Genomic DNA, 54882 nt, shown 5'->3' on the forward strand with positions numbered 1-54882 from the left:
AGTGGGCGGCCGACACGTTCCACACGGGGTCCACCCCGGCGATGGCGCTGCCGACGACGGTGCCGAGGGCGCCCACGACGAGGGCGACCAGCATGGACACGACGCCCACGGCGACGGCCGCGAGGAACTTGCCTCCCAGCACCCGGCCGCGCCGCGGCACCAGGGTGAAGGTGGTGAGGCCGGTGCGCTGGCTCCACTCACCGGTGACCGCGAGGATCCCGATGATCGGCAGGATGACCGTCATCGGGGCCCCGACCGCGGCCGCGAAGTTGTCGAAGGTGAGCTGGTTGTCCGGCGCGAAGACGATGATGGCGGCGGTCGCGAGCACGCTCGTGATGACGATGCTGGCCATGAGCCAGAAGCCCGAGCGCGTGTCGAACATCTTGCGCAGCTCGACGACCACGACGCGGGCCAGGGGGATGCGTGATGGCGTCGGCAGGGCGGGCCGGCGGCGGGTGCCGTGGGTGGGCCCGGGGGAGGCCGGCCGGTATGCCGTGGTGCCGGGCCTCGAGGTGGCGTCCGGCGTCCTGTCCGGTCCGACCGTGACGGTGGTGCTCATGCTGCGGCTCCTTCGCGCTGGGTGTCTGCGGTGAGCTCGAGGAACATCTCCTCGAGCCCGGCTCCGTCGGCGGCACGGAGCTCGGTCAGGACCAGGTGCGCGGCGAGGGCGACCTCGCCGACCCGGTCGGTGGTGGCGTCGGTGTGGACGCTGCCGTCGGGGCGGGCGGTCGCGGACTCGCCGGCGCCCTGCAGGGCGGCGACCAGTGCTGCCGCGTCCCGGGCGCGCGCCACCGTGCCGGCTGCGGCGAGCAGCTCGGCCTTCGTCCCCTGGGCCACGATGCGGCCCCGGCCGATGACGACCAGGTCGTCGGCGACGACCTCGATCTCGTGCAGCAGGTGGCTCGACAGCAGCACGGTGCCGCCCTGGTCGGCATACCCGCGCAGCAGGTCGCGCATCCATCGGATGCCGGCGGGGTCGAGGCCGTTGGCCGGCTCGTCGAGGAGGAGGACGCCCGGGTCTCCGAGCAGGGCGGTCCCGATGCCGAGCCGTTGGCGCATGCCGAGGGAGTAGTCGCGCACCCGCCGGTCGGCCTCCGCAGACGTCAGGCTGACGAGGTCCACCATCTCCTGCACCCGGCCGCGGGGAAGCCCCATCGTCCGCTGGGCGACCGTGAGGATCTCGCGACCCGTGCGGCCGGCGTGCTGCGCCGAGGCGTCGAGCAGGACCCCCACCTCCCGACCCGGGTTGGGCAGCTCGGTGAAGCGCCGACCGGAGATGGTGGCGGTGCCGGAGGTGGCCGGCGTGAGCCCGACCATGATGCGCATCGTCGTCGACTTCCCGGCGCCGTTGGGGCCGAGGAAGCCGGTGACGCGTCCGGGACGGGCGGTGAACGAGACGTCGTCCACCGCGGTCATCCCACGTCCGTACGTCTTGGTGAGTGAGTCCACTGTGATCATGCCGAGGATCGTCGCGCCGGGGCGCACCCCGGCACATCGGGGAGGAACCGGGGCGCGACCCTGAGTGCACCCTGAGGTTCCTCGGGGTCGTCGGGCGACGCACCCAGGGCTCGGCGCACACCTAGACTTCCCGGCATGCGGACCGGGCGGCTCGAGGCCTTCAGCGACGGGGTCCTGGCGATCCTCATCACGATCATGGTGCTCGAGCTCAAGGTCCCGGAGGAGCCGACGCTCGACGCGCTCCGGCCCTCGCTCGTGGGTCTGCTCACCTACCTGCTCAGCTTCGTGTACATCGGCATCTACTGGAACAACCACCACCACATGTTCCAGCTGGTCCGCCACGTCAGCGGGGCGATCCTGTGGGCCAACCTGGCCCTGCTGTTCATGCTGTCGCTGGTGCCGTTCACGACGGCGTGGATGGACGACACGCGGTTCGCCCCGCTGCCCGTCGGCGTCTACGGCCTCAACCTGCTCCTGGCGGCGATCTCGTACTACGTGCTCCAGCTCGCGGTCTTCCGGCGCGAGGGGCGAGAGAGCCTGCTTCGCCAGGCGGTCGGGCGCGACCTCAAGGGCAAGCTCAGCCCCGTCGTCTACACCGCAGGGATCCTGGGGACATTCATCTCGCCGTGGCTGGGCGTTGCCGCCTACGTCGCGGTCGCCATCACCTGGCTCGTGCCCGACCGTCGGGCCGAGCGCTTCGTCCACGAGCACGCCCTGGAGGACTGACACCACCATGACCGACCTCGACGACGAGCTCACCTACCCGCCGCCGCTCCAGGTCGCCTCGTGGCGACGCGAGGTGCACGCCCTGTATACCGCGGTGCGCGCCGAGCACGACCCTGCGGCTGCGCACGCGCTCTGGGTGCAGGGGAGGAGCGAGCTGTTCGAGACCCACCCGGCCTCGCCCCGGCGGCCGGGGCAGCGGATGCGGCACGCGGCCTACGACCCGGCCTTCCGGTTCACGGTCCCGGTGGTGCCGGCCGAGCTCGACGGCTGGAAGTTCACGTCCGGCACCGACGGCGTCGTGCCCTTCAGCGGGATCGGCACGGTCGCCCTCGGCGACCTCGGCGAGGTGGCCCTGTGGTGGCTCGACTCCTACGGCGGCGGCGTGTTCCTGCCGCTGCGCGACGGGTCGGCCGGGAGCGAGACGTACGGCGCCGGTCGCTACGTGCTCGACACGGTCAAGGGCAGCGACCTCGGCCGGGAGGGGGAGGCGTGGGTCGTCGACCTCAACTTCGCCTACAACCCGTCCTGCGTCTACGACTACCGCTGGGTCTGCCCGCTCGCCCCGCCGGCCAACCGGATCGCGGCGCCGGCGCCGGTCGGGGAGCTGCTGCCGGAGGGCTACGACGGCTGACGCGCGTCGGCCCGGATCCGCAGGGGACCCGGGCCGACGTCGTCTCAGTGCGTCACAACGAGATTCGGCACTCTGATCGTGTCAGACCAACCGCGTCACGGCGCCGCGGTCAGCGCCGCCACGTAGCCGGGGGCGTTCGGGCTGCCCCAGCCGGTGGTGAGGTCGTATCCCTGGGTGGTCGGCCAACCCGCGACTGGTCCGGGGTGGACGAACCCGTCGGTGCCGTACTCCCACATCCGGTTGTCCTGCAGGACACCGCTGGGGGCGGTGCCGTAGGTGTGGGCGAGCACGTCGCTGAACGCGGTGGCCCGCGGGAACGACGGCGCGTAGATCGCCGCGTTGAGGTTGCCGATGCCCGGCTTGCCGGCCACGGCACGCGAGGCGTTGGCGATCGCGGTCACCGCGGCGACCTGCGGCGAGGAGGCCGACGTGCCGCCGGTGACGCTCCAGCCCACGCCGTCGAGGTTCTGGAAGTAGGAGTGGTAGACGAGCACGCCACCGTTGACGGCCGCGTTCCAGGCGACGTCGGGGACGCCGCGGTGCGAGCCGACCACCGACGCGACACCGGACTGCCACGACGGGCGCGGGTAGACGCTCGACTGGCCGCCGCCGGTGCCGATCCCGGCCCAGCTCTCGTTCCAGACGGCCTGGCTGCTGCCGCCCTGGTTCCACGCCCAGTACAGCGGGTTGCGGCTGCCGTCGTCGTTGAACGGCTTGTCCTGCGTGGGGTTCCACGTCCAGCCGGACTGCACCTGGGTGCCGCCGACCGAGGTCACGTACGGCGAGGAGTTCGGGTAGCTCACCGACGGGTGGTCGACCGTCTGGGTCTGGTGGTGCGCCCGCCCGGTGCCGAGCGAGCCGTTGTCACCGGAGGAGGCGAAGAAGGTGTCGTGCTTGGCCAGCCCGCGCTGGAAGGTCTGGTCGAACTTGGCGAACTGCCCGGCCGCCGACGCACCGCCGAAGGCCTCCTCGCTGGTCCCGAACGACATCGAGAACACCGTGCCGGCCGGGTACTTCGCGACGGCCCAGTCGATGGCCTTCATCATGTTCGGCATGCCCTGCACGCCCTGGGTCTCGGCGACCGGGGTGCCGATGAGGACGATGTGCGCCTTGGGGGCGATGGCGTACGCCCACTGCACGTCGAGGTTCGCCTCGCCGGCCCAGCCCTCGGCCGAGGTCGGGCCTGCCTGGCCGCTGCCGTTGCCCGTGGCGTGGGTGTAGTCGACCTTGCCGATCGGGAAGGCGGCCTCGAAGTCGGGCTTGGGACCGTTGAAGGTCTTGGCGAAGAAGTCGACGTCCTGCGCGGCGGTCGGGCTGCCGTAGGAGTCGACGATAACGATGGTCTGCCCGGCGCCGTCCGTGGTGCTCGGGGTCAGCGGGGCCAGGCCGTAGAAGGCTCGGATCTGGTCGGGGGTGTAGCAGTGGATCGTCGTCGAGACGCGACCGTCGGGCGCGGGTCGCGTACACGCGGCAGCGCCGGCGTCGGCCCCCTTCGCGTGGAACGCGGACTCCGGCGCCTGGGCCGACAGGTCCGTGCCGGTCAGCGCCGGCGCGGTGGGCGCGGTGGACGCGGCCAGCGCGGGGCCCCCGGCCGCGAGGCCGAGACCGGCGGCCACCACGGCGGCGACCACACCGAGCTTCAGGGTCATCGTGTGCTCCCTTGGTTGGACGGCGGGGACCGGTCGGTCCCCGAGGACACCCTTGGGTCAGGCGTCCTCGGACAGGCTCGGACGTCTGGGTGATTTCGGGCATGACAAACGTCATGGATCCGCGCGTCGAGTTCGCGGGGTGGCCGGGGTCCTAGGGTTCGGAGCGTGAACCCGCTGCTGCGTGAGGTGCTGCCCGTCCTCGGCCTCGACGAGGCGTATGCCGCGGAGCACCTCGACGTCGCGACCGGCAGCTTCCTGCCGTCCGCGCTGCCGGTGGGCACCCTGGCGACCGGGTCGGTGGCGGCGGCGGCGCTGGCCGGGGTCGCCCTCACGGGTCGCCGGGTGGCTCGGGTCGACCCGCGGCAGGTGGCCACGTCGTTCCGGGCCGACCAGGTCCAGCGCGTCGACGGCCGGCCGCTCGAGGGGTTCGCCCCCCTGTCCGGCTTCTTCGAGGCCGCCGACGGGTGGGTGCGCACCCACGCCAACTACCCCCACCACCGCGACCGGCTGCTGCGGGCGCTCGAGCTGCCCGCGGACGCCGGGCGAGCGGACGGGGCCGCCGCGATCGCACGGCGGTCAGCCCAGGACGTGGAGGACGTCGTCACCGCCGACCACGGCATCGCGGTCCGGGTGCGCACGCTGGCGGAGTGGATGGCGGGGGAGCAGGCGCGCGTCGTCGACAGCCACGACCTCCTCGCCGTCGAGCGACAGCCGGCCGCAGGACCCGTGGCCCCGGTGGACGTGGCGACGCTCGGCCGCCGGGTGCGGGTGCTCGACCTCACCCGGGTGCTCGCGGGGCCGGTCGCGACCCGGACGCTCGCCTTCCTCGGGTGCGACGTCCTGCGGGTGGACAGCCCGCACGTGCCCGAGCTCGAGGCGCTGCACCTCGACACCGGCTCGGGCAAGCGCTCCACCCTCGTCGACCTGCACGTCGAGCACGCCCGCGCCCGCCTGCACGAGCTCCTGGGGGAGGCCGACGTGCTGGTGACCGGCTACCGCCCGGGTGCGCTCGCGGCATACCACCTCGACGCGGCGAGCGTCGCGGAGCGGCACCCGCACGTGGTCCACGCGAGCCTGTCCGCGTGGACGCCCGACGGGCCCTGGGGCGGGCGGCGCGGGTTCGACTCGATCGTCCAGGCGGCGACGGGCATCGCAATGCTCGAGTCGTCGGACGGCACCGTCCCGGCCGCCCTGCCGGCCCAGGCCCTCGACCACGCCACCGGCTACCTGCTGGCGGCGGGCGTGCTCGCCGCACTGCGGGCCCGCGCCACCCAGGGCGGGACCTGGCAGGTCAGGACGCACCTCGCGCGCACGGCCCACTGGCTGCTGCGCACCGACGCGCTGGACGGACCCGCGGCGCCGGTGGTGGACACCGGTCCCTGGACGGTGTCCACCCGGTGCGACGCGGGCGTCGTGACGGGAGCCCGGCCGGCGTTCAGGGTCGACGACGGGCCGACGGAGTTCGCGTGGGTCGGCCGCCGATGGGGGAGCGACGAGGCGGAGTGGGCCGGCGACTGACCGGTCAGTGCTGGGGTGCCGCGACGCTGCGCGGGTCGAAGCCGAAGGGCAGCTCCAGGCGGTGCGCGGCCATCAACGCGTCGTCGGTGAGGACGTCCCGGGTGGTCCCGTCGGCGACCACCACCCCGCCGGACAGCACGACGGACCGGGGGCAGAGCTCGTACGCGTAGGGCAGGTCGTGGGTGACCATGAGGACCGTGACGTCCAGCGAGCGCAGGATGTCCGCGAGCTCGCGGCGCGAGGCCGGGTCGAGGTTGGACGAGGGCTCGTCGAGGACGAGGACCTCGGGCTCCATCGCCAGCACCGTGGCGACCGCGACCCGACGCCGCTGCCCGAACGACAGGTGGTGCGGCGGCCGGTCGATGTGCTCGAGCATCCCCACCTGCTCCAGCGCCCGGACCACGCGGGCCTCGAGCGCGGCGCCGCGCAGCCCGAGGTTGGCGGGACCGAACTCGACGTCGGCGCGCACGGTCGGCATGAACAGCTGGTCGTCGGGGTCCTGGAAGACGACGCCGACGCGGCGGCGCACCTCCATGAGGTTCTCGCCGGTGACCGGCAGGCCGGAGACCTCCACCGAACCGGCACCGCCGGCCAGGATGCCGTTGAGGTGCAGCACCAGGGTGGTCTTGCCCGCGCCGTTGGGGCCCAGCAGGGCGACCCGCTCACCGCGGTGCACGTGCAGGTCGACCCCGAAGAGGGCCTGGTGGCCGTCGGGGTAGGCGTACGCGAGGCCGCGCACGTCGAGGACGGGGGTGCTCACGCGGCGACTCCCAGGAGCAGGGCGGCGAGGGCCGCGACGGGCAGGGCTGTGGCGAGCCGCCACTGGGCGGCGGTCGCGGTCATGGGGTGCGGCACCGGCATACGCCCGGTGTAGCCGCGGGACAGCATCGCGAGGTGGACGCGCTCGCCACGCTCGTAGGACCGGATGAACAACGCCCCCACGGTGGACGCGAGGGCCGGCCACGACCGCACCGACCGGGCCCGGAAGCCGCGGGACTCGCGGGCCACCCGCATCCGAGCCAGCTCTCCGGTCACCACCTCGAGGTACCGGATCATGAAGCCCATGATCTGCACGAGCTGGTGCGGCAGGCGCAGCCGCTCCAGGCCGGCGACGACGTCCCGGGGCTCCGTGGTGGCGGCGAGCAGGAGCGAGGCCAGCACGCCGAGGGTGCCCTTGACGAGCAGCGCGGCGGCACCGGCCAGCCCGTGCTCGGACAGGCTGAGCGGTCCCACCTGGACGCGGGGCCCGGTGGCGACGAAAGGCAGCAGGAGCGCGAAGACCACGAAGGGGATCTCGACCACCATCCGGCGGGCCAGGTAGCGCGCAGGCACGTGCGAGACCGCGACCGCGACGCCGAGCAGGACGGCGTGCACCACGAACACCCAGGGCAGGTCGCGCGGCGTCGCCACGACGACGACGACGTATGCCACGAGGGCCACGAGCTTCGTGTGCGCCGGCAGGCGGTGGATCGGCGAGTACCCGTGGAAGTGCAGGTGGTGTCCGTGACCGGCGCCCACCCCCGTCGTCCTCGCGGCCGGGGCCGTGGTCTCGGTGGCGGGCGGGCCCTTGCGCCGCAGGTTCCAGAACAGGCCGGCTCCGACGGCGGAGACCAGGACCACGCCGATCACGCCCGCCAGGCCCCGGGACACGCGTGCGTCGCCGATGCCCCTGGTCGCGTAGCCGGAGAACGGCGAGCCGTCGGACGCGTGCGGACTGGCGGTGCTGCCGAAGCCGAGTGTGCGGGCGACGTGGTTGAGGCCGTCCGGGTGGCTCGAGGCGTAGGAGGAGACGACGCCGGCGAGCAGCAGGACCAGGGCGAGCCCGACGAGCAGGAGGGCGCGCGAGCTCACGGCAGGGCGGGCGCCGGTGCCGCTGCGGCCACCGGCCGGCTCCGCCGGTGTCGGTGTCGGTGTCGGTGTCGCCGGACCGGGCGTGCGGGGGTGGGGCGTCCGGTTCACGTGCGTCAGCGCGACCGCATCGCGGACGAGGAGCTCGCGCCGGGCCAGCACGCGGCGGGCACCGTGGACGAGGTCGGGTCGCACGGCCAGGATCGAGGAGACGGCGAGCCCGGTGATGACCGCCTCGCCCACGCCGATGAGGACGTGCCAGCCCACCATGGCCGTCACGAGGCGGTCCAGCGGGATCGCGGCCTGGCCGCCCACGGCATACAGCGCGCAGAACGCCAGCGCGGCGACCGGCACGGAGACGAACGCGCCCGCGACCGCGGCGGGGGCGACCATCGACACCCGCCGGGGGAGCGCGGACTGGACCAGCCGGAAGACGAGGTAGCCGACCCAGACACCCACCAGGCCCATGAGCGTGATGTTGGTGCCGAGGGCCGTCAGGCCGCCGTCGGCGAAGAGCAGGCCCTGCACGAGCAGCACGACCGTCAGGCAGAGCGTGGCGGTGGCCGGCCCGACCAGCACCGCGGCGAGGGCGCCGCCGAGGAGGTGCCCCGACGTGCCGGCACCGACGGGGAAGTTGAGCATCTGCGTCGCGAAGACGAACGCCGCGACGAGACCGGCCAGCGGTGCGGTGCGGTCGTCGAGCTCACGGCGGGCCGCACCCACCAGCGCGGAGCCGACCCCGACGGTTGCGACGCCGGCCGTCGCCCACGAGGTCGAGGCGTCGAGGAACCCGTCCGGGACGTGCACGGTCGCTCCTGCCTGCCGAGGTGAGGCGGCGCCACCTGGGATAGGTTTGGGGCGCGGCTGGGACCCACCTTATTGCAAACGAGTTGCAACAACACGACACCCCCGGCGAGGAGCGAGGCGACCCATGGCTGACCGTCTGACCCCCGGCGACACCGCCCCCGACTTCACCCTGCCCGACGACCAGGGCGGCACGGTCACCTTGTCTGACCTACGTGGCAAGCAGGTCATCGTCTACTTCTACCCGGCCGCCATGACGCCGGGCTGCACCACCCAGGCCTGCGACTTCAGCGACAACATCGCGAGCCTGCGCGGGCACGGGTACGAGGTGCTGGGCATCTCCCCGGACTCGCCCGAGAAGCTCGCGAAGTTCCGCGAGAAGGACAGCCTGACCATCACGCTGCTGTCGGACGGCGACAAGGCCGTCATGCAGCAGTACGGCGCCTACGGGGAGAAGAAGCTCTACGGCAAGACCGTCGAGGGCGTCCTGCGCAGCACGGTCGTCGTGGACGAGAAGGGCACCGTCACGCAGGCCCAGTACAGCGTCAAGGCCACCGGCCACGTGGCCAAGCTGCGGCGCGACCTCGGGATCGACGACTGATCCCGGCCCCTGGCCGAACCCACCCGCCGACCCGCTGGAGACGACCATGACCGAGCACACGGCACCGAAGTCCGTCGACGAGATCGAGGCCGAGATCGCTGCGGCCCGCAGCCGCCTCGCCGGCACCGTCGACGAGCTGCACACCCGAACGGCGCCGCAGGAGATCGCGCGGCGGCAGGTGGAGACGGCGAAGGTGAAGTTCACCGAGGCTACCCGCACCCCCACCGGGGAGCTGCGCACCGAGCGGATCGCAGCGCTCGCGGCCGCGGCCGTCGCCCTCATCGGTCTGGGTGCCCTGCGCCGTCGCCGTGGCTGAGGACTCCTCCGGCCTGCCGGTGAGGATGCTGCACGACCGCGTCCTCGTCGCCCTCGAGGGCGAGGGTGAGCGCCGCTCCGGTGGCGGGATCGTCATCCCGGCGACCGCGAGCGTCGGTCGCCGGCTCTCGTGGGGCACGGTGGTCGCGGTCGGCCACAACGTCCGCCAGGTCGAGGCCGACGACCGGGTGCTCTTCGACCCCGAGGACAGGGCCGAGGTCGAGGTGCAGGGCAAGGACTACGTCGTCCTGCGCGAGCGCGACATCCACGCGGTGGCCGCCGTCCGCGTGGACGACGGCCAGACCGGCCTCTACCTCTGAGCCGACCGGCCCGGCCGCCCGCCCCCGAGCGGCTGTGGGCGCTCCCGAGCCGATGCGCGCTCAGCCGGCCACGGGCAGTCCGGCCTCCCGCCACGCGCGGAAGCCGCCCACGATGTCGGTGGCGCGTCGGATCCCCAGTCGCAGCAACGCATCCGCGGCCAACGAGGACGTGTAGCCCTCCTGGCACAGCACGATGACGCGGGTTTCGAACCCGGCCTCGGGCCGCCGCGCGGCACTGCGCGGGTCGAACCGCCACTCGAGCACGTTGCGCTCCACGAACAGCGGCCCGAGGTGGGCGGCGACCTCCCCCTCGGCCGCACGCTGGGCGGCCGGTCTGATGTCGACGAGGAGGGCTCGCCCGTACAGCACCTCCTGGTAGGCGGCCCGCGCACTGACTCGCAGGAGCCGGCTGCGGGAGTCGGCCAGCTGGTCGTCGATCCCGTCGTAGAGCGGTGCGTCCCAGCCCCGACCGGTGCCGGGGCCGTCCGACGTCGCGGAGTCGCTCGTCGGGTCGCTGTAGAGGCGTGACTCCCAGAAGACGGACGCCGCGGCCGACGCCACGGTGGTGGTCGGCACCGTCGCCGTGGCGGTCACCACTGCACCCCGGCCCGCTCGACCCCGGTGGGGCGCAGCACGTCGTCCACCAGCGCGTAGCGCGTCATCCCGCGCAGGGCGGGGGAGTACACGTGCACGGACAGTGCCGGGCGGTCGCCGAGGTTGACGACGTTGTGCACGTGGCGCGCGCCGAACGTGCGGCCCTCGCCCTCCCACAGGAACCGGTCGTGGACCGTGCCGGACGCCCAGCTCTGCTCGGCGAGCTCGCCGCGAACGGTGAGGAAGGCGCCCTCGGACTGGAGGTGGTCGTGCCAGCCGGTGCTGCTGCCGACCGGCCAGCCGATCAGCCAGATCTCGAGGTGCTCGGTGGCGTCGAGTCGCGTCCAGGTGCGCTCGCGCGCGTCGAGGTCGACGAGTCGGTGCAGGTCAGGGTCGGAGGCGAAGAGGCGTGCGGTGCGCAGCAGCTGGTGACGGGTGAAGCGGTTGACGCCGGGGGTCCCGGTGGTGGTGGTGATGCTCATGGACGTACTCCTGGTCTCGTCGTGGTGTCTCGGAAAGCGTTGCGGGGCAACACATTCGGCGACACAGGGAGCCCTGGGTCAGGAGCAGGTCGAGGTGGATGCGGCGGTATGCCGTGTGGCTGGTCGGCGGCGTGGCCATGGGTTCGTCTCCGGTCTCGTGCGTCCTCGCCGGGAAATCGGCGGGCGCGGGCTGGTGCGAGCTGGGGTCAGGCGCAGCAGCGACACCGCATGACGCCGTCGCACAGGGACACCCTGTGCGTGCGCGACGTGGCGGTGGAGGAGGACATGGCACCAGTGGAGCACGGGTCGACCGGGCCGGTCCACGCGGTTCCGCGGACGTCTCGCAGAGCGGGACCGGGGACTGGGCAGGCCCGGGAGGCGCCCTGCCGTTGCAGGCGGACCGCCCGGGCCACCACACTTCGCGGGTGAGTGGTGTGACCGTGGTCTTCCTCGCCGTCGTCGGAGCACGGTTCCTGCTGCCGCTGGCGATCTTCCGCTACCCGCTGCCGGCGATCCTGGCGTGCCTGGTGCTCGACGGCGTCGACCAGACGATCTTCCAGACGCTCGGGTACGACCCGCCCGGCTACCAGGGCTACGACAAGGCGATGGACGTCTTCTACCTCGCCATCGCCTACCTCGCCTCGATGCGCAACTGGGCGAGCCTGCCGGCGTTCCGGGTGGGCCGGGCGCTGTACTTCTACCGCCTCGTCGGGGTGGTGGCGTTCGAGCTCACCCACGCCCGGCCGCTCCTGCTCGTCTTCCCCAACACCTTCGAGTACTTCTTCATCGCCTACGAGGCGGTCCGCACCCGGTGGTCGCCGAGGCGCCCGTCCCTGCGCTGGTGGGTGGGCGCGGCCGCGCTGATCTGGGTCGTCGTCAAGCTCCCGCAGGAGTACTGGATCCACATCGCCCAGCTCGACCTCACCGACGTCCTCAGCCAGCACGCCTGGGCGCCGCCCCTGCTCGTCGCCCTGGTCGCCCTCGTCCTCGGGGTGTTCTGGTTCCTCGTGCGGCCTCGGCTCCCTGCCCCCGACTGGCCCTGGCGCCTCGTCGCCGACCCGCTGCCCGAGCAGGTGGACACGGCGGCCGAGCAGATGGCGTGGCACCGCGAGTACGGCTCGATCTGGTCGTGGGCCACGGGGGAGAAGGTCGTCCTCGTGGGCCTGCTGGCGGTCGTCTACGCCCAGACCATCCCGGGGATCCGCGCCACCGACACGCAGCTCTTCGTCGGTGTCGCGACGGTCGTCCTGCTCAACGCGGCCTTCACGCTGTCGATGGCCCGCCGGGGGCGGAGCATCAGCTCCCTCGACATCGCGTTCGCCGCGCGGCTCGCCGCCAACGTCGTCGTGGTGCTGGTCGCCGACCGGCTGCTCGGCCTGCACGGCGGCGGGGTCGACGGGGGAGCGCTCTTCTTCTTCCTCGGCCTCATCAGCCTGGTGACGACGCTGCACGACCGCTTCCGCCCCGTGCTCGCCTCGCGGGTCGTCGCCGAGCGCGCGGCGGCCCGCGCCGACCGGGGCCACGCCGACCGGGGTGACGCCGTCGCGAGTCCCTCCTGAGGGCGCCGCGGCCGCTCGGTAGCGTGGGGCCGTGCCGTCCCCGCCGAAGCCCTGCCGCCCGCTGCGGATCGCCGTGGCGGGGATGTGGATCGAGTCGTCCACCTTCTCGCCGCACCGGGCGCAGGCCCGCGACTTCCACGTCCTGGACGGGCCGGCCCTCCTGGCCCGGCACGGCATACGGGCTGTCGAGGCAGACGGAATCCGTTGGCACGGCATCCACTTCGCGCGCTCCCTGCCCGGGGGAGCGGTCCAGCCCGACGTCTACGAGCACCACCTCGAGCGCATCCGGGCCGGCCTGCGCGAGCTCGCCGACGACGGGGGCCTCGACGGCGTCCTGCTCGACATCCACGGGGCCATGGGCGTCGTCGGGCTCGACGACGCCGAGGCGCACCTGGTGCGCGCCGTCCGTGACGTCGTGGGCCCGGGCGTGGTGTTCGCCGCCGCGATGGACCTGCACGGCAACGTCTCCCGCGACCTGGCCGAGCAGGTCGACCTGCTCACCTGCTTCCGGACGGCACCGCACGAGGACGCCGACCAGACCCGAGCCCGTGCGGCGGCGACGTTGGTCGAGGTGCTCCGCTCCGGCCGGCGTCCGGTCCGGGCCTGGGTCCCCGTTCCCGTCCTCCTGCCGGGTGAGCGGACCAGCACGAGGGTGGAGCCCGCCCGGAGCCTGTATGCCGCGGTGGCCGGCGTCGCCGCGCGCGACGGAGTCCTCGACGCCTCCGTCTGGGTGGGCTACGCCTGGGCCGATGAGCCGCGGTGCCACGCCGCGGTCGTGGTCCAGGGCTGGGACGAGGGCGCATGCGCCCAGGGCGCGCGTGAGCTCGCCGAGGCGCTGTGGGCGGCCCGCGACGACTTCGGGTTCGTCGGCCCGACCGGCACGCTCGATGAGGCCGTCGACGCCGCGCTCGCCTCCACCGCACGGCCGTACGTCATCTCCGACTCCGGCGACAACCCGGGTGCGGGCGGCACGGGCGACGTCACCTGGGCCCTGACCCGGCTGCTCCGGCGGCCCGAGCTCACGCGCCCTGGCGCCCCCACCACCCTGGTCGCCTCCGTCTTCGACGCCGGTGCCCTCGCCCACCTGAGGTCGTGCCCGGTCGGCGCGGAGGTCAGGGTGGAGGTGGGGGCCCGCACCGTGCCCTCACCGGCGCCCCCCGTGGACCTGCGCGGGGTGCTGCTGTCGGTGCACGAGGGCGACGCGCAGACCGGTGGGGTCGCGGTCGTCCGTGTCGGCGGCCTGCACGTGGTCGTGACGGAGTTCCGCGCGGCGTTCCACGACGTCGCCGACTTCACCGCCATCGGGCTCGACCCGTTCGCGGCGGACCTGGTGGTCACGAAGATCGGCTACCTCGAGCCGACGCTGCACGACCTCGCCGCCGGGTGGACGCTGGCGCTGACGCCCGGCGGCGTGGACCAGGACCTCGCCCGGCTGGGGCACCACCGCATCCGGCGGCCGATGCACCCCTTCGACGACGAGACGCACGTCGGGAGCGGGTGGAAGCCCGACCTCACCCCGGTGCTCCTCGCCGGGCCCGCCGGGCCGGTGCGGGCGTGAACGGCCTCCGCGGACGTCCGGCCGCCCTCGAGCTCGCCGTCCAGGACGTGGCGGGCGTCCGCGTGGCCGTCGACCTCGGGCTGGACCGGGTCGAGCTGTGCGTCGCGCTCGCGCTCGGCGGCCTGACCCCGTCGACGGCCCTCGTCGAGGCGGCCCTGGCCTCGGCTGGCGACCGGGTCGGCGTCCACGTCCTCGTGCGCCCCAGGCCGGGCGACTTCCACCACGACGCGGACGAGGTGGCCGTCATGGTCGACGACGTGCGCCGCGCTGTGCACGCCGGCGCGCAGGGCGTGGTGGTCGGGGCGCTCGACCGCTCCGGCATGCCGGATCTGCGGGTCCTGGAGCGGCTCCGGGAGGCGGCCGGACCGGTGCAGGTGACCTTCCACCGGGCGCTCGACGTCAGCGCCGACCCGGTCGCGACAGTGGACCTCCTCGCCGGTGCGGGCGTGAGCCGCGTGCTGTCCTCCGGTGGGCGGCCCCGCGCGGTCGACGGCGCGGCCACGTTACGGCGCATGGTCGATGTCGCCGCAGGACGGCTGGAGGTCATGGCGGGGTCCGGCGTGGATGCCGGGGCGGTGCCCGCGCTGATCGCCGCGGGCGTGGACGCCCTGCACTTCTCGGCGAGGCGGCGGGTGCCCGCTCGCGGCATACCGCTGGGGCCGTCCGAGGACGGCCACGACGTCACGGACCGGGAGCTGGCGGCGCAGGTGGTCCGAACGGTCCGAGGCGCCGCCGGCTGAGCCGAGGAACTCGTGCGGGCCCGTCGATGAGGCGGATCAGCGGGCCGGCGGCAGCTGCTGGGCGAAGTACTCCTGCAGGGTCAACCGGTGCTCCTCGTCGAGGTTGCCGGACCGGCTCACCAGGGCCGTGAGGGTCGTGGGTGCGATGACGTGGATCCCACGGACCTCGAGGTCCGAGACGCCCAGGGGGAGCAGGCCGTCGACGACGCAGAGCACACCGGTGACCGTGACGTCCTCGAGGCCGGCGCTCGCGAGCACCGACCGCACCGCACCGACGCGTCTGCCCGTCGCCGTCACCGCGGTGGTCGTGTCCTGCCCGTCGACGACCAGGTCGCTCGTCGCGCCTCGCGGCCGGGCCTCGACCGACGCCTTCCTGGCGTTCCTCACGTCGATGACGAAGACGCCCGAGGGACCGACAGCCAGGTGCTCGACGACGGCCCGCTGCCCTGGGACGCGTCGATGGCGCAGGGCGACCACTCCGTGGACGGCCGCGGCGCCGAGCAGCTCCGCCACGACCCCGTCGGAGCGGCTCTGCCTGGCCGCCTCGGCGCCCCGGGTCCTGAAGGCGCGGACGGTCAGCATGCGCGAGAACAGGCCTGCCCGGCCGCCCGCGGAGGCCGAGTGCCCCTGGTCCGCGGCTTCGCGCAGGGACCTGCGGGTCGGGAGGGGGGCGGCGTCCCGGCCGGGGGCGGCCTGTGCCGGTGCGCTGGGACCCTCCAGCCAGACGCGGGTGGGGCGGACGCCACGGGCCGGGCCGGGGAGGTGCGACAGGGCGGCGAGCGTCTCCTCGATCGCCGACCTGTCGGCGGTCCAGCGCTCCGGGAGGGCGTCCGGGCCGACGGTGTCGGGCCGGGCCGTGTCAGCTGTCATGGCAACCCCTTGCTCTCGTACCAGCCCACCGTGGCCCCTCGTCACCGGTCGGGGAAAGCCTTCGGCGGCAAGATGGGGCGTTCGCCCGTGCGCCTGCGTAATCTGTTCGCCCCGAGTTGGTCAGTGATCGGTCAAAGTGGTGGCGGCAACGGCGTCGGAGGAGTAAAAGCCTGCCTGCGCTCGAACCGGCGACGACCGCAGCGTCCCGACCGGGGTCGCACCCGGGCGTGCCCTCCCTGCGCCACCGGCCCGAAGGCGATAGACCTGAGGCGTGACCCAGCACCACCCGCCCCAGCGCAAGCACCCGGGCGAGGCGCGCCTGCCGGCCGCCGTCGCCGTGGTGGTGGCCGTGGGGCTGTACGCAACGCTGCCCGAAGGGCTGCTCGTGGCGCCCCGCGTGGTGGTGCCGGTCCTGGAGGTGCTGCTGTTCCTGCCCCTGGTCGCCGCCAACCCGCGGCGCATGACACGGGAGAACCGGTGGCTGCGCCGTCTCGCCATCGGTCTTGTCCTGCTCATCGCGGCAGCCAACGCCACCTCGCTCGGGCTGCTCGTGGACGCGCTCGTCACGGGCAAGGCACAGCAGGGGCCACGGCTCCTGCTCGCGGCCGGCCAGGTGTGGCTGACGAGCGTCATCGTGTTCGCACTGGCCTACTGGGAGCTCGACCGCGGCGGCCCGGTCGTGCGCACCCAGCGGCCGAGGCCGCAGCTGCCCACCGCCGACTTCCGCTTCCCGCAGGACGAGGACCACGACGCGATCAGCGAGGTGGCGAGGGGGTCGTCCGCGTTGTCCGGGTGGGCCCCCGGGTTCATCGACTACCTGTACGTCTCGGTGACGAACTCCTCGGCGTTCAGCCCGACCGACACGATGCCGTTGACCCCGCGCGCCAAGATGCTGATGGCGGTCGAGTCGGTGTCCGCGCTCATGCTGTCGGTGCTCGTGATCGCCCGCGGCATCAGCCTCATCAAGTAGCGGCGCTTCCAGGGCGCTCGGGCTCCCCGATGTCCTCGTGCCAGAGCCCGGGGTGGTCCGCGATGAACCCCCGCATCATTGCCACGCACTCCTCGTCGTCGAGCACGACGACCTTGACCCCGTGCTCGCGCAGGAGGGACTCGGCAGCCTCGAAGGTGCGGTTCTCACCCACCACCACGCGGGGGATCCCGTACAGCAGAACGGTTCCCGCGCACATGAAGCACGGCGACAGGGTCGTGAAAAGGGTCGAGTGCCGGTAGACGTCCGCCGGCTGGCGCCCGGCACGTTCGATGCAGTCGGTCTCGCCGTGGCGGATCGCGCTGCCGAGCTGGACGCGCCTGTTCCTGCCGGTCGCGAGCAGCCGGCCGTCGGAGACCAGTGCGGCGCCGATGGGGATACCGCCCTCGTCGAGCCCGGCGCGCGCCTCGCGCACCGCCTCCGCGAACCAGGCCTGCTCACCGTCACGGGGAGTGTCGTCGTTCACCGTGCCTCCGTGGGTCGCCAGGGTTGGTACCCGGGCAGTATGCCGCGGCGGCGGCTGCGCTCGATCTCGACCGCCACGGTGATGGCGGCCCAGCGGTCGGACGAACGGTCGGGGTGGCCGAGGAGGCCCATCACGCGGTCCAGCCGCTGGTAGAGGGTCTGCCGCTGGAGGTGCAGGGCCGAGGCCGTGTGCGTCTTGTGGCCGGAGTGCTGCAGGTAGGTGGCGAGCGTGCCGAACAGGTCCGACCCGCGGGCCCGGTCGTGCTCGAGCAGGTCGCCGAGCACCTCGTCGACGAACTCAGCCGTCACGGCCGGCCGGTTCACGGCGGAGAGGAACCGGTCCATCGCCAGCGCCGCCGCGTCCACGACCAGCTCACGGTCGCCCTCTCCGCCGAGCTCGAGCGACAGCTCCGCCTCGCGCAGGCACCGGCCCAGGGTGGTCAGCTCCCGCGAACCCGGGCCCACCGTGATCCGGACCTGGGGCGGCAGCGGGGTGTCGCGCAGGTCGCGAACCACCCGCTGGCGGGCCACGGACAGCGGCTCCGTGCGGTCGAAGGCGACGACGGCGGTGTACCGGTCGTGGGTCAGCTCGGACACCGCGCGGCGCCCGCCGCGGCGCAGGGCCGAGTCGATGCCGGCGGACCAGCGCGGGTCGTCGCCCAACCGGCCGACGACGCTCACCCAGGCCGCATGGTCCCTCATCCCGAGCTGGCCGGCGAGCTCGAGCAGTCGTCGGGGGGACCGCGCACCCCGGACCAGGGTGGTGATGAACTCGTGGGTCTCGCGCTCGAGCTGCGACAGCGGGCTCCAGCGCAGCAGCGCGAGGCCGAGCGCCTCGGGCGCCCGCTCGCGGGCCGCCTGGAGCATGAGCAGGTCGCTGTCCGCGCTCGGCACCAGTGAGAGGATCGCCACGGTGACTCCGGCGCTGGTCACGGGCGCAGTGACGGCCTCCCCGTGCCGTCCGCCGCCCTCGGCTCCTGCGTGGGTCGCCTCGGCGATCGGCTCCCCACCCGGACGGACCAGGCGCACGGAGGCCTGCGTGACGCGGCTGAGGACAGCCGTCAGCTCGGGCAGCTCGGCACCCTCGGCCAGCCCGGCGGCGAGGGCGTGCGAAACCCTGTCGGCCAGCTGGAGCCGGCGCACCGACTCGTTGATCAGCCCGCTGTTGATGCTCTGGGTGACCTCGACGAAGCGGACGACGCCGTGGAGCTCGATGAGCGGGAAGCCGTGTCGGCCCGCTTCGTCGACCATCTCCGGCGGGACGCACAACAGCCTCGTCCCCGTCTCCAGCGCCAACCCCGCCGCGCCGCCCTGCGCGAGCTCGGCGACATAGGTGCGGCGGACCTCCTCGCTGGCGTCGGCGAGGGCGGCGCCACCCACGAGCAGCAGCTCACCACCGCGCAGGAGGGAGGCGATGTCGAGGACCTCACTGGTGTGCACCCACCGCACCGGCGTGGACAGCGCCTCGGACCCGGCATGGACGACGGGGGCGGAGGCGGTGAGACTGGCATCGGCGAGGAGGTCTCGCAGTGCAAGGACCATGACGTTCCGTCCATTCCAGGATCAGGGCGACTGACAGTATGTCTCTTGTGGCGGCCGGGAGCCAGCACTCACGATGGTCGACAACCACCTCCCAGGACGGAGATCCCCCATGAGTGCAGCCGCCCCTCCCAGCCCCCACGACGTCGAGCAGGTCCTCCAGCCCATCCCCGAGTCGGTGCGGACGCGCAGCGTCTCCGGCCAGTTCTGGATCTGGGCGGGGGCCAACATCGCCCCGATCAACTGGGTGCTCGGTGCCCTCGGCATCCAGCTCGGCCTCGGCCTGCGCGACACCCTGATCGTGCTCGTCACCGGCAACCTGATCGGCATGGCCCTCTTCGGGCTCTTCGTGCTGATGGGCCAGCGGACGGGGGTCACCGGCATGGTGCTCTCGCGCGCCGCCTTCGGCCGTCGGGGCGCGTACCTGCCGGCCACCATCCAGGCAGGCCTGGCCATCGGGTGGTGCGCGGTGAACACGTGGATCATCCTCGACCTGGTCATGGCCCTGCTGGGCAAGCTCGGGGTCGTCGACCCAGCCGCCCACAACTACGGGGCAAAGGTGCTGGTCGCAGCGGTCGTCATGGGGGTCCAGGTGGCCATCTCGTGGATCGGGTACCGCGCCATCTCGACGTTCGAGCGCTGGACGGTTCCCCCGACCGTGGTCGTGCTCATCGGCATGTCGCTCGTGGCCTGGTTCAAGCTCCACATCAACTGGGGCTACGCGGGCCCCGCTGGGCACGTCCTCACCGGTGGAACGCGATGGGCCGCCATGACCGCCGTGATGACCGCGATCGGCATCGGGTGGGGCATCACGTGGTTCACCTACGCCGCCGACTACTCCCGCTTCGTCAGCTCGGCCATGCCCCGCCGGCGCCTGTACTCCGCGAGCGTTCTCGGGCAGTTCATCCCCGTGGTCTGGCTGGGGGTGCTCGGCGCCACCCTGGCCACGAAGAACGGCTCGGTCGACCCCGGCAAACTCATCGTCGACAACTACGGCGCGCTCGCCCTTCCGGTGCTGCTGCTGGTCATCCACGGACCGATCGCCACGAACATCCTCAACATCTACACGTTCTCGGTCGCTGCCCAGGCCCTCGACGTCAAGGTCGAGCGGCGCAAGCTGAGCGCGTTCGTCGGGGTCCTCGCGATGGCGGCGGTCGTCTTCTTCGTCTTCCAGTCCGACCTCGCGACCATCCTGGACACCTGGCTGATCGGCATCGTCGCCTGGGTCGCGGCCTGGGGTGGGATCATGCTCGTCCACTACTACCGGTTCGAACGAGGCCGGATCGACGCCCCCCGCCTGTTCGAGCCGGTCGGCACCCGTCGCCTCCCCGACGTCAACTGGGCAGCCCTGACAGCGTTCGGCGTCGGTGTCGTCGCCACCTGGCTGTTCATGTACGGGCTGACGCCCGCGCTGCAGGGCTTCGCCGCCCGCGCCATGGGCGGCGTGGACCTGTCGTGGCTCGCCGGTGGCATCGCCGCAGCGGGCACCTACGCCCTCCTCGGGGGGCGGGTGCACGCGCGGTATGCCGCCGCGGGGGAGCCGGCCGCTGCCACGCCGGTGGCTCCTGCGGCCGAGCCCCACGCCTCCGCGCCGGTGGCGCCCGCCGGCGCCGGTGCCGTCGCGCTGGGGTCCGACCTGTGAGCGCGGCGACCACGCCGGTCTTCCGCTGGCCGGAGGGGCGCCGCGCAGCGGCGGCGTTCACCTTCGACGTCGACGCCGAGTCGTGCGTCCTGGCCCACGACCCGAAGGCCGCGAGCCGGATGTCGCTCATGTCCCACCAGTCCTACGGGCCCAGGGTCGCGATGCCGAAGCTGCTGGCGATGCTCGCCCGGCAGGACGTGCGCGCCACGTTCTTCGTGCCAGGCTTCACGGCGGAGTCCCACCCGGACATGGTGCGCGCCATCGTCGACGGTGGGCACGAGATCGGGCACCACGGCTACCTGCACGAGCAGATGCAGGGCATCTCGCGGGAAACCGAGGCGGGCTACCTCGACCGGGGCCTGGACGCCCTGCACGCCGTCGCCGGGGTCGTCCCGGTCGGCTACCGGGCGCCGTGGTGGGAGATGAACTGGCACACCCCGGGGCTGCTCGCCGAGCGCGGTTTCCGTTACGACTCGAGCCTGCTCGACGGGGATGCGCCCTACCGGTTCCGGGTCGCGCCCGACTCGGCCCGCGAGCTCGTCGAGATCCCCGTCGACTGGGCCCTCGACGACTGGGAGCAGTACGCCTTCTACCCAGGGTGGACCGGAAGCGGTGTGATCGAGAGCCCGGCCAAGGCCCGCGAGCTGTGGTTCCTCGAGGCGCAGGCACAGCACACCCAGGGCGGGTGCTGGGTGCTGACCAACCACCCGTTCATCTCCGGTCGCCCGTCGCGGCTCGCCGCCCTCGAGCAGCTGGTCGAGCTGGTGAAATCCCTCGACGGCATGTGGGTCACCACCCTGGCCGAGGTCGCCGACCACACTGCCCTCACCGCCGACGAGGTCCGCGTGCACGACCGGTACGAGGTGCCGTGGTTCCCCGACGTGGCGATCCGGCGCAACGGCGTGCCGGTGGGGGAGCACGGCAGGGACCGCCTGGCGATCGCCTGAGCCTCGGCGACCGCCGACAGCGACGGCCCCCGCACTGGTCACCGGTGCGGGGGCCGTCGCCTGCCTGCTCAGGCCGGGCTGCCCAGGCGGGCGGAGACCTCCCTGGCGGCCTCGGCCACGTCCCGGGCCAGCACCTCGAGCAGGGCGGGCGGGACACGGAACCGGGGGGCGGACAGCAGCACGGCGGCGACGACCTGCCCACGGTGGTCCCGGACGGGGGCGGCGACGCCGACCTCCTCGACGGACGTGCGGCCGTCGTTGATGGCGTACCCCTGCTCGCGCACCTGTTGCAGCTCGGCGAGGTAGCTCTCGAGGGTGTGGGTGTCGTAGGTCCCGGCCAGCAGGCGGCGCTCGAACAACCGGTCGACCTCGACCGCGCGCAGCTCGGCCAGGAAGACCTTGACCGAGGAGCTCTCGTAGGTGTCGTAGCGCGTGCCGATCGCGGCGGTGTGCTTGACCTGCTTGGGGCTCTGCACCTGCTCGACGACCACGGCCTCGTGGCCGTTCCACACCATGAGGGCCGACGTCTCGCCGGTGCGTTCGGTGAGCTGCTCGAGCGAGGACTGGGCCACGCGACGGACGTCGAGGTCGGCGAGCAGCGGGCCGGCGAGGGCCATCAGCCCGAGCCCGAGGCGGAAGCGTCCGTTGCCCGCCTCCCGCTCGACGTAGCCGGCCTGCTCGAGGGTCGCCAGGATCCGGGAGACCGTGCTCTTGTGCAGGTCCACCCGCCGGGCGATCTCGGTGACCCCGAGGAGGGGGTGCTCGACGGAGAACGCCTCGAGCACGTGCAGGCCGTTGAGCAGCACGGAGGCCGAGGCCCTCGAGTCGCTCTCGGGGGTGGTCGCGTCGCGGGCCACGGGCGTCCTTCCTTCCGTCGTCGCCTGAACTGCGGATGCTAGTGCCCCGACGACGAGGCCGGCCCCTGCACCACGGTGGGCAGGAGCCGGCTCCGGTCGGGTTGCGCGCGGCGTCGGCCGGGAGGCCTCGGCTGCGCGGTGTCGGCGACGGTGTCAGACGCCGAGGATGTTGTGCTCGGGCCCGAACGGGAACTTGGTGATGTTCTCGGCCCCGTCCTCGCCGACGACGAGGATGTCGTGCTCGCGGTAGCCGCCGGCGCCCGGCTGGCCCTCGGGGACCATGATCATCGGCTCCATCGAGACGACCATGCCCGGCTCGAGCACCGTGTCGATGTCCTCGCGCAGCTCCAGCCCGGCCTCGCGTCCGTAGTAGTGCGACAGGACGCCGAAGGAGTGGCCGTAGCCGAAGGTGCGGTTGGGCAGCAGGCCCTCGGCCTCGTAGATCTCGTTGAGCTCGGCGCAGATGTCCTTGCAGACGGCCCCCGGCTTGATGAGCTCCAGGCCGCGCCGGTGCACCTTGACGTTGACCTCCCACAGGCGCAGGTGCTCCGCGGAGGGCTCACGCCAGAACAGCGTGCGCTCGAGCGCGGTGTAGTAGCCCGCGATCATCGGGAAGCAGTTGAGCGACAGGATGTCGCCGCGCTGCACCTGCCGGGAGGTGGCCCAGTTGTGCGCGCCGTCGGTGTTGATGCCGGACTGGAACCACACCCAGGTGTCGCGCAGCTCGGCGTGCGGGAAGGTGCGGGCGATCTCGCGGATCATGGCGTTGGAGCCGGCGATGGCCACCTCGTACTCGGGTACGCCCTCGTAGATGGCCGCGCGGATGGCCTCGCCGCCGAGGTCGCCGATCCGGGCCCCGTGCTTGATGACCTCGATCTCCTCGGCCGACTTCACCATCCGCTGGCGCATCACGCGCTGGGAGACGTCGACCAGCTCCATGCCGGTGTAGTCGGCCACGGCAGCCCGCAGCAGCCCGTTGATGTGGTCGTCCTCGACACCGAGGCGACCACCGGTGATGCCCTCCTTCGCGAGCACCTGCTGCACGGCATACAGGTGGTTGTCGCGCTGCCAGTCGGTGTAGACGACGTTCTCGCCGAAGGTGCGCCGCCACGGCATACCGGCGTCGATGTTGGCCGAGACCGTGGTGGAGGACCCGGGCGTCACGACGAGGTAGTAGTTGCGGCCGAAGGAGGTGTAGAGGAAGTCGGAGTAGTAGTTGATGTTGTGGTAGCTCGTGAAGAGCACGGCGTCGAGGCCCTCGTCGGCCATCACCTTGCGCAGCTTCGTGAGCCTGCTCTCCATCTCCTCCGCCGAGAAGGTGGGCTGCACCTTCTCGCCGTTGGGGATGTCCTTGAGTCGCTCGAGGTTCATGGGGTTCCTTTCCTTGGTGGTCAGTCGGGGAGTTCGGGGTCCGGTCCGCGCAGGTCAGTCGTCGGCGAGCGGTGCGTCGCACGTCTCGCGGGCGAGGAACATCGAGCCCATCGCGACGAGGGCCGCGACGACGAGGTATGCCGCCGGCGCGAGCTTGCTGCCTGTGACGTGGATGAGGAGCGTGGCCACGAAGGGGGCGGTGCCGCCGAACAGCGCGTTGGCGGTGTTGAAGCTGAACGCGAAGCCGCTGTAGCGCACGCTCGTCGGGAAGATCTCGGCCAGGAAGACCGGGAGCGTCCCGTCGTTCATGGTGAGCAGGGCGCTCATCACGATCTGGATGAGCACGATGCCGACGAAGCCGACGGCGCCCAGGGCCGCGAACAGCGGGATGGTCAGCACGGTGAAGCCGATGGAGGCGGCGATGAGCACGCGCTTTCGGCCGAAGCGGTCCGAGAGTGCCCCCATGCCGAAGATGAAGCCGATGTAGCAGGTGAGCGTGATGGCGGAGGCGACGAACGACTCGGTCTCACCCATGCCCATCTCGGTGGACAGGTAGGTCGGCATGTAGCTCAGCAGCAGGTAGAACCCGACCGCGTTGAGGCAGGTGACGCCGAACGCGATGGCGATGGCGCGGCGGTGGCGGCTGAAGAGGATCTTCAACGGCGCGTTGGAGCGCTCGCGCAGCTCCAGCTCGTGGAACTTGGGGGTGTCCTCGAGCCGGAGGCGGATGTACCGCCCGACGAGACCGAGCGGGGCCGCCAGGAGGAACGGCAGCCGCCAGCCCCAGCTGTCGAGCGCCTCGCGCGGCAGGACCCCCGTGAGCAGGGCGGCCAGGAGCGACCCGAAGAGCAGGCCTGCGGCGGTCGAGGCGGGTACCACGCTGGTGTAGAGGCCGCGCTTGCGGTCCGGCGCGTACTCGGCGAGGAAGGCGGAGGCGCCCGCGTACTCACCGGAGGCGGAGAAGCCCTGCACCATGCGCACGAGGAGCAGGAGGAGCGGGGCCGCCACGCCGATCTGGGCGTAGCCGGGCAGCAGGGCGATGCAGAAGGTCGACCCCGACATGATGAGGATCGACAGGGACAGGGCGCTGCGCCGGCCGATGCGGTCGCCGAAGTGGCCCCACACGAGACCGCCGAACGGCCGGACGATGAACGAGATGGCGAAGACGCCGAACGCGGCGAGCAGGCCCGTGGTGGGCGAGCTCTCGGGGAAGAAGACCCGGGCGACGACGGTGGCGAGGTAGCCGTAGACGGCGTAGTCGAACCACTCGACGAAGTTGCCGATGAAGCTGGCGGCGACGACGCGGCGCAGGACCAGGGGAGTGACGGCCCGGGGCGCCGTGGGAGGCGTGGGCTCGGCGAGGGACACGGGGTCGGAGGGGGAGGGGGAACCGGGGGGCGTGCTCGGGGCGGGTTCGCTGGTGGTGGTCAAGGCCTGCTCCTTTGGAGGCGATGAGCGGGAAGGCGAGGGAGGGCCGGCGAGGCGAGGTTGCTCAGAATGCAACGAAGATGCGATCGCTGGAACGGTAGGCGCGGGTCGTCCGGGCTGTCAATGGTTTCGCCGCAGGCAAACTTGGACGCCGCAATCGCGGCCGCTGTCAATCAGTCACGCGAGGAGCGGACGGTCCGGTGGTGGTTCCCGGCGGGGCGCGGGATCGGCGTGGGAGATCGACTGGTGCAACAGGGTTGACACGAACGCAACAACGCCGTCACTCTGTCGGGTATCCCCTCCCCGGAAAGGACGCCCGACATGGTTGGAACCGTGGGCCTGCGGCCCCAGACCCTGCTCGACACGCCGCTCGCCGAGCTCGACCCCGAGGTCGCCCAGGCGCTCCGGCAGGAGCTCGGCCGGCAGCGGGGCACCCTCGAGATGATCGCGAGCGAGAACTTCGCCCCGCTCGCCGTCATGGAGGCGCAGGGCTCGGTGCTGACCAACAAGTACGCCGAGGGCTACCCCGGCCGGCGCTACTACGGCGGCTGCGAGCACGTCGACGTGGTCGAGCAGCTCGCGATCGACCGGGTCAAGGCCCTCTTCGGCGCCGAGGCCGCCAACGTGCAGCCGCACTCGGGCGCGCAGGCTAACGCCGCCGCCATGTTCGCCCTGCTCGAGCCGGGCGACACCATCCTGGGCCTCTCCCTCGCCCACGGCGGCCACCTGACCCACGGGATGCGGATCAACTTCTCCGGCAAGCTCTACCGCGTCGTTGCCTACCAGGTCTCCGAGACCGACCACCGCGTCGACATGGCCGAGGTCCGCCGGCTCGCCCGCGAGCACCGGCCGAAGCTGATCGTGGCGGGCTGGTCGGCCTACCCGCGGCAGCTCGACTTCGCCGAGTTCCGGGCCATCGCCGACGAGGTCGGGGCCTGGCTCATGGTCGACATGGCGCACTTCGCCGGCCTCGTCGCCGCGGGCCTGCACCCGAGCCCGGTGCCGCACGCCCACGTCGTGACCACCACGACCCACAAGACCCTCGGCGGCCCCAGGGGCGGTGTCATCCTCTCGACCGCCGAGCTGGCCAAGAAGATCAACAGCGCGGTCTTCCCCGGCCAGCAGGGCGGCCCGCTCGAGCACGTCGTCGCCGCCAAGGCGGTGGCGTTCAAGGTCGCCGCGAGCGAGGAGTTCGCCGACCGGCAGCGCCGCACCCTCGAGGGCGCCCAGATCCTCGCCGAGCGGCTCACCCACCCCGACGTCGCCGCGGCCGGCATCAGCGTGCTCACCGGCGGCACCGACGTGCACCTCGTGCTCGTCGACCTGCGCAACTCCGAGCTCGACGGACAACAGGGCGAGGACCGCCTGCACCGCATCGGCATCACGGTCAACCGCAACGCCGTCCCCTTCGACCCGCGCCCGCCGATGGTGAGCTCGGGCCTGCGGATCGGCACCCCCGCCCTGGCGAGCCGCGGCTTCGGCCCGGAGGAGTTCGCCGAGGTGGCCGACATCATCGCCGCCGCGCTCCAGCCCGAGCTCGACGACACCACGGCCGACCGGCTGCGCGACCGCGTCGCCGCGCTGGCCGACCGCTTCCCCCTCTACCCGGACCTCGACGGAGACCTCTCATGAGCACCCCCCGCACTCCCGGCGCTGAGCTGCCGGACCACCCGGACTTCCTGTGGCGCAACCCGGACCCGAAGAAGTCCTATGACGTCGTGATCGTCGGTGGCGGCGGTCATGGCCTGGCCACCGCGTACTACCTGGCGAAGAACCACGGCGTCACGAACGTGGCGGTGCTGGAGAAGGGGTGGCTGGCCGGGGGCAACATGGCCCGCAACACCACGATCATCCGGTCGAACTATTTGTGGGACGAGAGCTCGGGGATCTACGAGCACTCGCTGAAGCTGTGGGAGACCCTGGCCGAGGAGCTGGACTACCCGATCCTGTTCAGCCAGCGGGGGGTGCTGAACCTGGCGCACAGCCTGCAGGACGTGCGGGACTCGGTCCGGCGGGTGCACGCCAACCGGCTCAACGGCATCGACGCGGAGTGGCTGGACCCGCAGCAGGTCAAGGAGGTGTGCCCGATCGTCAACATCTCCCCGGACGTGCGCTACCCGGTGCTGGGGGCGACGTACCAGCCGCGGGCCGGTATCGCCAAGCACGACTACGTGGCGTGGGGCTTCGCCCGGCGGGCCAGCGAGATGGGGGTCGACCTGATCCAGGACTGCGAGGTGCAGGGCATCGACGTCCAGGACGGGCGGGTCACCGGGGTCCGCACCAGCCGCGGCACGATCCACGCCGGCAAGGTCGCCCTCGCGGCGGCGGGGCACACCTCGGTGCTGACCGACATGGTCGGGCTGCGGGTGCCGATCCAGTCCCACCCGTTGCAGGCGCTGGTGTCCGAGCTGCTCGAGCCGGTGCACCCGACCGTGGTGATGTCCAACGCGGTGCACGTGTACGTGTCGCAGGCGCACAAGGGTGAGCTGGTCATGGGTGCCGGGATCGACGCGTACAACGGGTACGGCCAGCGCGGGGCGTTCCACATCATCGAGCGGCAGATGGCCGCGGCGCTGGAGCTGTTCCCGGTCTTCGCCCGCGCGCACCTGCTGCGCACCTGGGCCGGCATCGTCGACACCACCCCGGACGCCTCCCCGATCGTCGGGCTGACCCCCATCGAGGACCTGTACCTCAACTGCGGATGGGGCACCGGCGGGTTCAAGGCCACCACCGGGGTGGGCTGGTCCTTCGCGCACACCGTCGCCACCGGGCAGCCGCATCCCTACAACGCCCCCTTCACCCTCGAGCGCTTCACCACTGGCGCGCTCGTCGACGAGCACGGCGCCGCCGCCGTCGCCCACTGAGCCCCCTCGACGACCCCTCCCAGACCAGGAGCAGACCATGCAGCTCATCGCCTGCCCGCACTGCGGGCCCCGTGAGGAGACCGAGTTCCACTACGGGGGCCAGGCCCACGTCGCCTACCCCACCGACACCGCCGCCCTCTCCGATGAGGAGTGGGGCCAGTTCGTCTTCTTCCGCGACAACCCCAAGGGTCCCTTCGCCGAGCGCTGGGTCCACTCCAGCGGCTGCCGCCGGTGGTTCAACGCCGTCCGCGACACCGCCACCCACCAGATCCTGGCGGTCTACCGCCAGGGCGAGCCGAAGCCGGTGACCGCATGAGCACCCAGCAGTTCCGCCGGCCCACGGGCGGCCGCATCGACCGTTCCCGTGAGCTGTCCTTCACCTTCGACGGCCAGTCGCTGACCGGGCACCCCGGTGACACCCTCGCCTCGGCCCTGCTGGCCAACGGTGTCCACCAGGTCGCCACGAGCATCAAGCTGGGCCGCCCGCGCGGGATCTTCGCGGCCGGCGCGGAGGACCCCAACGCCCTGGTCCAGGTCGAGACGCCCTTCCCCGAGCCGATGCTCACCGCGACCACGGTCGAGCTGTTCGACGGGCTGGCGGCTCGTGGCCTGCCCGGTCAGGGCCGTCTCGCGCAGGACCCCGACCCGGCCCGGTACGACGCGATGCACGCGCACTGCGACGTGCTGGTCATCGGCGCCGGCCCCGCCGGGTTGACGGCGGCGCTGACCGCGGCCCGCTGCGGTGCCCGGGTGGTGCTGGTCGACGACCAGCCCGAGGCCGGCGGGTCGCTGCTGGCCGGCACCGAGCGCATCGACGACGCCCCCGCGCTGGAGTGGGTGGCGCGCGCGCTCGCCGAGCTCGCGGCGTACCCGGACGTGCGGGTGCTGGCGCGCACCACCGCCTTCGGGCACTACGACGACGGGTTCGTCCTGGCGCTGCAGAAGCGCACCGACCACCTCGGCGCGCAGGCGCCGGAGCACGTGTCACGCCAGCGGGTCTGGCGCATCCGCTCCCGTCACGTCGTGGTCGCGACCGGGGCGCACGAGCGCCCGATCGTGTTCGCCGGCAACGACCGCCCCGGGGTCATGCTCGCCGGGGCGGCCCGCACCTACCTGGGCCGGTATGCCGTGGTCCCCGGCTCGCAGGTCGTGGTGTTCACCACCGACGACGCCGCCTACGCCGCCGCGGTGGAGCTGGCCGACGCCGGCGCCCACGTCGCCGCGGTCGTCGACGCCCGCCCGACCGCGCCGGCCCACTGGGCGCAGGAGTGCGCCAGCCGGGGGATCGAGGTCCGCACCGGCCACGTCGTCACCGGCACCAGCGGCACCGACCGCGTCACCCGCGCCCACGTCGCGCCCTACCGTGACGGGCAGCTCGGGTCGCGCACCGGCATCGCGTGCGACCTGCTGCTGGTCTCCGGCGGCTGGAACCCCGCGGTGCACCTGTTCAGCCAGGCCCGCGGCAAGCTGCGCTACGACCCCGCCATCGGCGCGTTCGTGCCCGGCGACCCGGTCAAGGGCACCACCGTGGCCGGCGCGGCCGGCGGGGACCTGACCCTGGCCGGTGCGTTCCAGACCGGCCACCGGGCCGCCGTGGAGGCGCTCGGCTCCCTGGGGTTCACCGCGCAGCAGACCACGCTGCCCCGGGCCGACGAGCAGCCCGCAGGGCAGCCCACCCAGGTGCTGTGGGCGGTGCCCGACCCCGACGCGACCGGCGGGCACGAGGACCAGCGGTTCGTGGACCTGCAGCGTGACGCCACCGTGGGTGACATCCTGCGCGCCACCGGTGCCGGGCTGCGGTCGGTCGAGCACGTCAAGCGGTACACCACGATCGGCACGGCGCACGACCAGGGCAAGACCTCAGGGGTGATCGCCTCGGGGATCGTGGCCGAGGCCCTCGGGGTCGACGTCGGGCAGCTGGGCACCACCTCGTTCCGGCCCCCGTACACCCCGGTGGCGTTTGCGGCCCTGGCCGGCCGCGACCGCGGCCAGCTGCACGACCCGGTGCGGGTCACCGCGGTCCACGACTGGCACGTCATGCACGGCGCCCTGTTCGAGAACGTCGGGCAGTGGAAGCGGCCGTGGTACTACCCCCAGGACGGTGAGGACCTGCAGACCGCGGTGCTGCGCGAGTGCCGGGCGACCCGCGAGTCGGTCGGGATGATGGACGGCTCGACCCTGGGCAAGATCGACGTCCAGGGCCCCGACGCGGCCGAGCTGCTCGACCGGCTCTACACCAACCTGATGAGCAGCCTGAAGGTCGGCTCGGTGCGCTACGGCGTGATGTGCGGCCTGGACGGCATGGTCATCGACGACGGCACCGTCATCCGCGCCGCCGACGACCGGTTCCTGGTCACCACCACCACCGGCAACGCCGCCAAGATCCTGGAGTGGATGGAGGAGTGGGTCCAGACCGAGTGGCCCGAGCTGCGGGTGCACCTCACCTCGGTCACCGAGCAGCTGGCCACCATCCCCCTGGTCGGCCCCCGCTCCCGCGACGTCCTGGCCGCCGTCGCCCCGGACCTGGACGTGTCCAACGACGCGTTCCCGTTCATGACCTGGCGCGACACCCCGGTCGCCGGGGTCCCGGCCCGGGTGTGCCGGATCAGCTTCTCCGGTGAGCTCGCCTACGAGGTCAACGTCCCGGCCTGGCACGCGACCGCCGTCTGGCAGGCCCTGTTCGAGGCCGGGCAACCGTACGGGATCACCCCGTACGGCACCGAGACCATGCACGTGCTGCGCGCCGAGAAGGGCTACCCGATCATCGGGCAGGACACCGACGGCACCGTCACCCCCCAGGACCTGGGCATGGACTGGGTCGTGTCGAAGAAGAAGCCCGACTTCGTCGGCAAACGCTCCTTCACCCGCCCCGAGAACCAGCGACCCGACCGCAAACAGCTCGTCGGCCTGCTACCCCTGGACCCCAACGTCCTGCTACCCGAAGGCGGCCAGGTCGTCGAGGTCGACACGGTGCCCCAACCACCGGTGCCCATGCTCGGCCACATCACCTCCAGCTACCGCAGCGCGGCCCTGGGCCGCACCTTCGCTCTCGCCCTGGTCCGCTCCGGACACCAGCGCATCGGGCAGACCCTGTACGTCCCACTCGAGGACACCCTGGTCCCGGTCACCGTGACCGACAGCGTCCTCTTCGACAAGGAGGGCAGCCGCCGTGACGGTTGACATCGTGAACAAGAGCACGCTGAGCGGGCGCACCAGCCCGCTGGCGGGGTATGCCGGCCGGCTGGCCGAGCTGCCGCAGGGCGTCACCATCCGGGAGCTGCCCTTCCTCACCCAGCTCGACGTCCGCGTGGACCCCACCGCGCCGGAGGCCGACGAGGTGGCCCGGGTGCTGGGCGCGGCGCTGCCGACGACGGCCAACACCGCGGTCCGCGGGGCCGACGGCGTCGAGGTGCTGTGGCTCGGCCCCGACGAGTGGCTGGTCGTCGCCCCACCGGACCAGGCCGCCCTCGAGCCCGCACTGCGCGAGGCGCTCGGCTCGTCGGGTGCCGTCGTCGACGTCTCGGCCCACCGCACGACGGTCGCCGTCACCGGGCCGCTCGCGCGTGAGGTGCTCGCGCGCGGCTGCTCCCTGGACCTCGACCCCCGGGTCAGCCCGGCCGGCACCTGCGTGCAGACGCTGCTGGCGCTCACCGGTGTCGTCCTCGTGGTGCGCGCCGGCACGGCCGGTGAGCAGGCCGACGCCGGCGAGGAAGCGGGTGTCGAGGTCCACCTGCTCGTGCGGTCCTCGTTCGCCCGCTACCTCGCGGACTGGCTCATCGACGCCTGCCACGAGTACGAGGGCGACTCGTCGTGGCAGTGAGCGCCTTCGACCTGTTCAAGGTCGGCATCGGCCCGTCGAGCTCGCACACGGTCGGGCCGATGCGGGCGGCCTGCTCCTTCGCCACCTCGCTGGACAAGGACGGGCTGCTGGAGCAGGTGCACGCCGTGCGGGCCGAGCTGTTCGGCTCGCTCGGTGCGACCGGCCACGGCCACGGCAGCGTCAAGGCCGTGGTGCTCGGGCTTCGGGGTGAGCTGCCCGACCAGGTCGACCCGGTCGCCGCTGAGCCCGCGGTCGCCGCGGTGCGCGAGGAGGGCCGCCTGGCCCTCCTCGGCCGGCACGCCATCGACTTCGCGGTCGACGACGACGTCGTGCTCCACCGCCGCAAGCGCCTCGAGTTCCACACCAACGGCATGCGGTTCCGGGCCCTGGGCCCGACGGGGGAGGTGCTCTCCCAGCGGGACTACTACTCCGTCGGCGGGGGGTTCGTGCTCGACGAGTCCGAGGTCGGCGAGAAGCGCCTGGTGCCCGACTCGACTCCGGTGCGCTACCCCTTCACCACCGGCGAGGAGCTGCTCGTCCACTGCCGCGAGTCGGGCCTGCCGATCAGCGAGGTCATGCTCGCCAACGAGCTGTCGTGGCGCTCGGAGGAGGAGGTGCGCGCCGGTCTGCTGCGCATCTGGTCGGTGATGCAGGAGTGCGTGGCGCGCGGTCGCGCCACCGGCGGTGTGCTGCCCGGCGGCCTCAAGGTGCGACGCCGCGCCGCCCAGCTGAGTGCGTCGCTCGAGGAGCGGGTGGACGTCGAGGACCCGCTGCGGGCGATGGACTGGGTCACCCTCTTCGCCCTGGCCGTCAACGAGGAGAACGCAGCCGGCGGTCGCGTCGTCACCGCCCCGACGAACGGCGCGGCCGGCATCATCCCGGCCGTCCTGCATTACTACGAGAAGTTCGTCCCCTCGTTCAGCGGGGACGGTGTCGTCCGCTTCCTCCTCACCGCGGCGGCGATCGGGTTGCTGTTCAAGGAGAACGCGTCGATCTCCGGTGCCGAGGTGGGATGCCAGGGCGAGGTCGGCTCGGCGTGCTCGATGGCCTCGGCCGGCCTGGCCGAGGTGCTCGGCGGCACGCCGGAGCAGGTCGAGAACGCTGCCGAGATCGGCATCGAGCACAACCTGGGCCTCACCTGCGACCCCGTCGGCGGGCTCGTGCAGATCCCCTGCATCGAGCGCAACGCGGTGGCGTCGGTGAAGGCGATCACAGCGGCCCGCATGGCGATCCACGGCGACGGGCTGCACCACGTCTCGCTCGACAAGGCGATCAAGACCATGCGCGAGACCGGCGCGGACATGAAGGACAAGTACAAGGAGACGGCGCGGGGCGGACTCGCCCTCAACGTCGTCGAGTGCTGACCAGCGGCAGCTGGCGAAGGAGCTCACCATGGCGCAGCAGTTCGTCCTCACCCTGACCTGCCCCGAGGGGCCGGGCATCGTCCACGCGGTCACCTCAGTGCTCGTCGAGCACGGGTGTGACATCACCGAGCACCAGCAGTTCGACGACCCGGTCCACGGGCTGCTGTTCCTGCGCACCTGCTTCACGTCGCCGGGTGCCGGGCACGAGGAGCTGGAGGCCGCCTTCGGGCCCGTGGCCTCGGCATACCGGATGACCTGGGAGCTGCACGACGCGAGCCGGCGCACGCGCGCCATGGTGATGGTGTCCAAGTTCGGGCACTGCCTCAACGACCTGCTCTACCGGTGTAACGCGGGGAGCCTGGGCGTCGACATCGCCCTCGTCGTCTCCAACCATGAGGACCTGCGCTCGGCAGCCGCGGCCGCCGGCGTCCCGTTCATCCACGTGCCGGTGACGCCCGGCACCAAGGAGGCCGCCGAGGCGCGGCTGCTCGAGCTCGTCGACCGGCACGAGGTCGACCTCGTGGTGCTGGCGCGCTACATGCAGGTGCTCTCCGACGACCTGTGCGAGGCGCTCGAGGGCCGGGCGATCAACATCCACCACTCGTTCCTCCCGAGCTTCAAGGGCGCCAAGCCCTACCACCAGGCCTACGGCCGTGGGGTCAAGCAGGTCGGTGCGACGGCCCATTACGTGACGCCCGACCTCGACGAGGGGCCGATCATCGAGCAGGAGGTCATCCGCGTCGACCACACCTACGGCCCCGAGGAGCTGGTCACGGCCGGGCGGGACGCCGAGTGCCTCGCGCTGGCCCGGGCCGTGCGCTGGCACGGCGAGCACCGGGTGCTGCTCAACAAGGACCGGACGGTCGTCTTCCGCTGATGGCCGGCTGGTCGGCGCCGGTGAGGTCCAGGACGGCCGGGACGAACAGCGGCCAGTGCTGCCGTGGCGGATGCTCGTGCCCCATGCCCTCCAGGGCGAGGAGCGAGGCATCGGGCACGACGCGGGCCAGGGCCTCCCCGTGGGGCAGGGGGAAGAGGGGGTCGGCGGTCCCGTGCACCACGAGGGTCGGGGCGGTGATGTCGGCGAGCGTTCCCCGGGGGTCAGGGCCGGGGTCGAGCAGGGCGTGGTTGTTCATCGCGGCCGGGTCGGTGCTGCGCGCCACGATCCGGGTGGCGATCGCGCGCACCCGTGCCTCGTCGAAGCCGGCCCGCATGAAGGCGCGCTGCTCGTCCACCAGGCGCTCGACCACCGCGCCGCGGTCGGCCCAGTCCGGCTCTCCACGCTCGGCGTTCCGCTGCATGACGGACGCGAACTCGGGGTCCGGACCCGGAAGGGGGCCCTGGGTGCCCGGCAACGCGGCGGTGGTCGCGACGAGGGTCAGGGAGCTCACCCGGCGGGGCTGCTCGACCGCGACGCACTGCGCCAGGGCCGCGCCCATCGAGACGCCCACGAGGTGTGCGGCGCTGACCTCGAGCGCGTCCAGGATCGTCACGATGTCGTGGCGCAGGTCGGCGCCCGTGTATGCCGGGCTGCCGGGCGGGTAGGTGGTGGATCGACCGGTGTCACGCAGGTCGAACCGCACGACGTGCCGGTGGCCGGCAGCGAGCCGCTCGCACAGCTCCTCCTCCCACCAGTCCATGGCACTCGCCATGCCCGCCACGAGGAGCAGGGTCGGGTCGGCCGGGTCGCCGAAGGACTGGGTGCACAGCTGCACGCCGTCGGCCGAGACCATCCGCTCACTGCTCATGGAGGGACAGACTGCCGCAAAGGTGAGAAGTCATCGGGCCGGCCGGCCCAGGCCGGGTAGGACCCGCGGACGCGGTCCCGGTCGACGCCCGTCCCTACGCAGTTCTCCAGTTCCCGTCGGCGGGTCCGCGGCTCATACTCGAACCGTGTTCGCGCAGTGTCCGGGGTTGGATGCCGAGGTGCGGGCGGCGTACCTGCACCGGTTGGGCGTCGTCGTGGAGGCGCCGTCGGTGGAGGCGCTGCGACTGCTGGTCCAGCGTCACTCCGAACGGGTCCCGTACGAGACCCTCTGGATCCAGGCCGGGGAGGCTTGGGGCCTGGACCCGGTCGAGTCCGCCGTCCGCATCGCGCTCCGGGGCCGTGGTGGCTACTGCTACCACATGAACGGAGCCCTCGGCCTGCTGCTCGCCTCCCTGGGATACGTGGTTCGCGGGCATGTCGGAGGCGTCCACGGCCCCGAGGGGCCCAGCGACTCCTCGTGGGGGAACCACCTGGTCCTGACGGTGGAGCTGCCACCGAGCGAGGAGAGCCCGACTGGTCTCTGGTACGTCGATGCCGGTCTGGGCGACGCGCTGCACGGGCCCCTTCCCCTCGTCCCGGGCAGACACCGTCAGTCGCCGTTCGACCTCGAGCTGGAACGTGCGTCCGACGGGGCGAGGTGGCACCTCACCCATGACCCGAGCGGCGGGTTCAGGGGGATGACGTGGGACATGGCGGAGGCGCGACTCGAGGACTTCGAGGCCCAGCACCGGTGGCTGTCGACCTCGCCCCAGTCGGGCTTCGTGCAGGTGCCGATGGCGGAACGTCGTGACGCCACCGGAGTCGACGTCGTCCGAGGGCTCGTCCTGAGCCGGGTCGGGGACGGAGCCCGCACCGCCGAGCCGATCACTGACCGGGCAGCGTGGTTCGCCCTGCTCGTCGACCTGTTCGGGCTCCGGCTGGAGGGCTTGTCACCCGAGGCGCGTGACCAGCTCTGGCGGAGCGCCCTGGCCGCCCATCGCCGGTGGCGGGACGAGCAGGAGTCACAGGTCGCCCAGGGCACCGCGGTGTCCGAGGCGCCGAGTGGTCCGTAGCGGGCAGGAGGTGGTCTTCGTGGTGGTCTCCGCACCTCCGGGCCCTGGGCAGCTGACCCGCGCCTGGCTCCAGGGTGTCCTGCACCCGGTCCGCGTCATGACGTCCTTGCCGGACGCGGGAAACCCCCGACTCGGCCTGGCCGCCGTCCTGACCCGTTTCGCCGTCCAGGACCTCACCCAGACGGTCCCCCTGGCGTTGCTCGGTCGGCGGCCGTTCGCGCCTGCCGCGGTGCCGATCCGGCCCGAGCACCACTACCGCGCGCAGGCCCTCTTCCTGCCGGTGTTCGGCCTGGGGGAGTGGCTGCTGATGAGCGGTGCGGCACACGTCGTGCTTCGAGCGAGCGGTCACCGATCGGACCTCCGCCGGGTGCTCGACGTGATCGGGGTTGCCATGCTCGTTCCGATGCCCCCACTGTGGCTCGCCGACGCCGCCCTGATCGTCACGGACCGGTTCCGGATGCCCGCCCTGGGCTACGTCAACGTCCCGGTGCAGCTCTGGGAGACGGTGCTGTTCGCGGTCGGGCTGCACAGCGCCCTCCAGGCGCCCTGGCGACCCGCTGTGCTCGCGGGGCCCACGGCCAGCGCGACGTACGTCCTCGGTGCATCACGAGTCCTGCGCTGACGCCCGGTCGCCCCGCTGGACGGGTGACCGGGCGAGGCCACGAGACCAGGAGACGTCATCAAGGCCTCCCGCCAGGTCTTCCGGCGCGGCAAAGGCCCGCGACCGGGAGTCGCGGGCCTTCGGTGGTGGTGCGCCATCAGGGACTCGAACCCCGAACCCGCTGATTAAGAGTCAGCTGCTCTGCCAATTGAGCTAATGGCGCGCGAGGAGAGACAGTAGCAGGAGCGGGCCGCCCCCGTGAAATCGGCTGGAGCGACGTGGCATTCGGCGCGGCGCCACAGTTCCGCCCGGCCTCAGCCGGAGCGGCGCCGACGGGTCACGGCCACCAGGGCGATGCCGGCCGCGAGCGCCAGGGCGGCCACCCCGACGGCGAGACCGATGCGCGTCGTGCGTCCGTCGTCGCCCTTCGCGGAAGCCGTCCCCGCGGGCGCGGCGGTGGCGGTCGGCGAGGGCGCGGAGCTGGCCGGGGACTGCGGCGGGGAGGTGGTGCCGGCGGCGGCCGGCGCCGAGGCGAGCACGAACGTGGTCCGGTCGGACACCGGGTGCCCGTCCGCGCTGACCACCCGGAACGCGACGGTGTACGTGCCGTCGGCCAACCCGTCCTGCAGCGGCTGGGTCACCACCGCGCCGTCGACGCGGGGCCGGCCGCTGCCGACGGAGCCGTCGGGGCCGGTCACCGTCACCGTGGCGAAGCTCTCGCTGATCGGGTCGTCGAAGGTCAGGACGACCTGCGTCGGGGCCGTGGTGAGGCGTGCCCCGTCCTCGGGGGAGACCGTCTTCAACGCCGTGTGGGCGTCCGCCCCGACCGCGAAGACCACCTGCGCCAGCACCCCCAGCAGCAGGCCGAGCACCGCAGCCCAGACGGTGAGGCGGACGACCTTCTGCTGGCGCTTGCTGGGGACGAACACGCGCCCCATTCTGCCCGACGCGACCGGAACGGCCCGAGGGCCCCCGACCGGTCGGTCGGGGGCCCTCGGTCTGGGGTGAGTGACGGGACTTGAACCCGCGACATCTGCGACCACAACGCAGCGCTCTACCAGCTGAGCTACACCCACCATGCGTCGCGGCCGGACGCTGCCGGCCGCTGAAGCGACGCCAATAGTACCCGCTCCCGACGGGTGCTCGTGACCACCCGGTCAGCCGCCGGCCCCACCGCGGGTGTGGCGAGCCGCCGGCATACCGCGGGGCTCAGCCGTGGTCGACGACGTGCTGCGCGGCGATCGACTTGGCGGTGTCGCTGTCCGGACCCGGCGGCGGCACGAACACGGCCTCGCGGTAGTAGCGCAGCTCGGCGATCGACTCGCGGATGTCCGCGAGCGCGCGGTGCCCCCCGGACTTCTTCGGGGCGTTGAAGTAGGCGCGCGGGTACCAGCGGCGCGACAGCTCCTTGACCGACGACACGTCGATGATCCGGTAGTGCAGGTGCGCCTCGAGCTCGGGCATGTCGCGGGCGAGGAACCCGCGGTCGGTCGCCACCGTGTTGCCCCCGAGCGGCGCCTTGCGCGGCTCGGGGACCCACTCCCGCACGTACGCGAGCACCTGCGCCTGCGCGTCCTCCATCGTCGTGCCCCCGGCCAGCTCCTCGAGCAGCCCCGAGGACGTGTGCATGTCGCGCACGAACGGGTCCATCTGCTCCAGCGCCTCGGCGGGCGGGGCGATGACCACGTCGACGCCGTCGCCGAGCTGGTTCAGCTCGAAGTCGGTGACCAGCGCGGCCACCTCGATGAGCGCGTCGTCGCGCAGGGACAACCCGGTCATCTCGCAGTCGATCCAGACGATGCGGTCGTTGACGGAACGTTCGGTCGGGGTGCTCACGCCCGCCACCCTATGGCGCCGCGCGGCGCGACGCGGGCCGGTCCCCAGGTGCTGCACTAGCCTGCCGGTCATGACCTGGGGACAGGAACAGGGGTATGCCGGGCCGCCGGCCGTGGAGCAGGGCGCCGACGTGGGCGACTCGGGCCGGGGGAGTGGCCGGGCTGCGGTCCGGCGCTGGCTGCTCGCGGGGATCATCGTCGTCGGCTTCGCGGTCGCGGCCGTCGTCCTGGCTGCGTACTACAACGCCACGCTCGGGGTGGTGACGACCCTGTTCGCGGTGCTGCTGGCTGCGATCCCGCTCGGGATCGTCATCCCCTCCTTCCTTTGGCTCGACCGCTTCGAGGCGGAGCCCAACCGGTACCTGCTCGTGGCGTTCCTGTGGGGCGCGCTCGTCGCGGCGCTCGCAGCGGGCGTCTTCAACACGGGGGCGAACATCGCCTTCCGCGCCGCGACCGGGGCCGACGAGCCGGCGATGCTGGCCACCGCGATCTTCTCGGCGCCGCTCGTGGAGGAGGCGGCGAAGGGGCTCCTCGTCCTGCTCGTCTGGCGGCTGCGCCGCCGTGAGTTCGACGGCATCACCGACGGCATCGTCTACGCCGGCGTGGTGGCGGCGGGCTTCGCCTTCACCGAGAACATCCAGTACCTCGGGATGGCGTACGCCGACGGCGGCGACCAGGCGCTCACGGGCACCTTCGTCGCCCGCTGCCTGTTCACCCCGTTCGCCCACCCGATGTTCACGGCCATGACCGGCATCGGGATCGGCATCGCCGCCACCACCCGGAACCGGGCCCTCAAGGTCCTCGCGCCCCTGGGCGGCTACCTGCTCGGTGCGGCCCTGCACGCGCTGTGGAACCTGGCCGCCTTCACCGGCGGGTCCGGGCTCGTGGCCGTGTACCTCGTCGTGGAGGTGCCGATCTTCCTCGGCTTCGTCGCCCTCATGGTCTGGGCCCGACGGCGGGAGGGGCGGCTCATCGGCCGGTACCTCAGCGTGTACGCCGACGCCGGCTGGTTCAGCCGCGGCGAGGTGCAGATGCTCTCGACCATGTCGGCGCGCCGGGCCGCGCGGGCGTGGGCCCGGGGAGCGGGCGGGCGCCGGGGCCTGTCCTCGATGCGCCGGTTCCAGGACTCGGCGTCGGAGCTGGCACTGCTCCGGGCCCGCATGCAGCACAGCGCCGCGGACCAGCAGGCGCTGCGGACCGAGCGCGATCTGCTCGGGTCGATCACCGCCGCGCGCCAGCGCTTCCTGTAGCCGGCCGAGCCCACGTACTAGCGTGCCCGGATGCGCACCCTCGACCTCGCCGAGTCCTTTCGCCCCGACCTCGTCGCCCTGCGCCGCGAGCTGCACCGGTTCCCCGAGGTGGGGATGCACCTGCCCCTGACCCAGCAGGCCGTGGTCGACGCGCTCGCCGGCCTGGACCTCGAGGTCACCCTCGGGCGTGACCTCTCCTCGGTCGTGGCGGTGCTGCGCGGCCGTGGCGGCGACCCCGAGGGGGAGCGCCCGGTCGTGCTGCTGCGCGGCGACATGGACGCCCTGCCCGTGACGGAGGACCTGCCACTCGAGTACGTCTCGAAGCACGACGGCGTCATGCACGCGTGCGGCCACGACCTGCACGTCGCCGGTCTCGTCGGGGCCGCCCGGATCCTGCACGAGCTGCGCGACGAGCTCGAGGGCGACGTCGTCCTCATGTTCCAGCCGGGGGAGGAGGGACCGGGCGGCGCCCGGCCGATGATCGACGAGGGCCTGCTCGACGCCGCGGGCCGGCGCGTCGACGCGGCCTACGCCCTGCACGTGTACTCCTCCGAGCACCCGCTCGGCACCTGGTTCGGGCGCCCGGGGCCGCTCATGGCGGCGGCGGACGAGGTGTACGTGCGCATCGTCGGTGCGGGCGGTCACGGCTCGCAGCCGTTCCGGGCGAAGGACCCGATCCCGGTCGCGTGCGAGGTGGTCGTGGCGCTGCAGACGCTGGTGACGCGGCAGTTCGACGTCTTCGACCCGGTGGTCATCACGGTCGGCAAGTTCGCCGGCGGCACCAAGGACAACATCATCCCGGACGACGCGGTCTTCGAGGCGACCGTGCGCAGCCTGTCGCCGGAGAGCCGCTCGGAGGTGAGCCGTCGGATCGAGCAGCTCGCCACGGGGATCGCCGCCGCGCACGGGCTGACCGCCGAGGTGACCCACCTGCCGGGCTACCCGGTGACCGTGAACGACGAGGCCGAGTACGCGTTCACCAAGGACACGATCGTCGACCTGTTCGGGGCGGACCGGTACACCCACCAGCGCGACCCGGAGATGGGGTCGGAGGACTTCTCCTTCGTCGGTGAGCTCGTGCCGAGCGCCTACGTCAACCTCAGCGCCTGCCCGGTCGCGGACTTCGAGTCGGCGCCGGACAACCACTCACCGCGGGCGGACTTCGACGACTCGGTCGTGCCCGACGGCGCCGCCCTGCTCGCCGAGCTCGCCCTGCGCCGCAGTGCACAGCTGCGCGCGGGGATGCGCCCCTAGACTGTGCGGGCCCAGCCCCCGTAGCTCAGCTGGATAGAGCAAGGGCCTTCTAATCCCGAGGTCGCAGGTTCGAGTCCTGCCGGGGGCGCTGAACGGCCGAAGCGGAGCGAGCCGTCAGCGACCCCGGTCAGGACGACGGGAGCCGGCCGAACGCCAGTGAGGCCGGTGGCTCCTGCCGGGGGCGCTGAACGGCCGAAGCGGAGCGAGCCGTCAGCGACCCCGGTCAGGACGACGGGAGCCGGCCGAACGCCAGTGAGGCCGGTGGCTCCTGCCAGGCGGCGCCATACCGTCGAGGCCCGGGCCCGGCAGAGTTGCCGGGCCCGGGCCCGTCCCGGCAGTGGCGCCTGTGACCCCTGCGTCCCGGAGGCCTACTTGCAGTACACCTCCACGCGGTAGGTGGTGTCGTCGCCGGCGTTCCAGGGCGCCACGGTGACGGACACCGAGTAGCTGCCGCTGCCGTTGCGGTACCTCTCACCGTTCGGGCCGGTGACGTAGTCGATCGTGCAGCCCGCCTGGTCGGAGACCGTGATGGTGTGCGTCCCTTCCTCCGCCGCCTCGACGTGTGCCTCGTTGTAGGCGAGGATCGCCGGGTCGTACTCCGAGAACTTCACGTTCGACGCCCCGACCGTGTCGGTCCAGCCGGCGGCCATGCCAAGGAGGGCATCGCCGTTCTTCCAGAACCGGGTGTCGATCTCGACGATGGCGTTCTCCTTGACCTTGAAGTTGTCGGTCTTGGAGTAGCGGGGGACGAAGCAGTCCGTCTTGGACGCCTTGTTGCAGTCGAGCCGTGACGTCGGGGTGACCCACACCTTGTAGACGCCGCCCGGGTTGGGGGTGTCGGCGTAGGGGTACAGCTGCACGGTGATCCCGGGGTCGTCCCCACTCGTACCCGTCGCATGCGGGGTGCATCCAGCGACGGCCACGAGGGCGGTGATCACGCCGGAGGCGTCGACGCTGAACTGGCGGCAGGCGCGGGCGTCCTCGGAGAGGAGGACCCGGCCGTTCGGGTTGGTCACCTGGAAGGTGTAGGTGCCGGCGGGTAGCCCGGCGGCGTTGATGGGGGCGTTGATGCCCGGCCCGCCGTTGAGGTACACGTCCTGCTTGGCGGCGTAGTGGTTGAGGTTGACCGGGACGCCGCTCACGTCGGTGGTGAAGATGGCCCCCGAGATCTGGCCGCCCCCAGGGGCCGCTGACGAGCCCGACGCGGCGACGACCAGCGCCAACGGCACCGCCGCGACGACCGCGAGAATTCTGCGCTTCATGACAGCCTGCTTCCTGCCCGGCGTGGTCCGCGTGCGGTGCGCACAGGGCCGGGCACGGCCACGCTAGGAGCGCCTCGCCGGGAACGGATCTGGCGTTCTCCGTAGTTCCGCTCGTCCTAACGGACATCTGTCGGGCGCACCGAGCCGTTCCGGCCACGCCCGAGCGGGAGGAGCGCGACCGGCTCGTGCCGCGGGCGGCCGCCGCGGCCCTCGCCGAGGTGCGACGCGAAGAGGGTGACCTCGTCGGCGGTCCAGCGCGGCCCGGCATACGAGGCGAGCACGCGCAGCCACCGGGTCGACTCGAACGGGCGCCGGGACCGGGCCAGGGTGACGTGGGGATGGAACGGGCCGCCCTGCGGTGCGGCGCCGGCGTGCCCTGCCGCCGCGCGCGCGACCCGCGCCAGGGCGGCCAGCTCCTGCGGCGCACCCTCGACCCCGGTCCAGAGGACGCGGGCGGCGTACACCTCGGGGAACGCACCCGCGCCCTGCAGGTGCAGCCCCAGCGGCGCGCGCCCGGTCGTCGCCGCGGCGAGCTGCTCGACGAGCCGGTCGACCGCCCGTGCGGGCACGTCGGCCATGAAGGCCAGCGTGACGTGCCACTGGTCGGTGTCGGTCCAGCGCAGGGCCGCCCCGGCGTCGCGACGCGGCTCGAGGAAGGCGTCGAGGTCATCGACCGCCGCGACCGGCAGCACGAGGGCCGCGAACATCCGCACGAGCCCATTGTGGCGCCACCCTCGGCACTAGATTGGTGGCCTGACGAAGGGGAGGCCGGTATGCCGTCATGGCGCCCGCAGTGGTCGCTCGCCCAGTGGCCCCTGGCTCGCACGTGGTTCCTCACCGTGCGCCTGCTCGAGGGAGCCGGTGCCCTGCTCGTCCTCGGGCAGGTCCTCGACGGCATCACGGCGTGGCGGCAGGTGGCGGCCTTCGGACCCACCTCCGGGGACGGCACGGTCGGGCACCTCACCTTCCAGCAGCACGTCACCGTGTTCGCGCAGAACATCGTCTACCGGCCCGTGGTGCTGCTCTCGCTGTTCACCGCGCTCGTCGTCCTGGGCGGGGTGTGGGTGCTGCTCCGAGTGCGCCCGGTGGAGCACGCGCGGCTGCTGCGCTGGGAGCTGCTCGTCCTGGGGCTGGGTCAGCTGGTCGTCGCCCTCGTCGGAGTGGGGGTGAGCATCCTGACGATGTTCTCGACCGACCCGTCGGAGGGGTCGGCCGATCCCATGACCGTCACGCTCTGGACCGGGCCGGGCCCGGTCCAGCAGGGGCTGGTCGGTCTGGCGCCCAGCGGAGCCACCGTCGTCGCGCTCGTCGTCGCAGCCCTGTGGTGGGCCAGGCTGCCGGCCGAGTTCGAGGCCGAGGACCGCGGAGCCGAAGGGGAGGCCGTGGCCGACCGCGTCGAGGCCGGGGACCAGCTGGTCGCCGCCGCACCGGCGGACGGGTTCCGCGACGAGGTGGGGAAGCGCAGGTCGGCCGTGGCCGTCGAGACCGGCGCAGGCCACGGGGCGCCCACTGCCGAGGTCGAGAGGACGCCCCGCCGAGGGCGCGGGCCCCGGTCCTGGCGTCACGAGCCGGCTCCCGACGGTGACGAGATCGTCCTCGACGGGGTCGAGCAGATCGCGCCGGTCGAGCGGCTGACGCGCCGCGACGAGGGGGACGGCTCGACGGGCAACGGGTACGAGACCTGGCTGCGCAGGCCCTGAGCGGACCCGGCGAAGGGGCGCCGCAGAGCCGACACACCCGGGCTCGGGGTCGCCGTGCCGGGTGCCCCGGAAGGGTCCGGGTGCGGCGGTCCTCGTCCGTTCGGACGAAGTTGTGACAAACCCGTGCCCGCGCGGGGTCTGTCGCGTCGGGGACATGTGTACGGGTTCGTTAGGCTTCAGGCGTGCTTTCCCCCGACGACGCCACAGTCATGGTCGGCGCCGTCACGACCCTGCGTGAGCAGGTGTCGAAGGCGGCGCTGCCGCTCGACGTGCCCGAGGTTGCGACGGCGCGGGCGACCCGCGAGGCGCTGCTCAGCCAGCTCGACGACTACGTGCTGCCGCGGCTGCGCTCCCTCGACGCGCCGCTGCTCGCCGTCGTCGGCGGGTCGACCGGCGCCGGCAAGTCCACCCTCGTCAACTCGATCGTCGACGCCGAGGTCTCCGCGTCGGGGGTCCTGCGTCCGACGACGACGGTGCCGGTCCTGGTGCACCACCCCGAGGACGAGAAGTGGTTCCTCGACGACCGCATCCTGCCCGGGCTGAGCCGCACGACCGGGACGACCGGTGCCGCCGGTCACGCGGACACGACGACGCTGCGCCTGGTCGGCTCGCGCTCGCTGCCTCCCGGGATGGCGCTGCTCGACGCTCCCGACATCGACTCCGTCGTCAGTGCCAACCGGGCCCTGGCCGGCCAGCTGCTCGCCGCGGCGGACCTCTGGCTGTTCGTGACGACCGCGGCTCGGTATGCCGACGCGGTGCCCTGGGACCTGTTGCGCCAGGCCTCCGAGCGGGGCACCGCGATCGCGATCGTCCTGGACCGCGTGCCGCCGGAGGCGATGTCGGACATCCGCAGCCACCTCGCCCACATGCTGCGCGAGCAGGGGCTGTCCACGGCGCCGATCTTCGGCATCCCCGAGGCGACCCTCGGCGACCAGGGCCGGCTCCCGGAGGGCGACGTGGCGCGGCTGCGCTCCTGGCTGACCGCCCTCGCCAGCGACTCCCGGGCCCGCAGCGTCATCGTGCGCCAGACCCTCGAGGGTGCCCTCGGCTCCCTGGAGCAGCGGGCGGGACTGCTGGTCGCCGCGCTCGAACGCCAGGCGGAGGCCCGCACCGCGCTGGAGCGCGCGAGCGAGGACGCCTACGCCGCCGCCGTGACCAACGTCGAGAACGGTATGACCGACGGCACCCTCCTGCGCGGCGAGGTCCTCGCCCGGTGGCAGGAGTACGTCGGCACCGGTGAGTTCTTCAAGCAGGTCGAGTCGACCGTGTCCCGGGTCCGCGACCGGATCACGGCTGCCATCAAGGGCGCCCCTGTGCCGTCCGGGGACCTCGGCGAGGCGCTGCAGACCGGCGTGGCCGCCCTCGTCCTGGCCCAGGGCCAGGGCGCGCCACTGGCGGCGGCCCGAGCCTGGCGCAGCCTTCCCGGCGGGACCGCCCTGCTCGAGCACTCCGCGCAGGACCTGGCCAAGCCGGCGCCGGACCTCGGCGACCGCGTGGAGCGGCTCGTGCGCGACTGGCAGGGCGACGTCCTGGACCTCGTCCGCCGCGAGGGCCGGGACCGGCGCACCACGGCGCGCATCGCGGCATACGGGCTCAACGGCGTGGGCGTGATCCTCATGCTGGTGGCCTTCGCGCACACCGGCGGCCTCGTCGGGGCCGAGGTCGGCATCGCCGGCGGCACCGCGGTGCTGGCGCAGAAGGTGCTCGAGGCGATCTTCGGCGACCAGGCGGTGCGCGACATGGCGCGCAAGGCCCGTGAGAACCTGCTCACCCGCGTGCGGGAGCTGTATGCCGTGGAGCGGGCGAGGTACGACGAGTCCCTGGCGGACGCGATGGTGACGACGGACCAGGCAGCGCGCCTGGCAGATGCCGCGGCAGCGGTGAAGGCGGTGCGATGAGCCCCCTGATCATGGGTGGTGCACGGGTCAAGGGCATCACGGCCAAGGAGCTGGCGCAGAAGTCGGCGTCGCTCGAGCTGGCCCTTGAGGCCGGGGACGGCCAGCTCGACCCGGTCCGCCGCGAGGAGGCCGGGGAGCTGGTCACCAAGGTCGCCGAGCGCACGTCGAAGTCGGGGGGACACACGGTCGTCGCGCTCGCCGGCGCCACCGGGTCGGGGAAGTCCAGCCTCTTCAACGAGCTCGTCGGCGACCAGGTCGCCCTCGTCGGCGCCCGTCGCCCCACGACGTCACGTCCGGTGGCCGCGGTCTGGGGTGAGGAGGACGCCGGGCCCCTGCTCGACTGGCTGGGCGTCCAGCACCGCCACCGGGTCGCGCCCGAGGACGAGCTGGCGGAGCAGGACGGCCGGTCGCTCGCGGCCCGCCTCGGGCGTCGTCCGTCGCGGGACGCGCGGCCGGGGCGCCTCGACGGGCTGGTCCTGCTCGACCTGCCGGACTTCGACTCGCGCGTGCTGGAGCACCGGGAGGAGTCCGAGCGGGTGCTCAAGCTCGTCGACGTGTTCGTCTGGGTCACGGACCCGCAGAAGTATGCGGACGCCCGGCTTCACGACGACTACCTCCGGGTCCTGGCCAGCTATGACGCGGTGACCGTGGCCGTGCTGAACCAGACCGACCGCCTGACGCCGGACGCGGTCGGGCAGGTGCGGTCGGACCTGTCCCGGCTCGCGGCCGACGACGGCATCGGGCAGCTCCAGGTCATCGCCACCTCCGCCCGCACCGGTGAGGGGGTCGACGACCTGCGGATGCGCCTGGCCACCGCGGTGGCGGCCCAGAACGCCGCGCAGCACCGGCTCGCGGCTGACCTGCGCACGTCGGCCGCGGCGCTGCGGGCCGACCTGGGCGTCAACGAGCCACAGCTGTCCGAGCAGGTCGACGAGGAGCTCGTCGACGCCCTCGCCCGGGCCGCGGGCATCCCCGTGGTCGTCAACGCCGTGGAGCGCGACTACCGCCACCAGGCGTGGGGACGCACGGGGTGGCCCTTCACCCGCTGGGTCCGGGCCCTGCGGCCGGACCCGATGAAGCGGTTGCGCCTCAACACCCGCGACGCCGTCGAGGAGAAGCTCGCGGTCACAGCGGGTGACGTGCGGACCGTGCTCGGGCGCTCCTCGCTCCCGCCGCCCACGCCGGCTGCTCGCGCCGCCGTCGAGCTCGCCACCCGCCGGGTCGGGGCCGAGGCCGCCGAGGGCCTGCCGCACCGGTGGGCCGAGGCCGTGGCGGACGCCGCCACCCCTCCGGGGCCCGAGCTGGCAGACGCCCTCGACCAGGCCGTCGTCGGGACGTCGCTCAAGATGCGCCCGCCGCTGTGGTGGCGGGTCTGCGGGCTGCTCCAGCTGCTCTTGGCGCTGGTCACCGTGCTCGGCCTGTTGTGGCTGGTCGTGCGCGTCGTCCTGGGCTGGCTCGCCCTGCCGTCGGTCGAGACGCCGCGGGTCGGGTCGGTGCCGCTGCCGCTGCTCATGCTGGTCGGCGGCCTGGTCCTCGGGCTCGGCCTGTCGGCCGCGGCCCGGTGGTGCGCCGTGGTGGGTGCGCGCCGGCGCGCCGAGCGGGTCCGGCGTCGGCTGGTCGAGGCAGTGTCCGAGGTGGCCGAGTCGCGCATCATGGCGCCCGTCCGAGCGGTGCTCGCCAGGCACAAGACGGCCCGTGAGGCACTCGACCTCGCTGCCGTCTGACGCTTCGGTTCGCAGAGCCACTCACCACCGCCGGCGTAGCGCCCGTCAACCGCACGGTGCAGCGGCCCCCGCGGCCCGCCCGGCGGCGGAGCGGCCGTCCACAGAGCTGCCCGGGCCCGTCCGTCGTCCACAGGCGGGCGACGACACCCTCGTCGGGCGCCCGTTGCCTCGCCACTGTGGTCGCAAGACACAGGACACGAATGACGAGGTGAGCGAGATGAACGAGTCCTACATCACGGTGACCGGCCGGCTGGTCGCCGACCCCGAGGCCCGCACGACGCGGACGGGAGTGCCCTTCGCGGCGTTCCGGGTCGCGTCGACGGTGCGCAGGCTCAACGCCAGGACCGGCAACTACGAGGACGTCGGCACCAGCTTCTTCAACGTGACGGCCTTCCGGGCGCTCGGCGCCAACGTGGCCAACTCGGTGAAGAAGGGCGAGTCCGTCGTCGTCCACGGCCGGTTGCGGGTCAACCAGTGGATGCGCCAGGACAACACGCCCGCGACGTCGGTGGAGATCGATGCCTACACCGTGGGCCACGACCTCAACTGGGGGACCACGGCCCTGCACCGGGTCACCCGGGCCCAGCTCGACCAGCACGACCGCATGGCCGACGAGGGGGTGCAGGACGCCATGGCCACCCTGGAGGGCGAGCAGGTCCAGCCCATCGAGGACCTGGGCGACTTCGACCCCGGTGACCTGGCGGCCCGTCGCCGGGACGGCGAGCTGGATCCCGAGACCGACGAGTACGAGGTCGAGACCGAGCCCACGGGCCTGGTGCCGCGCGACGGGGGCGAGCCCGCCCTGTCGGGCGTCTGAGGGGGCCGACGCGGATTCGGGCGTGGGGGCGCCGCCAGATAGCCTTGCCCCCATGCCCGAGTTCATCTACGTCATGTCGAAGGCCCGCAAGGCCCATGGTGACAAGGTCATCCTCGACGACGTCACCATCTCCTTCTACCCCGGCGCCAAGATCGGCGTCGTGGGTCCCAACGGCGCCGGCAAGTCCTCGGTGCTCAAGATCATGGCCGGCCTCGACCAGCCCTCCAACGGTGACGCCCGACTGACGCCGGGCTACTCGGTCGGCATCCTCATGCAGGAGCCGGAGCTCAACGAGTCCAAGACCGTCCTCGGCAACGTCGAGGAGGGGGCCGGCGAGATCAAGGCCAAGCTCGACCGCTACAACGCGATCTCCGCCGAGATGGCCGAGCCGGACGCCGACTTCGACGCCCTCATGGAGGAGATGGGCAAGCTGCAGGAGGCCATCGACGCCGCCGACGCCTGGGACCTCGACTCCCAGCTCGAGCAGGCGATGGACGCGCTGCGCTGCCCCCCGCCGGACGCCGACGTGACCGTGCTGTCCGGTGGTGAGCGGCGTCGCGTCGCGCTCTGCAAGCTGCTGCTGCAGAAGCCGGACCTGCTGCTGCTCGACGAGCCCACCAACCACCTCGACGCCGAGTCGGTGCTGTGGCTCGAGCAGCACCTGGCCGCCTACCACGGCGCCGTCGTCGCCGTGACGCACGACCGGTACTTCATGGACAACGTCGCCCAGTGGATCCTCGAGCTCGACCGGGGCCGCGCCTACCCGTACGAGGGCAACTACTCCACGTACCTGGAGAAGAAGGCGGCTCGTCTCGAGGTGCAGGGCAAGAAGGACGCCAAGCTGGCCAAGCGCCTCGCCGAGGAGCTGAGCTGGGTCCGGTCCAACGCCAAGGCCCGCCAGACCAAGTCCAAGGCGCGCCTCGCCCGGTACGAGGAGATGGCGGCCGAGGCCGAGCGCACCCGCAAGCTCGACTTCGAGGAGATCGCGATCCCGCCGGGCCCGCGGCTGGGCAGCAAGGTCATCGAGGTGCGGAACCTGCGCAAGGGCTTCGGCGAGCGCCTCCTCATCGACGACCTGTCCTTCACCCTCCCCCGCAACGGCATCGTCGGTGTCATCGGCCCCAACGGGGTGGGCAAGACGACCCTGTTCAAGACCATCGTGGGCCTCGAGGAGGCCGATGCCGGCACGGTCGACGTCGGGGAGACGGTGAAGATCTCCTACGTCGACCAGAGCCGGGGCGGCCTGGACCCGAACAAGAACCTCTGGGAGACGGTGTCGGGCGGCCACGACTACATCAACGTCGGGCAGGTCGAGATCCCCTCGCGGGCCTATGTGTCGCAGTTCGGGTTCAAGGGCCCGGACCAGCAGAAGAAGACCGGCGTCCTGTCCGGTGGGGAGCGCAACCGACTCAACCTCGCGCTGACCCTCAAGGAGGGCGGCAACCTGCTGCTCCTCGACGAGCCCACCAACGACCTCGACGTCGAGACCCTCGGCTCGCTGGAGAACGCGCTGCTCGACTTCCCGGGCTGCGCGGTGGTCATCAGCCACGACCGCTGGTTCCTCGACCGCGTGGCGACGCACATCCTCGCCTACGAGGGCGACGACGAGAACCCGGCCAAGTGGTACTGGTTCGAGGGCAACTTCGAGGCGTACGAGGCCAACAAGGTCGAGCGGCTCGGCGCCGACGCCGCCCGCCCGCACCGGGTCACCTACCGCAAGCTGACGCGCGACTGACGTGCGGTGGCCGTCGTCGGCTGGCCTCAGCGGACGACGGCCACGACCACGACGAGCAGCAGGATCCCCAGCGGCAGGAAGATGCTGAACCTCTTCCACGTGCTCGGGCGCAGCTCCTCGCCGCCGAGCAGCCCGCGCGCCTCGGCGTCGCTGATGGGCCGCGTCGCCCACCCCTGGTCGGTCGCCGTGGCGAGCGCGTACCGGTAGCCCCACGTGGTGGTGAACAGGAACATCAGGTGCAGGTACCGGTACATCAGGACGACCGCCTGGTTCGGCGACACCCGTCGGTTGATGCTCTTGCCACCCCAGCCCCAGAACAGCATGGTGCAAACCCAAACCCCCTCGTCAGTACGTCCGGCCGGACGCCGCGGTCACTGTAGCGAGTGCGGCCGGCCCATGGGCCGGGACGCGTGACCAAGGGGCCGGGTGGGGGGACGCCCGCGCCCCTACGGTGAACCCGCCGAGGGGAGGTGGCCGTGTCCGTGTCCGCCCGAGCAGACGTTGCGGGCTGCGTCGCGCGGCTCGCGTGGGTCGACCGGCTCAAGGTGATCACGATCGCCGGCGTCGTGGTGGTGCACGTGGCGACGGCCTACGTCGTCACATCGGCTGGTACTACGAGGAGCGGACGACCTCGAAGGTCACCCCGGTGGTCCTGGGCGTACCGGCCTTCCTGACCGGGGTGTTCGGCCTGGCCCCGCTCTTCCTCGTCGGGGGCTGGATGGCGGCCGGCTCGCTGGCCCGCCGCGGTACCGGTCCCTTGGTGCGCGGCAGGCTGCTGCGGCTGGGCGTGCCGACGGTGCTCTACTTCCTGGTCGTCGACCCCTTCGCCGACTACCTCGGCGGCCGGGTTCAGGGTGAGCCGCGCACGCTCGTCGACTACCTCACCGACATCGGCGGCGACCGTGACCTCGGGCCGGTCTGGTTCATCACAGCCTCGTGACCGGCTTCGGCCCGTTCGCGGTCACGCTCGCACTCGTCGACGGGCTCGGCGCGCTCGCCCTGTCGGTCTGGGCGTGGGCGTGGTTCCGTCGCCGCTGGTCCGGACCGCCGGGAGCCCTCATGGCGCGCGCGTCTCGCGGCGCGTACGCGGCATACCTGCTGCACCCGGTCGTGCTCGTCCTGCTGTCGGGCGCCGCGCACTCGCTGCCGTGGGCGCCCGAGGCCAAGTTCGTCCTGGTCTCCGCGGTGGGCGTGCCGGCGGTCTTCGCGGTCGGCTGGCTCGTCACGCGGGTGCCCGGGGTGTCCCGGGTGCTGTGAGGGTCCTGGTCCTGTGGGTCGGCAGCCCGCAGCGACTGTCAGCGGGCGCTGACCAGTCGGAGCCCGAGCTCGGCGTAGGCCGTGCCGATGGCCTCGGGGGTGCGCTTGATCTCGGGGTCGTACCAGCGGGCGACGTCGACGGCCATGGACATCAGGGCGAGGGTGGTGTCCGGCACGTCGTCGACGTCGAACTCGCCCTGCTCGACACCCTGGGTGACGACGGTCCGGACCACCGCGTCGATCTCCTTGCGCAGCCGCAGCACGTCGTCGCGGTGCTCGGGGGTGAGGTTGCCGAACTCGTACTGCACGATCCGGGCGACCCGGAAGTGCTCGGCGTGCCAGCGCGCGAAGGTCGCCATGATCGCCCGGAGGGCATCGGTCGGCGTCTGCTCGCGGGCGGCCGCGTCGCGCAGCATGTCGCGCGCGACGACGTGGCCCTCGCGGCTGAGCTGGTAGAGCAGCTCCTCCTTGGTGGCGAAGTGCACGTAGACGCCGGCGGGGGACAGGCCCGCGCGGGCGGCGATGTCGCGGGTCGTCGTCGCGTGGAAGCCCCGGTCGGCGAAGGCCTCCGCGGCGGCCTGGAGCAGCCGCTGCGCGGTGTCCTGCGGCGCCGGGGCCGTCGTCGGGTCGACGGCCACGGGACGGGCGGGGCTGGGCATGTTGACAGCATGCCCGACGTCTCGGAGACTAAGCAAGCGCTTAGTCAGTACCCGTGTCCCGCAAGGAGAGCCATGCCCCGCAACCTGTACGGCCCCGACCACGAGGCCTTCCGCAGCTCGGTCCAGGAGTTCGTCGAGCGGACGCTGCGTCCGCGCGCCGAGCAGATGCTCGAGGTCAAGTCGATCGACCGCGACATCTGGAAGGAAGCCGGCAAGCAGGGGCTCTTCGGCCTCGACATCCCCGAGGAGTTCGGCGGCGCCGGGGCCGAGGACTACCGCTTCAACGCCATCGCGGCCGAGGTCATCGCGGGCTTCAACTTCGCGGTGTCGAGCTGCTTCGGCATCCACTCCGACGTCTGCCCGCCATACGTCGTCGACCTCGGCACCCAGGAGCAGAAGGAGCGCTGGCTGCCGGGCATGGCCAACGGCGACCTCATCTGCGCCATCGCGATGACCGAGCCGTCGGGGGGCTCCGACCTCGCCGCGCTCAAGACCAACGCCGTGCGAGCCGACGACGGCTCGGGCGACTGGATCCTCAACGGCTCCAAGACGTTCATCACCAACGGCTACCAGGCCGACCTCGTCATCGTCGCGGCCCGCACCGACCCGTCCAAGGGGGCCAAGGGCATCACGCTGTTCATGGTCGAGGCCGGCATGGAGGGCTTCAACCGCGGCCGCAAGCTCGACAAGGTCGGGCAGGAGGAGGCCGACACCTCCGAGCTGTTCTTCGAGGACGTGCGCGTCCCCGACGCCAACCGCCTCGGCGAGGAGGGGCTCGGCTTCATCGCGATGATGCAGCGCCTGCCGCAGGAACGGATCGGCGCCGCCGTCGCCAACACCGCGCACGCCTTCCAGATCCTGCGCGAGACGATCGAGTACACCAAGGAGCGCAAGGCCTTCGGCCAGCCCGTCGGCTCGTTCCAGCACAACAAGTTCAAGATCGCCGAGCTGCAGACGCGGCTCGAGGTCACCCAGGCCTACGTCGACGACTGCATCGCGGCGCACGCCGAGGGGAAGCTCACCCCGGTCGACGCGGCCAAGGCGAAGTGGTTCTCCGCGCAGGTGCAGAACGACGTGCTGGACGAGTGCGTCCAGCTCTACGGCGGGTACGGCTTCATGAACGAGTACCGCGTCGCGCGCGCCTGGCGTGACGCCCGGGTCTCCAAGATCTGGGCGGGCTCGAACGAGATCATGAAGGAGCTCATCGGCCGGGACCTCGGGCTCTGAGCGTGGGGGCACACGACGGCAAGGTCGCGATCGTCACCGGCTCCTCCCGCGGCATCGGCCTGGGCATCGCCGCCCGGCTCGTCGCCGAGGGTGCCCGCGTGGTCCTGACGGCCCGCAAGCCCGACGCCCTCGCCGAGGCGGCCGAGCAGCTCGGTGGCGCCGACCACGCGGTCGGCGTCGCCGGCAACGCGGCCGACGAGGCGCACCAGGACGAGGTCGTCCGGACCGCGCTCGACCGGTTCGGCGGCCTGGACCTGCTCGTCAACAACACGGGCATCAACCCGGTCTACGGGCCACTGGTCGACACCCCGCTCGACGCCGCGCGGAAGATGTTCGACACCAACGTCGTCGCCGCCCTGGCCTGGGTGCAGAAGGCGGTGGCGGCCGGGCTCGGGGCCGACGGGCGGCCCGGTGCCGTCGTCAACGTCGCCTCGATCGCCGGGATCGGCGCTGCCGGGCCGATCGCCTGGTACGGCGTGACCAAGGCCGCGCTGATCCACCTCACCACCGAGCTGGGGTACCAGCTCGGCCCGGGGATCCGGGTCAACGCGGTCGCCCCGGCCATCGTCAAGACGCAGTTTGCCCAGGCGCTCTACGAGGGCCGCGAGGAGAAGGTCGCCTCGGCCTACCCGATGAAGCGGCTCGGGGTGCCCGAGGACGTCGCGGGCGCCGTGTCGTTCCTGCTCTCGGAGGACGCCGGCTGGATCACCGGCCAGACCCTCGTCGTCGACGGCGGCGTCACCCTCGGCGGCGGCCTGTGACGCTCGACCCCTCCGCGCTCGACCTCACCGGCGCCCGGGTCGTGGTGACCGGCGCCGCCCGCGGCATCGGCTCGGCCTACGCCCGGGCCTTCGTCGACGCCGGTGCGCGGGTCGTCGTCAACGACCTCGACGCCGACGCGCTCTCGGCGACCGCCGAGTCGCTCGGTGCCCACGCCGTCGCCGGCGACGCCTCGAGCGAGTCGGGCGTCGAGTCCCTCATGGCGGCCGCGCGCGAGCACCTCGGCGGCATCGACGTCTACTGCGCCAACGCGGGCGTGGCCCGCGGTGGCACCGAGGCCGTGGCCGAGAAGGCGTGGGAGGTGTCCTGGAACGTCAACGTCATGGGGCACGTGCGCGCGGCTCGGCTGCTCGTGCCCGAGTGGCTCGAGCGGGGGAGCGGCACCTTCGTCGCCACCGTGAGCGCCGCCGGCCTGCTGTCGATCCCAGGCGCCGCCCCGTATGCCGTGACGAAGCACGCCGCGCTCGCGTTCGCCGAGTGGATGTCGATGACCTACGGCGACAGGGGGATCCGCGTGCACGCGGTGTGCCCGCAGGGCGTGCACACGGACATGCTGCGCAGCTCGGGTGCCGCCGGTCGGGCCCTGATGGAGCCGACCGCGGTCTCGCCGGAGAAGGTGGCGCAGGACCTGTTCGCGGCGCTGGCCGACGGGCGCTTCCTGGTCCTGCCGCACCCCGAGGTGGCGCAGATGTACGCGCACCGGGCGGCCGACCCCGACCGCTGGCTCGCCGGTATGCGCCGGATGGCGGGGGCGCTGCCCGCCGTCACCATGGGCACCGACTGGCCCGGCTGAGCGACCGACCCGTCCGAGCGACCCACCTCGACCGACGACTCACCCAGGAGGCACCGTGCAGGCGTGGCAGGCGACAGCCCTCGGCGAGCCGATGGAGGTGCTGCAGCGGGCCGAGGTGCCCGAGCCCGTCGTCGGACCGGGGCAGCTGAGAGTGCGGGTGCTCGCCACCGCCCTCAACTTCCCGGACGCCCTGATGGTCCGGGGGCAGTACCAGGTGCGTCCGGAGCCGCCGTTCACCCCGGGCGTGGAGGTCTGCGGCGAGGTGCTCGAGGTGGGTCCCGGCGTGGACCCCGCCCGCTACCACGTCGGTGACCG

At 72.7% G+C, this 54882-nt stretch carries 54 protein-coding genes and 3 tRNA genes (2 of these 57 cut by a window edge); 35 read left to right on the forward strand and 22 right to left on the reverse strand.

What is annotated here, in order from left to right:
- Together ACYVDO_RS02355 and ACYVDO_RS02360 are read right to left on the reverse strand one after the other, a co-directional pair.
- Positions 1-559 carry the 5' portion of an ABC transporter permease gene (locus ACYVDO_RS02355; protein WP_460932606.1) on the reverse strand. Its footprint begins 323 nt before the window's first position, so only the first 559 of its 882 coding nucleotides appear in the window; the start codon lies at positions 557-559; the stop codon falls past the left edge of the window.
- Complete coding sequence (locus tag ACYVDO_RS02360) at positions 556-1458, reverse strand: ABC transporter ATP-binding protein (RefSeq protein WP_460932607.1); 903 nt, start codon at positions 1456-1458, stop codon at positions 556-558. Before ACYVDO_RS02360 ends, ACYVDO_RS02355 begins: the two co-directional genes overlap by 4 nt.
- A 135-nt stretch (positions 1459-1593) precedes the next feature.
- Between ACYVDO_RS02360 and ACYVDO_RS02365 the strand changes: the two genes are divergently transcribed.
- Both ACYVDO_RS02365 and ACYVDO_RS02370 read left to right on the forward strand, forming a co-directional pair.
- The gene (locus ACYVDO_RS02365) at positions 1594-2184 is read left to right on the forward strand and encodes a TMEM175 family protein (protein WP_460932608.1); all 591 of its coding nucleotides are present in this window, start codon (positions 1594-1596) and stop codon (positions 2182-2184) included.
- Between the two features lie 7 nt (positions 2185-2191).
- Entirely contained in the window at positions 2192-2815 is a 624-nt protein-coding gene (locus ACYVDO_RS02370) for a DUF1684 domain-containing protein (protein WP_460932609.1), read from the forward strand.
- Positions 2816-2910: 95 nt separating this feature from the next.
- Here ACYVDO_RS02370 and ACYVDO_RS02375 read toward each other — a convergent pair whose 3' ends face one another.
- Positions 2911-4464, reverse strand: coding sequence for a S53 family peptidase (locus ACYVDO_RS02375; protein WP_460932610.1), 1554 nt, complete (start codon positions 4462-4464; stop codon positions 2911-2913).
- Positions 4465-4629: 165 nt separating this feature from the next.
- On the opposite strand from ACYVDO_RS02375, the gene ACYVDO_RS02380 reads away from it, so the two are divergent.
- Complete coding sequence (locus ACYVDO_RS02380) at positions 4630-5982, forward strand: CoA transferase (RefSeq protein ID WP_460932611.1); 1353 nt, start codon at positions 4630-4632, stop codon at positions 5980-5982.
- Between the two features lie 4 nt (positions 5983-5986).
- Here the strand turns inward: ACYVDO_RS02380 and ACYVDO_RS02385 are convergent, their stop codons facing one another.
- Positions 5987-6742, reverse strand: a complete 756-nt coding sequence (locus ACYVDO_RS02385) for an energy-coupling factor ABC transporter ATP-binding protein (protein WP_460932612.1) — start codon at positions 6740-6742, stop codon at positions 5987-5989.
- Positions 6739-8637 (reverse strand): cobalt ECF transporter T component CbiQ, encoded by a 1899-nt coding sequence (gene cbiQ, locus ACYVDO_RS02390; RefSeq protein ID WP_460932613.1) that lies wholly within the window; start codon positions 8635-8637, stop codon positions 6739-6741. The genes ACYVDO_RS02385 and cbiQ overlap by 4 nt, the downstream gene beginning before the upstream one ends.
- A gap of 124 nt (positions 8638-8761) precedes the next feature.
- Here cbiQ and bcp point away from each other — a divergent pair, with 124 nt between their 5' ends.
- From bcp to ACYVDO_RS02405, 3 genes are read left to right on the forward strand one after another with little or no spacing between them, the layout of a single operon-like run.
- Positions 8762-9235, forward strand: coding sequence for a thioredoxin-dependent thiol peroxidase (gene bcp / locus ACYVDO_RS02395; RefSeq protein WP_460932614.1), 474 nt, complete (start codon positions 8762-8764; stop codon positions 9233-9235).
- A 46-nt stretch (positions 9236-9281) separates the two neighbouring features.
- Complete coding sequence (locus ACYVDO_RS02400) at positions 9282-9551, forward strand: DUF3618 domain-containing protein (RefSeq protein WP_460932615.1); 270 nt, start codon at positions 9282-9284, stop codon at positions 9549-9551.
- Positions 9552-9576: 25 nt separating this feature from the next.
- The gene (locus ACYVDO_RS02405; protein WP_460932674.1) at positions 9577-9870 is read left to right on the forward strand and encodes a GroES family chaperonin; all 294 of its coding nucleotides are present in this window, start codon (positions 9577-9579) and stop codon (positions 9868-9870) included.
- A 60-nt stretch (positions 9871-9930) separates the two neighbouring features.
- Here ACYVDO_RS02405 and ACYVDO_RS02410 read toward each other — a convergent pair whose 3' ends face one another.
- Positions 9931-10464: a rhodanese-like domain-containing protein gene (locus ACYVDO_RS02410; protein ID WP_460932616.1), complete on the reverse strand. Its 534-nt coding sequence runs from the start codon at positions 10462-10464 to the stop codon at positions 9931-9933.
- On the reverse strand, positions 10461-10946 hold the full coding sequence (locus tag ACYVDO_RS02415; RefSeq protein WP_460932617.1) for a cupin domain-containing protein: 486 nt from the start codon (positions 10944-10946) through the stop codon (positions 10461-10463). The genes ACYVDO_RS02410 and ACYVDO_RS02415 overlap by 4 nt, the downstream gene beginning before the upstream one ends.
- A gap of 425 nt (positions 10947-11371) precedes the next feature.
- Between ACYVDO_RS02415 and ACYVDO_RS02420 the strand changes: the two genes are divergently transcribed.
- Genes ACYVDO_RS02420 through ACYVDO_RS02430 form a run of 3 tightly spaced genes read left to right on the forward strand, consistent with a single transcriptional unit; the run spans position 11372 to position 14803 of the window.
- Positions 11372-12505, forward strand: a complete 1134-nt coding sequence (locus ACYVDO_RS02420; protein WP_460932618.1) for a hypothetical protein — start codon at positions 11372-11374, stop codon at positions 12503-12505.
- A 31-nt stretch (positions 12506-12536) separates the two neighbouring features.
- Positions 12537-14063, forward strand: coding sequence for a M81 family metallopeptidase (locus tag ACYVDO_RS02425; RefSeq protein ID WP_460932619.1), 1527 nt, complete (start codon positions 12537-12539; stop codon positions 14061-14063).
- Positions 14060-14803 (forward strand): copper homeostasis protein CutC, encoded by a 744-nt coding sequence (locus ACYVDO_RS02430; protein WP_460932620.1) that lies wholly within the window; start codon positions 14060-14062, stop codon positions 14801-14803. Before ACYVDO_RS02425 ends, ACYVDO_RS02430 begins: the two co-directional genes overlap by 4 nt.
- A gap of 36 nt (positions 14804-14839) precedes the next feature.
- Here the strand turns inward: ACYVDO_RS02430 and ACYVDO_RS02435 are convergent, their stop codons facing one another.
- Positions 14840-15673, reverse strand: a complete 834-nt coding sequence (locus ACYVDO_RS02435; protein WP_460932621.1) for a hypothetical protein — start codon at positions 15671-15673, stop codon at positions 14840-14842.
- A gap of 271 nt (positions 15674-15944) precedes the next feature.
- Here ACYVDO_RS02435 and ACYVDO_RS02440 point away from each other — a divergent pair, with 271 nt between their 5' ends.
- A complete protein-coding gene (locus ACYVDO_RS02440) occupies positions 15945-16643 on the forward strand; it encodes a hypothetical protein (RefSeq protein ID WP_460932622.1) in 699 nt (232 codons plus the stop codon).
- On the opposite strand, the gene ACYVDO_RS02445 is transcribed toward ACYVDO_RS02440, so the two are convergent.
- Both ACYVDO_RS02445 and ACYVDO_RS02450 read right to left on the reverse strand, forming a co-directional pair.
- Positions 16636-17127 (reverse strand): nucleoside deaminase, encoded by a 492-nt coding sequence (locus tag ACYVDO_RS02445; RefSeq protein ID WP_460932623.1) that lies wholly within the window; start codon positions 17125-17127, stop codon positions 16636-16638. The genes ACYVDO_RS02440 and ACYVDO_RS02445 overlap by 8 nt on opposite strands.
- Positions 17124-18668 (reverse strand): PucR family transcriptional regulator, encoded by a 1545-nt coding sequence (locus ACYVDO_RS02450; protein WP_460932624.1) that lies wholly within the window; start codon positions 18666-18668, stop codon positions 17124-17126. Before ACYVDO_RS02450 ends, ACYVDO_RS02445 begins: the two co-directional genes overlap by 4 nt.
- Positions 18669-18741: 73 nt before the next feature.
- Here ACYVDO_RS02450 and ACYVDO_RS02455 point away from each other — a divergent pair, with 73 nt between their 5' ends.
- Positions 18742-20307 carry a purine-cytosine permease family protein gene (locus ACYVDO_RS02455; protein WP_460932625.1) on the forward strand — a complete coding sequence of 522 codons (1566 nt, stop codon included), beginning with the start codon at positions 18742-18744 and terminating at the stop codon, positions 20305-20307.
- A complete protein-coding gene (locus ACYVDO_RS02460; protein ID WP_460932626.1) occupies positions 20304-21254 on the forward strand; it encodes a polysaccharide deacetylase family protein in 951 nt (316 codons plus the stop codon). Before ACYVDO_RS02455 ends, ACYVDO_RS02460 begins: the two co-directional genes overlap by 4 nt.
- Positions 21255-21322: 68 nt before the next feature.
- Here the strand turns inward: ACYVDO_RS02460 and ACYVDO_RS02465 are convergent, their stop codons facing one another.
- The 3 genes from ACYVDO_RS02465 to ACYVDO_RS02475 form a co-directional block, all read right to left on the reverse strand.
- The gene (locus ACYVDO_RS02465; RefSeq protein WP_460932627.1) at positions 21323-22111 is read right to left on the reverse strand and encodes an IclR family transcriptional regulator; all 789 of its coding nucleotides are present in this window, start codon (positions 22109-22111) and stop codon (positions 21323-21325) included.
- Positions 22112-22264: 153 nt separating this feature from the next.
- The gene (locus ACYVDO_RS02470) at positions 22265-23482 is read right to left on the reverse strand and encodes a M24 family metallopeptidase (RefSeq protein ID WP_460932628.1); all 1218 of its coding nucleotides are present in this window, start codon (positions 23480-23482) and stop codon (positions 22265-22267) included.
- Between the two features lie 54 nt (positions 23483-23536).
- A complete protein-coding gene (locus ACYVDO_RS02475) occupies positions 23537-24850 on the reverse strand; it encodes an MFS transporter (protein ID WP_460932675.1) in 1314 nt (437 codons plus the stop codon).
- Positions 24851-25231: 381 nt separating this feature from the next.
- On the opposite strand from ACYVDO_RS02475, the gene glyA reads away from it, so the two are divergent.
- The 7 genes from glyA to purU are packed head-to-tail and all read left to right on the forward strand — an operon-like array spanning position 25232 to position 33835.
- Positions 25232-26542 carry a serine hydroxymethyltransferase gene (gene glyA / locus ACYVDO_RS02480; protein WP_460932629.1) on the forward strand — a complete coding sequence of 437 codons (1311 nt, stop codon included), beginning with the start codon at positions 25232-25234 and terminating at the stop codon, positions 26540-26542.
- On the forward strand, positions 26539-27774 hold the full coding sequence (locus ACYVDO_RS02485; protein WP_460932630.1) for a sarcosine oxidase subunit beta family protein: 1236 nt from the start codon (positions 26539-26541) through the stop codon (positions 27772-27774). Before glyA ends, ACYVDO_RS02485 begins: the two co-directional genes overlap by 4 nt.
- Before the next feature lie 37 nt (positions 27775-27811).
- The gene (locus ACYVDO_RS02490; protein ID WP_460932631.1) at positions 27812-28090 is read left to right on the forward strand and encodes a sarcosine oxidase subunit delta; all 279 of its coding nucleotides are present in this window, start codon (positions 27812-27814) and stop codon (positions 28088-28090) included.
- Positions 28087-30954: a sarcosine oxidase subunit alpha family protein gene (locus tag ACYVDO_RS02495; protein ID WP_460932632.1), complete on the forward strand. Its 2868-nt coding sequence runs from the start codon at positions 28087-28089 to the stop codon at positions 30952-30954. The genes ACYVDO_RS02490 and ACYVDO_RS02495 overlap by 4 nt, the downstream gene beginning before the upstream one ends.
- Positions 30944-31594 (forward strand): sarcosine oxidase subunit gamma, encoded by a 651-nt coding sequence (locus ACYVDO_RS02500; RefSeq protein WP_460932633.1) that lies wholly within the window; start codon positions 30944-30946, stop codon positions 31592-31594. The genes ACYVDO_RS02495 and ACYVDO_RS02500 overlap by 11 nt, the downstream gene beginning before the upstream one ends.
- The gene (locus tag ACYVDO_RS02505; RefSeq protein ID WP_460932634.1) at positions 31585-32958 is read left to right on the forward strand and encodes an L-serine ammonia-lyase; all 1374 of its coding nucleotides are present in this window, start codon (positions 31585-31587) and stop codon (positions 32956-32958) included. Before ACYVDO_RS02500 ends, ACYVDO_RS02505 begins: the two co-directional genes overlap by 10 nt.
- Before the next feature lie 28 nt (positions 32959-32986).
- On the forward strand, positions 32987-33835 hold the full coding sequence (gene purU, locus ACYVDO_RS02510) for a formyltetrahydrofolate deformylase (protein WP_460932635.1): 849 nt from the start codon (positions 32987-32989) through the stop codon (positions 33833-33835).
- Here purU and ACYVDO_RS02515 read toward each other — a convergent pair.
- Positions 33804-34703, reverse strand: coding sequence for an alpha/beta fold hydrolase (locus ACYVDO_RS02515; RefSeq protein ID WP_460932636.1), 900 nt, complete (start codon positions 34701-34703; stop codon positions 33804-33806). The genes purU and ACYVDO_RS02515 overlap by 32 nt on opposite strands.
- A gap of 145 nt (positions 34704-34848) precedes the next feature.
- Between ACYVDO_RS02515 and ACYVDO_RS02520 the strand changes: the two genes are divergently transcribed.
- Positions 34849-35775, forward strand: coding sequence for an arylamine N-acetyltransferase family protein (locus ACYVDO_RS02520; RefSeq protein ID WP_460932637.1), 927 nt, complete (start codon positions 34849-34851; stop codon positions 35773-35775).
- Positions 35776-35872: 97 nt separating this feature from the next.
- On the forward strand, positions 35873-36397 hold the full coding sequence (locus tag ACYVDO_RS02525) for a hypothetical protein (RefSeq protein ID WP_460932638.1): 525 nt from the start codon (positions 35873-35875) through the stop codon (positions 36395-36397).
- Positions 36398-36523: 126 nt separating this feature from the next.
- Here the strand turns inward: ACYVDO_RS02525 and ACYVDO_RS02530 are convergent.
- The 4 genes from ACYVDO_RS02530 to orn form a co-directional block, all read right to left on the reverse strand.
- Positions 36524-36599, reverse strand: a tRNA-Lys gene (locus tag ACYVDO_RS02530).
- Between the two features lie 91 nt (positions 36600-36690).
- The gene (locus tag ACYVDO_RS02535; RefSeq protein WP_460932639.1) at positions 36691-37305 is read right to left on the reverse strand and encodes a copper resistance CopC family protein; all 615 of its coding nucleotides are present in this window, start codon (positions 37303-37305) and stop codon (positions 36691-36693) included.
- 71 nt (positions 37306-37376) lie between these two features.
- Positions 37377-37452, reverse strand: a tRNA-His gene (locus ACYVDO_RS02540).
- Positions 37453-37585: 133 nt separating this feature from the next.
- A complete protein-coding gene (gene orn / locus ACYVDO_RS02545) occupies positions 37586-38212 on the reverse strand; it encodes an oligoribonuclease (RefSeq protein WP_460932640.1) in 627 nt (208 codons plus the stop codon).
- A gap of 70 nt (positions 38213-38282) precedes the next feature.
- Between orn and ACYVDO_RS02550 the strand changes: the two genes are divergently transcribed.
- The 3 genes from ACYVDO_RS02550 (at position 38283) to ACYVDO_RS02560 (ending at position 40803) form a co-directional block, all read left to right on the forward strand.
- Entirely contained in the window at positions 38283-39461 is a 1179-nt protein-coding gene (locus ACYVDO_RS02550) for a PrsW family intramembrane metalloprotease (RefSeq protein ID WP_460932641.1), read from the forward strand.
- A 30-nt stretch (positions 39462-39491) separates the two neighbouring features.
- Positions 39492-40715: a M20 metallopeptidase family protein gene (locus tag ACYVDO_RS02555; RefSeq protein WP_460932642.1), complete on the forward strand. Its 1224-nt coding sequence runs from the start codon at positions 39492-39494 to the stop codon at positions 40713-40715.
- 14 nt (positions 40716-40729) lie between these two features.
- A tRNA-Arg gene (locus tag ACYVDO_RS02560) sits at positions 40730-40803 on the forward strand.
- Between the two features lie 280 nt (positions 40804-41083).
- Here ACYVDO_RS02560 and ACYVDO_RS02565 read toward each other — a convergent pair.
- Complete coding sequence (locus ACYVDO_RS02565; RefSeq protein WP_460932643.1) at positions 41084-41977, reverse strand: hypothetical protein; 894 nt, start codon at positions 41975-41977, stop codon at positions 41084-41086.
- 116 nt (positions 41978-42093) lie between these two features.
- Positions 42094-42684 carry an RNA 2',3'-cyclic phosphodiesterase gene (gene thpR, locus ACYVDO_RS02570; RefSeq protein WP_460932676.1) on the reverse strand — a complete coding sequence of 197 codons (591 nt, stop codon included), beginning with the start codon at positions 42682-42684 and terminating at the stop codon, positions 42094-42096.
- 66 nt (positions 42685-42750) lie between these two features.
- On the opposite strand from thpR, the gene ACYVDO_RS02575 reads away from it, so the two are divergent.
- The 5 genes from ACYVDO_RS02575 (at position 42751) to ettA (ending at position 49851) form a co-directional block, all read left to right on the forward strand.
- The gene (locus ACYVDO_RS02575; protein WP_460932644.1) at positions 42751-43677 is read left to right on the forward strand and encodes a hypothetical protein; all 927 of its coding nucleotides are present in this window, start codon (positions 42751-42753) and stop codon (positions 43675-43677) included.
- A gap of 182 nt (positions 43678-43859) precedes the next feature.
- The gene (locus ACYVDO_RS02580; protein ID WP_460932645.1) at positions 43860-45575 is read left to right on the forward strand and encodes a dynamin family protein; all 1716 of its coding nucleotides are present in this window, start codon (positions 43860-43862) and stop codon (positions 45573-45575) included.
- A complete protein-coding gene (locus ACYVDO_RS02585; RefSeq protein WP_460932646.1) occupies positions 45572-47299 on the forward strand; it encodes a GTPase in 1728 nt (575 codons plus the stop codon). Before ACYVDO_RS02580 ends, ACYVDO_RS02585 begins: the two co-directional genes overlap by 4 nt.
- A 217-nt stretch (positions 47300-47516) precedes the next feature.
- Positions 47517-48116: a single-stranded DNA-binding protein gene (locus ACYVDO_RS02590; RefSeq protein WP_460932677.1), complete on the forward strand. Its 600-nt coding sequence runs from the start codon at positions 47517-47519 to the stop codon at positions 48114-48116.
- A gap of 52 nt (positions 48117-48168) precedes the next feature.
- Entirely contained in the window at positions 48169-49851 is a 1683-nt protein-coding gene (gene ettA / locus ACYVDO_RS02595) for an energy-dependent translational throttle protein EttA (protein WP_460932647.1), read from the forward strand.
- A 26-nt stretch (positions 49852-49877) separates the two neighbouring features.
- Here ettA and ACYVDO_RS02600 read toward each other — a convergent pair whose 3' ends face one another.
- Positions 49878-50174, reverse strand: a complete 297-nt coding sequence (locus ACYVDO_RS02600) for a hypothetical protein (RefSeq protein ID WP_460932648.1) — start codon at positions 50172-50174, stop codon at positions 49878-49880.
- Positions 50175-50497: 323 nt separating this feature from the next.
- Here ACYVDO_RS02600 and ACYVDO_RS02605 point away from each other — a divergent pair, with 323 nt between their 5' ends.
- On the forward strand, positions 50498-50791 hold the full coding sequence (locus ACYVDO_RS02605; RefSeq protein ID WP_460932649.1) for a hypothetical protein: 294 nt from the start codon (positions 50498-50500) through the stop codon (positions 50789-50791).
- Entirely contained in the window at positions 50788-51108 is a 321-nt protein-coding gene (locus tag ACYVDO_RS02610; protein WP_460932650.1) for a hypothetical protein, read from the forward strand. The genes ACYVDO_RS02605 and ACYVDO_RS02610 overlap by 4 nt, the downstream gene beginning before the upstream one ends.
- A gap of 38 nt (positions 51109-51146) precedes the next feature.
- On the opposite strand, the gene ACYVDO_RS02615 is transcribed toward ACYVDO_RS02610, so the two are convergent.
- Positions 51147-51767, reverse strand: coding sequence for a TetR/AcrR family transcriptional regulator (locus ACYVDO_RS02615; RefSeq protein WP_460932651.1), 621 nt, complete (start codon positions 51765-51767; stop codon positions 51147-51149).
- Positions 51768-51839: 72 nt separating this feature from the next.
- On the opposite strand from ACYVDO_RS02615, the gene ACYVDO_RS02620 reads away from it, so the two are divergent.
- The 4 genes in view from ACYVDO_RS02620 to ACYVDO_RS02635 are tightly spaced (at most 55 nt apart) and all read left to right on the forward strand, a layout consistent with a single transcriptional unit that may run on beyond the window.
- Positions 51840-52994, forward strand: a complete 1155-nt coding sequence (locus ACYVDO_RS02620) for an acyl-CoA dehydrogenase family protein (RefSeq protein ID WP_460932652.1) — start codon at positions 51840-51842, stop codon at positions 52992-52994.
- Positions 52995-52996: 2 nt separating this feature from the next.
- Complete coding sequence (locus ACYVDO_RS02625) at positions 52997-53755, forward strand: SDR family oxidoreductase (RefSeq protein WP_460932653.1); 759 nt, start codon at positions 52997-52999, stop codon at positions 53753-53755.
- Positions 53752-54567, forward strand: coding sequence for an SDR family oxidoreductase (locus tag ACYVDO_RS02630; protein ID WP_460932654.1), 816 nt, complete (start codon positions 53752-53754; stop codon positions 54565-54567). The genes ACYVDO_RS02625 and ACYVDO_RS02630 overlap by 4 nt, the downstream gene beginning before the upstream one ends.
- Before the next feature lie 55 nt (positions 54568-54622).
- Positions 54623-54882: the beginning of an NADPH:quinone oxidoreductase family protein gene (locus tag ACYVDO_RS02635; RefSeq protein ID WP_460932655.1), read on the forward strand. Its footprint extends 733 nt past the window's final position; 260 of the gene's 993 nt are visible here — the first part of the coding sequence; it begins with the start codon at positions 54623-54625; the stop codon falls past the right edge of the window.

The organism is Phycicoccus ginsengisoli (genome assembly GCF_054779295.1).

What these genes read in the sequence shown, in the direction of transcription:
- ACYVDO_RS02490 (WP_460932631.1), top strand. Translation starts at nt 27,812, where the DNA reads ATGCAGCTCATCGCCTGCCCGCACTGCGGGCCCCGTGAGGAGACCGAG.
- ACYVDO_RS02550 (WP_460932641.1), top strand. Translation starts at nt 38,283, where the DNA reads ATGACCTGGGGACAGGAACAGGGGTATGCCGGGCCGCCGGCCGTGGAG.
- ACYVDO_RS02585 (WP_460932646.1), top strand. Translation starts at nt 45,572, where the DNA reads ATGAGCCCCCTGATCATGGGTGGTGCACGGGTCAAGGGCATCACGGCC.
- ACYVDO_RS02400 (WP_460932615.1), top strand. Translation starts at nt 9,282, where the DNA reads ATGACCGAGCACACGGCACCGAAGTCCGTCGACGAGATCGAGGCCGAG.
- ACYVDO_RS02365 (WP_460932608.1), top strand. Translation starts at nt 1,594, where the DNA reads ATGCGGACCGGGCGGCTCGAGGCCTTCAGCGACGGGGTCCTGGCGATC.
- ACYVDO_RS02370 (WP_460932609.1), top strand. Translation starts at nt 2,192, where the DNA reads ATGACCGACCTCGACGACGAGCTCACCTACCCGCCGCCGCTCCAGGTC.
- bcp (WP_460932614.1), top strand. Translation starts at nt 8,762, where the DNA reads ATGGCTGACCGTCTGACCCCCGGCGACACCGCCCCCGACTTCACCCTG.
- ACYVDO_RS02555 (WP_460932642.1), top strand. Translation starts at nt 39,492, where the DNA reads ATGCGCACCCTCGACCTCGCCGAGTCCTTTCGCCCCGACCTCGTCGCC.
- ACYVDO_RS02495 (WP_460932632.1), top strand. Translation starts at nt 28,087, where the DNA reads ATGAGCACCCAGCAGTTCCGCCGGCCCACGGGCGGCCGCATCGACCGT.
- ACYVDO_RS02470 (WP_460932628.1), bottom strand. Translation starts at nt 23,482, where the DNA reads ATGAACCTCGAGCGACTCAAGGACATCCCCAACGGCGAGAAGGTGCAG.
- glyA (WP_460932629.1), top strand. Translation starts at nt 25,232, where the DNA reads ATGGTTGGAACCGTGGGCCTGCGGCCCCAGACCCTGCTCGACACGCCG.
- ACYVDO_RS02435 (WP_460932621.1), bottom strand. Translation starts at nt 15,673, where the DNA reads ATGACAGCTGACACGGCCCGGCCCGACACCGTCGGCCCGGACGCCCTC.
- ACYVDO_RS02620 (WP_460932652.1), top strand. Translation starts at nt 51,840, where the DNA reads ATGCCCCGCAACCTGTACGGCCCCGACCACGAGGCCTTCCGCAGCTCG.
- ACYVDO_RS02485 (WP_460932630.1), top strand. Translation starts at nt 26,539, where the DNA reads ATGAGCACCCCCCGCACTCCCGGCGCTGAGCTGCCGGACCACCCGGAC.
- ACYVDO_RS02455 (WP_460932625.1), top strand. Translation starts at nt 18,742, where the DNA reads ATGGTCGACAACCACCTCCCAGGACGGAGATCCCCCATGAGTGCAGCC.
- ettA (WP_460932647.1), top strand. Translation starts at nt 48,169, where the DNA reads ATGCCCGAGTTCATCTACGTCATGTCGAAGGCCCGCAAGGCCCATGGT.
- ACYVDO_RS02615 (WP_460932651.1), bottom strand. Translation starts at nt 51,767, where the DNA reads ATGCCCAGCCCCGCCCGTCCCGTGGCCGTCGACCCGACGACGGCCCCG.
- ACYVDO_RS02575 (WP_460932644.1), top strand. Translation starts at nt 42,751, where the DNA reads ATGCCGTCATGGCGCCCGCAGTGGTCGCTCGCCCAGTGGCCCCTGGCT.
- ACYVDO_RS02525 (WP_460932638.1), top strand. Translation starts at nt 35,873, where the DNA reads ATGACGTCCTTGCCGGACGCGGGAAACCCCCGACTCGGCCTGGCCGCC.
- ACYVDO_RS02415 (WP_460932617.1), bottom strand. Translation starts at nt 10,946, where the DNA reads ATGAGCATCACCACCACCACCGGGACCCCCGGCGTCAACCGCTTCACC.
- ACYVDO_RS02375 (WP_460932610.1), bottom strand. Translation starts at nt 4,464, where the DNA reads ATGACCCTGAAGCTCGGTGTGGTCGCCGCCGTGGTGGCCGCCGGTCTC.
- ACYVDO_RS02450 (WP_460932624.1), bottom strand. Translation starts at nt 18,668, where the DNA reads ATGGTCCTTGCACTGCGAGACCTCCTCGCCGATGCCAGTCTCACCGCC.
- ACYVDO_RS02360 (WP_460932607.1), bottom strand. Translation starts at nt 1,458, where the DNA reads ATGATCACAGTGGACTCACTCACCAAGACGTACGGACGTGGGATGACC.
- ACYVDO_RS02515 (WP_460932636.1), bottom strand. Translation starts at nt 34,703, where the DNA reads ATGAGCAGTGAGCGGATGGTCTCGGCCGACGGCGTGCAGCTGTGCACC.
- purU (WP_460932635.1), top strand. Translation starts at nt 32,987, where the DNA reads ATGGCGCAGCAGTTCGTCCTCACCCTGACCTGCCCCGAGGGGCCGGGC.
- thpR (WP_460932676.1), bottom strand. Translation starts at nt 42,684, where the DNA reads ATGTTCGCGGCCCTCGTGCTGCCGGTCGCGGCGGTCGATGACCTCGAC.
- ACYVDO_RS02405 (WP_460932674.1), top strand. Translation starts at nt 9,577, where the DNA reads ATGCTGCACGACCGCGTCCTCGTCGCCCTCGAGGGCGAGGGTGAGCGC.
- ACYVDO_RS02600 (WP_460932648.1), bottom strand. Translation starts at nt 50,174, where the DNA reads ATGCTGTTCTGGGGCTGGGGTGGCAAGAGCATCAACCGACGGGTGTCG.
- ACYVDO_RS02590 (WP_460932677.1), top strand. Translation starts at nt 47,517, where the DNA reads ATGAACGAGTCCTACATCACGGTGACCGGCCGGCTGGTCGCCGACCCC.
- ACYVDO_RS02565 (WP_460932643.1), bottom strand. Translation starts at nt 41,977, where the DNA reads ATGAAGCGCAGAATTCTCGCGGTCGTCGCGGCGGTGCCGTTGGCGCTG.